The organism is Falsirhodobacter sp. alg1, from assembly GCF_000739715.2.
GTDB lineage: Bacteria > Pseudomonadota > Alphaproteobacteria > Rhodobacterales > Rhodobacteraceae > Falsirhodobacter.
In genome coordinates this window covers 56961-114486 of the sequence record NZ_BBJC02000001.1, presented here as the reverse complement: position 1 = coordinate 114486, position 57526 = coordinate 56961, and the positions used below count along the sequence as shown (strand labels likewise).

Below are 57526 nucleotides of genomic sequence, written 5' to 3'. Positions count from 1 at the left end.
GTTCTTTCTGTCGCTTCGGCGAATGTCAATCTGGACAAGCGGTCCTGTCGCGGCGATCTTGCGCGCCATGTCACACTGGCCCCTGACCCGCGAGGATATCGCCCGACCTGCCTATCGCAGCCTTGCGCAGGGGATTGCCGCCGCAATCGATTCCGGCAGCCTTCGGCCGGGGGACAGGCTGCCTCCGCATCGGGATCTGGCATGGCAATTGCGCGTGTCGGTGCAGACCGTCAGCCGCGCCTATGAAGAGCTGATCCGTGCCGACCTGATTTCGGGCGAGGTCGGGCGCGGCAGCTTTGTCAAATCCGGCCCCCGCGAAACAGTAGAGGTTCCGTGGTTCCGTGCGCCCGTCGATCGCCCGCCACTGGACCTGTCGATGATGACGCCGGTGCGTCTGCCCCAGATTGACGAGGCCTGGCGTGACAGCCTGATGCGCGTTGCGGCCCATGTGCCGGCCCCCGTGATGCACTCCTTCCGACCCCGGCAAACCATGTCGCTCTATGGTGGCATGGCGGCTGCCTGGTTGGCCCGCTGCGGGTTGATGGTGCCCGCGCAACGGGTGCTGGTGACCAATGGCACCACGCCGGCCATGTTCATCGCCCTGATGTCCGTCGCAGGGCCGGGGGACGAGATTGCGACCGAAAGCTCCACCTGCCACACATTGAAGCCTGCCGCGCAGCATTTGCATCTGCGTCTGCGGGGCATCCCGGGCGATGATCGCGGGATGTGCCCCGAGGCGCTGATGGCCGCGGCCCATGCCTCGGGGGGGCGGATGAAGGCCGTGTTCCTGCTGCCGGGCGGTGCCGGGCCCTTTGCGCGCATCATGGACCGTGAACGGCGCGAGGCATTGGCTCAAGCGGCGACGAAGGCCGGTCTGATCATTCTGGAAAACGACGCGACAGGGCCTGTGGCCCGCAGGCGTCCACCCCCGGTTTCCACCTTTGCGCCTGACCGTAGCCTGTATTTCACGGGGCTGTCCAAATGCCTGTCTCCGGGATTGCGGCTGGGATTTCTGGCCACACCCGAAATGCTGACAGAGCGGGTTCTGAACCGGCATATGTCCATGGCATGGATGGCCACGCCGCTGATGGCGGAAATCGCGACCGACTGGATGGCGAATGGCACTGCCGATCTGCTGATGGCGGGGCAAAGAACCGAGCTGACCCTGCGGAACCGGCTGGCACACCGTATGCTTGAAGGGCAGAGCGAGGGCGGGCCGAACGGGCTGCATCGCTGGCTGCCGCTGCCCGCCGGCACGGACGAACAGGCTCTGGTCACCCGCGCGCTGGATTCGGGGGTGGCGCTGGCCCCCGGCAGCGGCTTTGCCGTCACGGATCGTGCGCCTGCCGTGCGGCTGTGCCTGGGTGGTACAACTTATCGGGAACTGGAGCAGGCGCTTGGCATTGTTAAGGCAATATTGCCTGCAAAATAGGCCGACTGCCTGCGCCAGATGCGGGTGGGTTTGACACCCGGCCTCTAAATTGTCATGGTTTAATATATAAATTGACATGAAATCTTGCGGATTGAACGCTCAATTTCAAACGGGTCGGGGCTACGTGATCCGACATCAAAAATCCGAGGCTTGCGCCGCTGCCATGGCATGCGAGTCCGTCAACAGGAGAAAACATGACCTATAAGACACTCACAGCCGCCAGCGTTGCAGCCCTCATGCTGGGATCCACGGGCGCATTTGCCGACACATGGCGCTATGCCTTCGAAGAAGCGATGGATGAGGTGCAGGGCAAGTTTGCACAGAAATTCAAGGAAGAGGTCGAAGCCAATTCCGACCACGAGATCCAGCTGTTTCCCTTCGGCACATTGGGCGAATCTGCTGATACCATGGAGCAGGCTCAGTCGGGGATCGTGCAGTTCGTGGACCAGTCCCCGGGCTTTACCGGTGCCCTGATCCCCGAGGCGCAGGTCTTCTTCGTGCCCTATCTGCTTCCGCAGGATCAGGACCATCTGGTCAAGTTCTTCCGGACATCCAAGACCATCCACGAACTGTTCCCGCCGCTTTATGCCGACCAGGGGCTGGAGCTGCTGACCATGTTCCCCGAAGGCGAAGTCATGATGACGACGCAGGAGCCCGTCACCTCGCCCGCCGATCTGGACGAGGTGAAGTTCCGTGTGATGACCAATCCGCTGCTGGTCGAAAGCTACAACGCCTTTGGCGCCACACCCACGCCGCTGCCATGGGGCGAGGTTTATGGCGGTCTGCAGACCGGCATCATTCAGGGCCAGGAAAACCCTGCCTTCTTCATCGAATCCACCAAGATGTATGAAGTGACCGACTATATCACCCGCACAGGCCACAACAATTTCACCACGGCGGTGATGGCGAACAAGGACTTCTTCGACGAACTGCCCGAAGAGGACAAAACCGTCATCCATAATGCGATGGAAGCGGCCTTCGATTACATCGTCGACTACCAGACAGGACTGACCGAAACCTCGCTTGAAAAAATCAAGGAGGCCAAACCCTCGATCACCATCACCGATCTGACCGAGGAGCAGCGCCAGCCCTTCATGGATACGGCAGATTCGGTGGAAGAAGAATTCCTGAAGATTGGTGGATCGCAGGCCCAAGCCATTCTGGACCAGATGAAGGCCGATCTGGAAGCTGCCGCGCAGTAACCGGCCCGGGTCTCCATGCCCGAATATATGGACCCCGACCGTGAAAATGGTCGGGGTCGTGCAATCCTCCCGATGAAAGCACATGATGCCAGACCCGAAGCCCCCCAAAGCGGTCGATCCCGATCTGAATGCTGCCGATCCGGCCTTGGATCTGAGCGATGACATAGACGATTCGGAGTATGTTTCGGGTTTGCCGGGAATTTTGGGGACGCTGGATCTGGCCATTTCCCGTATAGAAGCCGTTCTGCTTGCCTGCGGCGTCCTTCTGATGGCGCTCAATACCATCGCCAATGTTGTTGGTCGGTATGCATTCGGAAAAAGCATCTTTTTCTCCGGTGAACTGAACCGTGCACTGATCATCCTCATCACATTTGCAGGGATTTCCTACGCTGCCCGATATGGGCGGCATATCCGCATGTCCGCCTTTTCCGATGCGATGCCGGTCCGGATGCGAAAGGTGCTGATGATTGTTATCGCCGTCATTACTGCCGCGTTGATGCTGCTTCTGTCATGGTACGCCCTCGAATATGTGCTGACGCAGGCCAAACGCGGGCGCGTTCTGCCCGCGCTGCAGATCCCGACCTGGTGGATCATCGTGTGGGTCCCGCTCGGGTTCTTTCTGACGGGGCTGCAATATGCACTGACGGCAATCAAGAACGTGATCCATGACGGGGTATGGCTTTCGACCAACACCCCCGACGGCTATGCCGAACAGCCCGAAAAGGATAGCTGACCGATGACATGGGCCATTTTCGGCACGATGATCGTGCTTCTTCTTCTGGGGTTTCCGATGATGATCCCGCTGGTTGCGGGATCGTTGATCGGCTTTGTGATGCTGTTCGGGGGGCTGTCCCAGGTCGATACGATGGTGCAGCAGATCCTTGGCGGCATTCGACCGGCAAGCCTGATTGCTGTGCCGATGTTCATATTCGCGGCGGATATCATGACCCGGGGGCAGTCTGCCACGCGGTTGATCGATCTGGTCATGGTGTTCGTCGGGCACCTGAAAGGGGGGCTTGCGATTGCGGCTGCCGGTGCCTGTACAATGTTCGGTGCGGTATCCGGATCGACACAGGCGACGGTGGTGGCGGTGGGCGGGCCTCTGCGCCCGCGCATGCTGAAGGCCGGTTATAGCGACAGTTTCATTCTTGCGCTGATCGTCAATGCTTCCGACATCGCCTTTCTAATTCCTCCCTCGATCGGCATGATCATCTACGGGGTCGTATCCGGCACCTCCATTTCAGAACTTTTCATTGCAGGGATCGGGCCAGGCCTGCTGATCCTCGTACTGTTTTCGATCTACAGCTACATCTATGCGGTCCGGAACAATGTGCCCGCCTTGCCCAAAGCGTCCTGGGTGGAGCGTCGTCGTGCCGTCAAGCGCGCGCTCTGGCCGCTCGGTTTTCCCGTCATTATCATCGGCGGCATCTATTGCGGCATCTTCTCCCCTACAGAAGCGGCGGCGGCCTGTGTGCTTTATGCCCTGTTCCTCGAAGTGGCCGTCTTCCGTGAGATGGGGCTGAAGCAGCTCTATGCGACCTCCAAGTCTACGGGGCTGATCACGGCCGTCGTGTTCATTCTGGTCGGCGCGGGGGCTGCGTTTTCCTATGTCATCAGCTTTGCCCAGATCCCGCAGGATATCATGGCGGGTATCGGCATTGACGGCATGGGGCAGTACGGTGTGCTGTTCACCATTTCCATCGCCTTCTTCATCGGGTGCATGTTTGTCGATCCGATCGTGGTGATCCTGATCCTGGTGCCGATATTCGCGCCTGTCGTATCATCAGCCGGATTGGACCCTGTACTGGTCGGAACCATCATCACCCTGCAGGTTGCCATAGGCAGCGCGACCCCGCCCTTCGGTTGCGATATCTTCACAGCAATTGCAGTGTTCAAGCGCCCCTACTGGGAGGTGATCCGTGGTACGCCTCCGTTCATCTTCATCCTGCTGTCCGTGGCCGTGCTGATGATCTTTTTCCCCCAGATCGCTTTGTTCCTGCGCGATATCGCGTTTCAGAAATAGGGGCACACATGTGGCATGATGACCTGCACCGCTTCGGATTGATTGCCCTTTCAACGGATTTGACGATTGAGGGGGACGCCGCCCGCCTTTTGCCTGCGACATGCCAGCTGCATGTCACCCGGATCGCATTCGACAATCCCACCACGGCCGAGAACTTGCGGTTGACAGGGCCGCGCCTGTCCGCCGCATCTGATCTGCTGGTACCGGGGGTGACGCTGGCCGGGATCGGTTTTGGCTGCACCTCTGCCTCCGCGGTGCTGGGAGAGGGGGGCGTGGCGCAGGCCATCGGCCCGCGTGCACCTGTGATGACGCCAGTGGCCGCAGCCCTGCGCGGGTTTGCAGCGCTGAATGTGCAGCGGATCGCCCTTATGACCCCGTATCTTCCTGAAACCACCGATCTGGTGGGCGACAGCTTTGCGCAAAGCGGGATCGATGTGCTTTCCCGCCGATCCATGGGATATGCCGATGATCGCGATATGGCGCTGCTTCCGGCCCGGCAAATCGTGGAATTTGCCCGCGCTTCGGACCACCCCGAGGCGCAGGCGCTGTTCATGTCCTGCACCGCGCTTCCGGCTGTCTCGTTGATCGAAACGCTGGAGGATGCGCTGGGCAAACCCGTGCTCAGTTCCAACCTCGCGCTTTTCTGGGCGATGCTGGATGTGGCCCGTATCCCCGCCACGGGCCGCGGTCGTCTTTTCTCCACACGCACCTGGTAGTGCCCCACCCCGAAAGGTAGATCATGCCCGAACTGCAACGGACCGCGGAACGATTTTCCACCGGGGAATATGAAGAGCGTCTTCGCAAGACGCGTGACAGCATGGCCGCGCGCGGGCTCGATCTGCTGATCGTTTCCGATCCCTCCAACATGGCATGGCTGACGGGGTATGACGGCTGGTCATTCTACGTCCATCAATGCGTGATCGTGGGGCCATCCGGGCCACCTGTTTGGTTCGGTCGGGGGCAGGATGCCCAAGGGGCGCTGCGGACTGTCTGGATGCCTGAGACAAGCATCATCGGCTATCCCGATCACTACGTCCAATCCACCGAACGCCACCCGATGGAATACCTGTCGGCGCAATTGATGGATCTGGGCTGGCACCGGGGCACCATCGGGGTGGAGATGGACAACTACTGGTATTCTGCCCGCGCGCATGAACGCCTGACGCACGGCCTGCCGGATGCCAGAATTGCCGATGCCACGGCGCTGGTGAACTGGCAGCGGGCGGTCAAGACACCCAAGGAGCTGTCCTACATGCGCAAGGCTGCGCGCATCGTGGAACGCATGCACCGCCGCATCGCTGATAAGGTGGAGGTCGGGATGCGTAAATGCGATCTGGTGTCCGAGATCTACGATGCGGGGCTGCGTTATGATGAATGGTCTGGGCACGGCGGGGATTATCCCGCCATCGTTCCCTTGTTGCCCTCGGGCCCCGATGCCGCTGCCCCGCATCTGACGTGGGACGATCTGCCCATGAAGGAGAACGAGGGCACCTTCTTTGAAATTGCAGGCACCTATCAGCGTTATCACTGCCCGCTGTCCCGCACGATCTTTCTGGGCAAACCACCGCAGGAAATGCTGGAGGCGGAGAAGGCGGTTCTGGAAGGCATGGATGAGGGGCTGGAAGCCGCACGCGCAGGAAATACCTGCGAGGATGTCGCCAATGCGTTTTTCAAGGTGCTGGATCGCCACGGGATCGTAAAGGACAACCGCACAGGATACCCGATCGGGCTCTCCTATCCGCCGGATTGGGGGGAGCGGACCATGTCGTTGCGCCGGGGGGACCGGACAGAGTTGAAGCCGGGCATGACCTTCCATTTCATGACCGGACTGTGGATGGAGAACTGGGGCTATGAAACCACGGAATCCATTGTGATTACGGAGCGGGAGCCGGAGTTGTTCTGCCAGATTCCTCGCCGGATGCTGGTGAAGGCATGAACCCGATCAGCCCGACCGTTCCGCTGGATGCCGATGGCAAACATCACGGATTTCTGCGCTTGCCCTATTCGCGCAACGATAGCGCCTGGGGCAGTGTGATGATTCCGATCACCGTGATCGGTAACGGCAAGGGGCCGACTGCCCTGCTGACCGGGGGCAACCACGGGGATGAATACGAAGGCCCCATCGCCCTGCAGCAACTGGCATGGGAGATCGATCCGGCAAAGGTCACCGGCCGCATCCTGATTGTGCCCTACCTAAATTACCCCGCGTTCCGGGCAGGCACCCGCGTCAGCCCGATTGACCAAGTCAACATGAACCGCGCCTTTCCGGGACGGCCCGATGGTACGGTCAGCCAAAAGATCGCCAATTATTTCAACGATGTCCTGTTTCCGATGGCGGATGTGGTGCTGGATTTTCATTCTGGCGGAAAGACTCTGGATTTCCTGCCCTATGCCGCCGCCCATTATCTGGATGATCCCCGACAACAGGCAGCCTGCGTGGCGGCGGTTCAGGCATTCAACGCGCCCTATTCGATGATGATGCGCGAGATCGATGCCGTCGGCATGCTGGACACGGCAGTCGAGGCGCTGGGCAAGGTGTTTGTCACCACCGAATTGGGCGGGGNCGGTACGGCGACCGCAAAATCCGCAGGCATTGCGGTCAAGGGCGCACGCAACCTGTTGCAGCATGCGGGCATTCTGGCGGGGGAACCCGACATGGGTGCCCAAAGCATTCCCTTGGACATGCCGGGTGACGACTGCTTCCACTTTGCCACCCAGGACGGGCTATTGCACCCCTTGGTGGACTTGGGGGATGTGGTTCACACGGGTCAGCCCATTGCCCAGATATGGCCTGCCGATCGTACGGGTACGGCCCCCGTGCAGGTGCCGGCCCGGATGGACGGACTCATCGCCGCCCGGCATTTCCCGGGGCTGGTGCAGGGCGGCGATTGTGTTGCGGTGATTGCGACGGTCTAGGGCCGTCGGCGCGCGATCTTTACCCGCAGCGGATGCAAGAGTGCGCGTTGGTGGCGGATATGGTGAACCCAAAGGTCCTCGGCCTTTTCCTGCGTCACCTTTTCAAAGCGGAATTTTCTGCCTGTCGGAAGTTGTGCCAGTCGTGCCAGATCCGCGCCGATGACCGTGGCGATCTTGGGGTAGCCGCCGGTGGTCTGGCTTTCTGCCATCAGCACCAGCGGATGGCCTGACCCCGGCACCTGTACCGATCCCATGACCGTGCCGTCCGATACAATATCATGCCCGTGGCGCGCGGGCAGGGCAGGACCGTCCAGCACCATCGCCATCCGGTCGCGTTTGGGGCTGACCGTGAACACATCCCCGAAGAATTGCTCCAGCACCTCGGGGGCAAAGGCATCATCCTGCGGCCCTGCCACGGCACGGATGATCGTGGTCGCTGGCAAAGGGGCGGGCTGACGATACGTGGTGTAACACGGCGCGCGCGGATCATGGCTTCCAAGCGGCAGATGTGCCCCGGCCTGAACGAGCGCTCCGATGCCGCTGCGCAGATGCGTGGCGCGTGACCCCATGACAAGCGGAACCTCAAAGCCCCCCGATACGGCCAGATAGCCCCATGTGCTATCGGGCATCGTGCCGATGGACAGGGTCTGTCCCTTTTCCATCCGGTGCGATTCCCCTGCAGCAACCACATCCGTGTCGATGCGGACCTCGGGGGTGCCACCCGTTACGGCGATGCGGCAGGCAGAATGCGCGCGGAACGTACCGCCTGTGGTTGCAAATTCCAGCGCGGCAGCCTGCGGCCCATTGCCAACCAACGCATTGGCAAGGGCATGCGCCCCCTGATCCATTGGCCCTGCTTGGGACACACCGGCATGTCGAAAGCCGAACCGGCCTGCATCCTGCACTGTCAGCATCATTCCGGGGCGCAGAACCTCGATCATGATAGCACCTCCGGGGCTACAAGCGGATCACCGGTGGCCGCCCGCGCAGTAAGCCTGTCATAGGTTGCGGCATCTACCGGCGTGAACCGGACGGCATCGCCTGCTGTCAGAAGAAAGGCGGGGTTTCGGGCGGGGTCGAACAGACGCACCGGGGTGCTGCCGATGAACCGCCAGCCGGAGGGGCCAGCCACCGAATTGATGCTTGCCTGCTGCCCACCGATGCCGATCGCACCTGCCGGAACCATCTGGCGCGGAATTTCCAGACGGGGGGTGTGCAGCGCTTCGGGCAGACCGCCAAGATAGGCGAATCCGGGGGCGAACCCGATCATGAAGACCCTGAAATCGGAGGCGCTGTGCAGGGCCGCCAATGCCTCGGCTGTCATGCCTTTTTCCGCGGCCAGATCGGCCAGATCCAGTGCAGCAGGGCCGCCGTACCACACGGGAATGCGCCACAGCCTGGCAGGCGCGCGATCGGGCTGCAGACTGGCGTAAAGCCTGCGGAGATGTCGTGCCAATTCGGCGCCGCGCAGAACCTCGGGATCGTACCGGACCAGCAAGGCGCGGTATGTCGGGACATATTCCGTTACCCCCGCAATCGCGGCCGCGCCAAGCGCTGCGGCCAATGCGATGATGCGCGCGTTTACATCGGGATCGATCCGGTCGGAAATCTGGAAGCTGAGCGCCTGATCGCCGCAGGGCAGGATACGTATATCATCCATAATGGTTCGGCGCGGAATGTCGGGGCATGCCATGTTCCCGTTAAGATGCTGTTTCCCTTGTATATCATGGCAGGAAGATTTGTGAAGGTGTTGCGTCCAGGGGGATGGTCATGCTCTATCGCGGTCAATAGGGCTGTCATCATATGCTGGGGTTTGAAGATATGCGCACGATAGATCTGAACTGCGATATGGGCGAAAGCTTCGGCGCGTGGACGGTGGGCGATGATGCGGCAATGCTGGATCTGGTATCCTCGGCGAATATCGCCTGCGGCTTTCATGCGGGTGATCCGGCCGTCATCCGGCGCACGGTTCGCATGGCGCGGGAAAAAGGGGTATCCATCGGGGCGCATCCATCATTTGCCGATCTGTACGGGTTCGGCCGCCGCCGTATTTCCGGCGAACGACCCGAGGATCTGGAGGCGCAGCTGATCTATCAGATCGTCGCCCTTCAGGGGATGGCGCGGATTGGCGGGCATCCCATGACCCATGTGAAAACCCATGGAGCCCTGGGCAACATGGCTGCGGTCGATCCCGATCTTGCGGCGCTATGTGTGCGGGCCGTCAAGGCCGTTGATCCTGCGCTGGTCTATGTGGCAACGCCCTACTCGGAGGCGCTTGCAGCTGCCGAAGCTGCGGGCCTGCCCGTCGTCTGCGAGGTTTATGCCGACCGCACCTATACCGACGCGGGAGAGCTGACCCCCAGAACCCAGACAGGGGCCGTGATCCATGATCTGAACCAATGTCTGGACCAGGTTCTGGAAATGGTCGTCAACGGCCATATTCCCACGACAGGCGGCAAGCGTCTTCCGGTAGAGGCCGCGACCTTGTGCGTGCATGGGGATACACCGGGGGCCGTGCAGATGGCCGCCGCGCTGCGGACGGGACTGGCGGAAAACGGGGTGGGTATCGCGCCATTCGCGCGGCCGGAACCACGCGACTGAGATCAGCAAATCTCGTGGAACCGCAGCACCTTGGCTCCATCCACCGGATCGACCAGTTCCCGTATGCGAACGCCGAACACCCGCGCCAGCAGATCGGGTGTCATCACCTCGGCGGGGGTGCCGGTCGCGATCAGTTGTCCCTTGTGCATGACGCCCAGCCTGTCGCATTCCATCGCTTGGTTCAGGTCATGCAGCGCGATCATGGTCGTCAGGCCCAGATCCCCGATCAGGCGCAGGATCGAAAGCTGGTGGTGGATGTCCAGATGGTTCGCCGGTTCGTCCAGCAGCAGGATTTGCGGGCGCTGTGCAAGCGCGCGGGCGATATGAACGCGCTGCCGCTCTCCGCCCGACAGGGTCATCCAGTCGCGCCGGTCAAAGCGGGCCATGTCCACGGCGGCCAGCGCCTCGGTCACGATGCGGTCGTCTTCGGCTGACCATGGCGACAAAGCCGAGAGCCATGGTGTTCGCCCCAGTCCCACCGCATCGCGGACGGTGATGCGATCCGCTGTCTCGGCCGCCTGTGCGACGAAGGCCAAGCGCCGGGCGATGCCTCTGCGGCCCAGTTCCGCAAGTGTTTTGCCCTGCAGCCGCACCTGTCCCGATGTCGGGGTCTGCAATCCTGCAATCAGGCGCAGCAAGGTGGATTTTCCAGAGCCGTTGGGGCCGATCAGGCCGAACCGCTGCCCTTGTGATACGGTCAGGGAAACATCGCGCACGATGTGGGTTCCCTTCGTGCGCCAGCCCACGCCGGATATGCGGATCATCGACGTGCCCCCCCGCGGATCAGCAGCAGGGCAAAGGCAGGTGCCCCGACAAGGGCGGTGACCACACCGATGGGCAGCACCTGACCCTGCACCAGAATGCGCGACAGGACGTCGACCGCGATCAGAAAGACCGCGCCGATCAGGGCGGCTGCCGGAACCAGCCGGGCATGGCGCACCCCCACGACAAAGCGTGCGGCATGGGGCACGACCAGTCCGACAAACCCGATGGATCCGACCACGGATACCAGCACGGCCGTTGCAAGTGCTGTCGCAACAATCAGCACGGCCTGCACCCGGCGTACCGGCACCCCGAGCGAGGCTGCAGACTCTGCGCCGAAGGTAAAGGCATCCAGTGCCCGGTTATGCACCGCCGCCACGATCACGATCAGCACGGCTGCCGGAACGGCCACCCAGACATCGGGCCAGCGCACGCCCGACAGATTGCCAAGAAGCCAGAACAGAATGCCCCGCGCCTGCTCGGCGCTGGCGGATTTCGTGATGATGAACGACGTCAATGCGTTGAACAACTGTGATCCGGCAATGCCCGCAAGGATGATCTGCCCGGCCCCGCGTGTGCCGGCGCCGCCCCCTGCCGCCTTTGCCAGCACTGCCACCAGCCCGAAGGCCAGCAGTGCCCCGCCCAAGGCCCCGGCAGAGAGGGAGATGGCCCCTGCGCCCACCCCCGCAACCGTCACCAGCACGGCACCTGTCGATGCGCCCGCCGATATGCCCAGCAGATAGGGATCAGCCAGGGGGTTACGCAGCAATGATTGCAGGATCACGCCGCAAACGGCCAATCCTGCGCCGCAGGCACCTGCAACCAGCGCACGTGTCAGGCGGTAGGCCCAGATGATGCCCCCATCAATCGGGTCCACGGCATGGCCTGCCCCCCACAGCCGGTTGGACATCACCTTCCAGACTGTGCCAAGCGGGATTGCGGTTTCCCCGATGCAGATGCCTGCCAGCACCGCAAGCACCAGAAGCAGGGCTGCCCCCGCCGTCATGCCCATACGGCGCGGCAGGGTCATTCGGCCAGTTTCTCCATCTCGGCGGTCAGTTTCTCCAGGCCTTCGATCAGCCGTAGGGACGGCTCCATCTCCATCGCATCCAGGATGACGATGCGGTTCTGCTTTACTGCCTCCATCTGGCTGGCGACCGGATCGGTGCGCAGGAAATCCAGTTTCACATCGATATCATCCGCGGCATGGCGACGGCGGTCCATGCGCGCCAGAATGATGACGGTCGGATTGGCGCGGGCGATGGTTTCCCAGCCGACCGCGGGCCACTCCTCATCGGTAGTGACGACATTCCTGATCCCGAGAGAGGTGAGCATAAAGGCGGGAATGCCTTTTTGCCCTGCGACGAAGGGATCCAGCCCCACCTCGGCGCTGGAAAACCATACAACAGCAGAAAGATCGTGCAGGTTGAGGGCTTGCGCCCGGGCAACGGCGGCCTCTTCGCGGCTGCGCAGGTCGGCATTAAGGGTGGCGCCTTTGTCCTGCACATCGAAGATCGCGGCAAGCTCGGCCACGCTTTGATAGATTGTTTCCGTGCTGAAGCTTCCCAGACGCGTGCCATCGGCACCGATGGAGTTGTTTTTGCCGACGCAATCCGCAGGCACGATATATGTGGCCACGCCCAGATCGGCGAATTGGTCCCGCGTACCCACCGCCCCCTGCGCTCCGATCATCCATTCGTACTGCGTGGCCACCAGATCGGGGCGTTTGCCGATTACCGCCTCGAACCCGGGGGTATTGTCGGCAATGCGGGGGATCTGCGCATTCGCCACGGCATATTCCGGCAGAACGCTGTTGAACCAAAGCGAGGTCCCCTTGACCCGATCGGCCAGCCCGAGCGCGAAAAGGGTTTCGGTGACCGTCTGGCCCACCGTGACAACGCGTTCCGGCGCGGCTGCGAAAATCTGGGTCGTGCCGCAGTTCTCGATTTCCAGCGGATAATGGGTCGGTTCGGCCCAGGCAGGCGTGGCTGCCGCACAGGCAGCGGCAATCATCAGATATTTCATGAACACGTCCCCTCGGCAGGGGTGAGGTCTTCTCTATCGAGCATGAGTGCGCCCGAAATTACCGTCCGGCAGAAATTGCCGTGTCCGTTATCGCTCATCGCTCCTCCTTCCGGGGCACCCCGCCCGGTGATTGCATGTTGCGATGGCAGGTCTCCTGACTTGCGGGTCCATGCGAGATCCGCCTTCCCGGCCCGGATCGGCCAGTGGCTGCTGGATCGCGCTCTCCGCCTACAGTTGCGGGGGCAGCTACGGATTTGGCAGATGCCGTACCGTATTCCCTTTTCATCCGGGCTTCCCCGGACACCATCGCGCCTTGCATGACCGTTTCACAGGGGCCGGTCAAGCAGCGTTCAGCGCGGGATGCCGCCTGCCAGAACCTGCGCCAGCATGTCGCGATCCCCCTCGTTGGCCAAGACGTCCAGCGCCTCCTGCGGGGGCAGCCACAGGGCGTGATGGCCCTCTTCCGTGGGGGCGCCTGCGCAGACGGTGGGTCGGGCCAGATGGATCAGGCAGATCTTTTCGGCCCACATGTCGTATTCCGGCATGTAGGTGAACCGCCGGAACGCGCCGACCCTGCGACCTGCGGCGATGCGCCATCCGGTTTCCTCCATCACCTCGCGGTGCAGGGCGGCGACCGGATGTTCGCCCGGATCGATCCCGCCGCCGGGCAGCTGGATTTCGGGGGTAGGCGCCTCCTGCAACGTGGTCAGGATGCGGCCTTCACGCAGACAGATGGCATAAACCCCCACCCGCCGCCGGTATTTCTGCCCTGCTTTTACAGGTTCGCCATAACGCCGGATCATTCTGTCCCCTTGGGTCAATCGGTTGCCGCCCCTACATAGGCGCGGTATGCCACGCATAAAGATATGCCAAGGCCCGGGCCGCAAGGAAACCCCATGACAATTGCCACACACATCGCCTGGGACGATACAGTCCTTCCTTTCCAACTTGACCGGTCCGACATCCGCGGCCGCGTTGTCCGTCTTGACGGCGTTCTTGATCTGATCCTGTCAAAGCATGACTATCCGCCGCAGATCGAGGAGCTGGTCGCCGAGGCTGCCCTGCTGACCGCCATGATCGGGCAAACCATCAAGCTGCGCTGGAAACTGTCGCTGCAGATCCGCGGCAACGGCGCGGTAAAGATGGTCGCAACTGATTATTACGGCCCGACAGAGGATGGCGAACCTGCCCGCATCCGTGCCTATGCCGGCTTTGATGCAGATGCGCTGACCGATGCGCCTGCGTTCGAACAGCTTGGGGACGGGTATTTCGCCATCCTCATCGATCAGGGTGAAGGTACGGTGCCCTATCAGGGGATTACCCCGATTGCGGGTGGGTCCCTCTCGAAATGCGCCGAATCCTATTTCGCGCAGTCCGAACAGTTGCCGACGCGGTTCGAAACCTCGTTCGGCCGCTCCCAGTTTCCGGGGGAGGATGCCGCATGGCGGGCAGGCGGGGTGATGCTGCAGCACATGCCCAAGGCTTCCCCTTCGGTGGCCGAGGGGACGGGCGAAGGAGGTCTTCTGACCCACGCCGATCTGCTGGATGGCGAAGAGGGTGATAACTGGCTGCGGGCAAACTACCTGCTGGATACCGTAGAGGATCTGGAGATGATCGGCCCGACCGTATCGCCCACGGATCTGCTGATCCGGCTGTTCCACGAAGAAGGGCCGCGGGTCTTCGATGCCCAGCCGCTGCGGTTCGGCTGCTCCTGTTCCGCTGACAAGGTGCGTGCGGCGCTTGCGCCCTATCCACCCGAAGAAATTGCCGAGATGATCACCGAAGACGGGGTCGTCACGGCCGACTGCCAGTTCTGCGGCGCGCATTACGATCTGGATCCGGAAAAGCTTGGGCAGGACGGGGATGTGGCATGATGCACTGACCCGGGCGCTTTCCCGCCCCGTAGTGTCGGATACCGGCACGGGGCGGGCAGCGGCCGTTCTTCTGGCGGTAGAGCAGGACCGCCTGTGGCTGACCATGCGCGGCACGACCCTGCGGCACCACCCTGGCCAGATCGCCCTGCCGGGCGGCAAGATGGAGCCGGATGACCCGTCCGCCATCGCCTGCGCCCTGCGGGAGGCGCATGAGGAAATCGGCCTGCTTCCTGCCAATGTCGAGGTTATGGGAGAGCTGCAAGTCACCCATACCGTCACGAATTTCAGCGTTACCCCCGTCCTGGCTCAGATCAGGGGACCTTTCATCCCGCGCCCCGAGGCTGGGGAGGTTTCGGAAGTGTTCCCCGTTCCGCTGGCCCATGTGCTGGATCCCGCGCGCTACCGGCAGGAGGAACGCAACTGGAACGGACAGCAGCGCACCTATTGGGTGGTGCCATGGGGGCCATATTACATCTGGGGGGTAACGGCTGCGATTCTGCGTGACCTTGCCCTGCGTGTCGCATGCAGATAGCGGGCTCGTGGATGGGCCCGGCCTTGCCTGTCATGGCGGCGCTGGGCGATGGTGGATACCACTGCCTGTTCGTGGGCGGGTGCGTGCGCAATGCCCTGATGGGGCTGGCCGTCGGTGATCTGGATCTGGCGACGGATGCCCCGCCCGAGGTCGTGATGGCACGGGCCACGGCCGCAGGGTTGCGCGTGGTGCCGACAGGGCTGGAGCATGGCACGGTCACGGTCATATCGGACGGCGTCCCCTGCGAGGTGACGACCTTTCGCCGCGATGTCGAAACCGATGGACGTCATGCCACTGTCGCGTTTTCCACAGATATTGCCGAGGATGCTGCGCGGCGGGATTTCACGATGAACGCGCTTTATGCCGATGCCGGGGGGATGGTCATCGATCCTCTGGGCGGGCTGGATGATCTGCAGGCCCGCCGTGTGCGGTTTGTCGGTGATCCTGCCCGGAGGTTGGCCGAGGACCATCTGCGGCTGCTGCGGTTTTTTCGGTTTCATGCGATTTATGGCGATGCGGAATCAGGCATCGATATGGATGGATATGTGGCCTGTGCCGCAGCCGTAGACGGCCTGGACGCCCTTTCGCGAGAGCGTGTGGGGGCCGAAATGAAAAAGCTGCTGGCAGCGGCAGATCCGGCACCTGCGGTGGCTGCGATGGCTGCCTGCGGGGCGCTGATGCGCGTTCTTCCCGGCGCGGATGCCACGACGCTGGCAGTTCTGGTGCATCTGGAAGGGGGGCGTGCCCCGGACCCGATCCGGCGTCTGGCATTATTGGGGGGAACTGCCGATCTGCGGTTGAGCCGGGCCGAAATGAAGCGCGTGGCGTTGACCGCCACCGCCGCCCGCGAAGGGGTGCCTATTCCCGAGGTTGCCTATCGCCACGGGGTTACCATTGCCTGTGATGCGGCGCTGGTGCGGGGCGCGTTGATCGGCACGCCCGTTGATCTTGCGGGGATCGAGGACGCTGCCGCAGCGGTTTGCCCCGTCACTGCGGCAGATCTGATGCCCGGTCTGTCGGGCAAGGCCCTGGGGGAGCGGTTGCGGCAGATAGAGGCTACCTGGATTGCTTCCGGTTTCCGGCTGGGCCGCGACGCTCTTTTGGGCTGAATATTTTCCTTGGGCCGTCCGCCCGCTATATCGCTAAAAAAAGGCCCATGAACATGTTCCGCTTTTTCGAACGGCTCGTAGATCCCTACGCGGCGTATGACCAGACGGATGCGCCCCCGAACCGGCTCTGGCCGTTCCTGAAGTCATACATGCAGCCGTTCATCGGGGTATTCGTAGCAACCGGCCTTCTATCGGTGGTAGTGGCGCTGACCGATCTTGCATTAATCTGGTATGTGGGCCGGATAGTGGACCGCATCGCTTCGGCTGGCCCCGTGGAGGTATGGGAGGCCTATGGGACCGAAATCATCCTTGTGGCACTGGCGGTCCTGTTTCTGCGACCATTGGCGTCCGCATTGAACACGGCGTTGCTGCATAATGCCATTCTGCCCAATTTCGGCACGCTGATCCGCTGGCGGGCGCATCGCCATGTCCTGCGTCAGCCGGTCGGTTGGTTCGAGGGGGATTTTGCCGGCCGTCTGGCCAACCGGATCATGCAAACGCCCCCCGCCGCGGGGGATGCGGTGTTCAATGTCTTCGATGCCGTGGCCTTTGCCGCCACCACGGCCATCGGCAGCCTTGTGGTGCTGGGGCAGGCGGATGCACGGCTGATGGTGCCGCTTGTGGCCTGGTTCGTGGCCTATGGTCTGCTGGTGCGCTGGACCGTGCAGCGGGCCGGGCCTGCGGCCAAGGCCTCCTCCGATGCGCGTTCGGCTGTGACAGGGCGGGTGGTGGATGCCTATACCAACATCCATTCCGTCAAGCTGTTTGCGCATGATGACCGGGAAGAAAGCCACGCGCGGGAGGCGATCGAACACGCCCGCACCACATTTGCCCATGAAATGCGGATCGTATCGCGCATGGATATCGCGCTGACGATGATCAACGGTGCGATGATCGTGGCGGTGATCGGCTGGGCACTGGTGTTGTGGTACCAGGGGGCGGCATCGGTCGGGGTGGTCGCGGCCGCGTCGGCACTGGTGCTGCGGTTGAACAACATGACCTACTGGATCATGTGGACGACCCAGCAGTTGTTCCAGTCCCTTGGCACCATTGCCGAGGGGATGGAGACGATCGCCCAGCCGATCGCCCTGACGGATGCCAAGGGGGCACAATCCCTGAAGCTGACCGAGGGGCGGATAGAGCTGGACAGCGTTACCCATCACTACGGTCGGGCATCGGGTGGGCTGCAGGATGTGACACTGACCATCGCCGCAGGGGAGAAGCTGGGTGTCGTCGGACGATCCGGGGCCGGCAAGTCGACATTGGTCAAGCTGATGCTGCGGTTCTACGACGTTGAAGGCGGGGCAATCCGCATCGACGGACAGGATATCGCGGGGGTCACCCAATCGAGCCTCCGCCATTCCATCGGGATGGTGCAGCAGGATCCCAGCCTTCTGCATCGCAGTGTGCGCGAGAACATCCTTTATGGCCGCCCCGATGCGACCGAGGACGAGATGATCGAGGCAGCCCGCCGTGCCGAAGCCCATGAGTTCATCCTGACGCTGGAGGATGGCGAAGGACGCCGTGGTTATGATGCACAGGTGGGGGAGCGCGGGGTAAAACTGTCCGGCGGCCAGCGCCAGCGCATCGGCCTTGCCCGCGTTATCCTCAAGAATGCCCCGATCCTGATCCTGGACGAGGCGACTTCGGCCCTGGACAGCGAGATCGAGGCTGCAATCCAAGACTCACTCTATGGTGTGATGGAGGGCAAGACGGTGATTGCGATTGCCCATCGCCTGTCCACCATTTCGCATATGGACCGCATTCTGGTTCTGGATGCGGGGCGCGTTGCCGAAATCGGGACGCATGACAGTCTTTTGGCCCAGAACGGGTTGTATGCCCGGTTCTGGGCCCGCCAATCGGGCGGTTTTATCGGAATAAACGAGGATGATGTGTGATGCTTGATGCCACCCTGCGCCGACTTGGCACTATGATCGATGCTTTCCGACCGGCGAAGGGGCAACCGCCCGAAACCCTGGGGCGTTTTCTTGCATGGTGCCTTAGCGGGGCGTGGCCGGCGCTGACGGGGGCAGCGATCGTTTCCTGCCTGACGGGCGCGATGGAGGTCGTTTCGGCAGCACTTCTGGGATGGGTGATCGACGGTGCCGATGCCGGGTTCGGGGGGGTGCCGCTATGGCAACTTCTGGCAGGTCTGACGGTATTCTTTCTGGCGGTACGGCCGCTGTTCTTCGGGATGAGCGCGGCGACCAATGCCATCATGGTGCAGCCGAACGTCTTTCCGCTGGTGCTGGCGCGCCTGCATCGCTGGACGATGGGTCAGGACATCACCTTCTTTGACAATGATTTTGCCGGCCGCATCAGTCAGAAGCAGATGCAGGCCGCCCGCGCCGTAACGGATGTCGCGGCGGAAATGATCAATACCGTGGCCTTCGCGCTGGCCTCGGTCATCGCTTCGGTCATCTTTCTGGTGGCAATCGACGCATGGCTGGCGGTGGTGCTGGCGCTATGGCTGGTGGCCTATGTCCTGCTGATCCGTTTCTTCATGCCGCGCGTCCGGAAAAATTCCGCGTCACGGGCCAATGCGCGGGCCATGGTTTCGGGGCAGGTGGTCGATACGATCACCAACATCAAGACGGTGAAGCTGTTCGCCCATGCCGCCTTCGAGGATCGTGTCGCCCTGAAGGCGATGGGAACGTTCCGGGATCGCGGGTTGGATTTCGGTATCATCTCTACGGCGTTCCGGACAACGCTGATGCTGCTGTCGGGGGTTCTGCCGGTGGCGCTGATCGGCGGTACGCTGATCCTGTGGCGGGAGGGTGCGGCAACGGCGGGCACGGTGGCTGCGGCGGGTGCAATCTCGATGCGTCTGGCGCAGATGTCCGGTTGGGTCAGCTTTACGCTGATGTCGATCTATACCTCGGTGGGTGAGGTCGAGGATGCGATGCATACCCTTGCGCGCCCGCACAGCCTGCCCGATGCCCAGAATGCGGTTGCACTTCCGGCGGTAAAGGGCGAAGTGGCCTTTCGCAACGTCAGCTTTGCCTATGGCGGGAAAAAGGGCGGGGTTCAGGATATCGATCTGGTAATCGCCCCGGGTGAAAAGCTGGGGATCGTCGGATCCTCGGGCGCGGGTAAATCCACATTGGTGGCGCTGTTGATGCGCCTTTACGATGTGGAAAAAGGGGCCATCACCATCGACGGGCGGGATCTGCGGGATATCACGCAGGAATCGTTGCGGCTCCAGATCGGGATGGTCACGCAGGAAACGGCAATGTTCAACCGTTCCGCCCGTGACAATATCCTCTATGGACGCCCGGATGCCACCGATGACGATCTGCACGCCGCTGCCCGCGCCGCAGAGGCGGATATGTTCATCGAGAACATGACGGACCATCAGGGTCGTTCGGGGTACGATGCCTATCTGGGCGAACGGGGTGTGAAACTGTCGGGCGGGCAGCGCCAGCGCATCGCCCTGGCTCGGGCGTTCGTGAAAGATGCGCCGATTCTGGTGCTGGACGAAGCGACTTCGGCGCTGGATTCCGAGGTGGAAGCCTCCATTCAGGCCTCTTTGGAAAAAGTTATGGAGGGAAAGACCGTTCTGGCCATTGCGCACCGCCTTTCGACCATTGCGGAGATGGACCGTATTGTGGTCATGGAGCAGGGCCGCATCGTGGAGATCGGCACCCATGAGGCGCTGTTGGCGCAGGATGGGGTTTATGCGCGTTATTGGAGCCGCCAGTCCGGTGGATTTCTAGGATCGGAAGAGGCGGCGGAATGATACGACTGGTTGCGGAACGGCTGGGACACCTTGGCGATGCGGTGGCGGAGGGCCCCGTCTTCATCCCGCGTATCCTGCCGGGTGAAGAGGTCGAGGGCGAGGTCACGGGCGACCGGATGCCCGCGCCCCGCATCCTGACGCCGTCGCCGGACCGTGTCTCTGCCCCGTGCCAGCATTATCGGACGTGCGGCGGCTGTTCCTTGCAGCATGCCTCGGACCGGTTTGTGGCCGAATGGAAGCGGGCGGTGGTCGTATCTGCCCTGGCCGGGCAGGGGATCGAGGCGGATGTGGGAGAGGTTGAAACCTCTCCGGTCAGATCCCGCCGCAGGGCAACGCTGCACGGGCGGCGTACCAAAAGCGGCGCCCTGCTGGGCTTTCATGCACGGGGGTCGGATGCCCTGGTGGCCGTGCCGAACTGCCTGTTGCTGACCCCTGTGCTGATGGCCGGATTTCCGGCACTGGAAGCATTGGTAAAGGTGGGGGGATCACGCAGCGCCGAAGTATCGTTGACCGTCACGGAAAGTCTTGCCGGTCTGGACGTGTCGGTCATGGGTGGCAAGCCTCTGGATGTTGCATTGCACGGCAGCCTTGCGCGCCTGGCCGAAGAGCAGGGGCTGGCCCGGCTGACATGGGGCGGGGAAACCGTGGCGCTTCGCAATCCGCCGCAGCAACAGTTCGGTGCGGCACGCGTGGCCCCGCCGGCAGGCAGTTTTTTGCAGGCCACCAAGGCGGGAGAAGCCTCTTTGCTGGCATTTGTGCAGGGCGTGGTCGGTGATTCCCGCCGCATCGTGGAATTGTTCGCAGGCGCGGGCACCTTTACCCTGCCCATGGCTGAAACAGCCGAGGTGCATGCCGTCGAGGGGGATGCCGGAATGATTGCGGCACTGGATCGTGGCTGGCGCGCGGCGCAGGGGTTGAAACGCGTGACATCCGAGGCGCGCGATCTGTTCCGCCGCCCCTTGGATGCCCAAGAGCTGAAGGGCTTCGATGCCATCGTCATCGATCCGCCAAGGGCAGGGGCGCAGGCGCAGGTTGCGGCACTGGCGGATTGCAAGGTGCCGCGCATGGCGATGCTGTCCTGCAACCCGGTCACTTTCGCACGGGATGCCCGTATCCTGCTGGAAGCAGGATGGAAACTGGGCCGCATTACCGTGATCGACCAGTTCCGCTGGTCACCACATGTTGAATTGGGGGCACAGTTCACCCGCTCGTGACATAAGCGTGTGAATCCCGCCTAGGCAGTGAAGCCGATTCTCATGTATTACTTGGAAAAATACCCTGAAATGCGGGATAGTAATGCGGGCAGTAACGATCTTTCTAGCGTTGGCCATGGCCATCGGTCTTGCAGCTTGTGGCAAAAGCCCAAGCGCGGTTCCAACGAAATTCCAGACCTATGACGGCCCTCCGATCACGGCGGTTCAGGTGCAGAAGGCGAATCGCAAGATGTATATGCTCAGCGGTTCCGAGGTCGTGAAAGAGTATAATATCGCCTTGGGTTTCCAACCGGTTGGCCCGAAGCAGTTCGAAGGTGACGGCAAGACACCCGAGGGGACTTATGTGCTGGACCGGCGCAATCCGAATAGCGCCTATCACCTGTCGATCGGCGTCTCCTATCCGAATGCCAATGACCGCATCAACGCTCTGGCTGCAGGCAAATTGCCGGGGGGCGATATCTTTATTCACGGCGAATCGCGTGGTCCGACCAATGGTGGTGACTGGACTGCCGGCTGTATCGCAGTAACCAACGCCGAGATCGAAGAGATCTATCCGATGTTGCGGGAAGGCACCGTGATCCAGATCCTGCCCTGATCGCATTTCCAGTTCGGATTTGAAAAAGCCCCGGATCGCTCCGGGGCTTTGTTTTATTGGTTGTACGCGTAATTGGCGGGCTGCGCAGGAGTGTAGCCACCACCGCCGGACCCGACAAGGATTGTCCACCAGATCTTGCCTGCGGGTTCCTGGAACCACGCAAAGCCCAGATCGGTTGCCTGCGGATTGGTCAGCACGTCGCGCGTTCCGACTTGTCCCATCCAGTCGGCAAGCGTCTGGATTTCGGTCTGATAGGTCTCGGAGATATCCTCACCCAGCAACGTGCCGGTGTATCCTGCGCGGTTCACGCGCACCAACGGCGAGGAACCGTCAGAGCCGAAGTGCCACGGGCGGTTCTGCACCGACATGTCACGCGAATGCGTTGCCGCAGCCGCCGTCAGCGAGGAGTTGAGCTGCAGGGCGCTCATGCCGCGCGATTGCCGGACCGAGTTGATCGAATCCAGCATGCGGTACGTGATCTCGGCCTCTTGGGATGGGTCGATGCGGTACACGCGGGCCAGTGCCTGACCGTCGGGGCCATATTGCACATTCGGCGATGAGGAGCATGCGGCAAGGGCAGCGGCACTGCACAGCGCTAGGATGATATGTCTCATGACGGTCCTGAAAAAGTTTCGCCCCATCATAGCGAATCCCCTGACCGTATTCAAACCTATGACTGTGTTATAAAGGCCCTAACGCCGTTCTTCGTGATTTGCTGGCTGTGCATTCGCGCGCTAATATTGCATGGCATAACCATGACCGGGCCAGCTTTCTGGCCATAGCATGGAAATACTCAAGGAGAACTGACGGATGGGTGACGTAAAGCTCAATCGTAGGTCGTTGCTGGGGGCAGCAGCGGCAGTCGGGGCTGGCGCATTGGCCGCTCCTGCGTTCGCGCAGAACAACGCCACGGTGATGCAGGGCAGCACCCAGATGGAAACGGCGCCGACAACGCAGTCGAACATCTCCAGCTTCCGCATGTTGAACTGGCGTGATCACTTCGACAATACGCGCAACGGTGCGATCCTCGTCGATCTGACCTCGCGGGCGCTGCACTTTTGGTCCGAAGATCAGTCGGTGTACAAGCTTTATCCCTGCTCGATCCCGTTGACCGAGGATCTGACACGCCGCGGCAAGACGCAGGTCGTGGAAATGCGGGAAAACCCGAGCTGGCGCCCGACGCCTTCGATGCGGGAACGGAACCCCGAGTGGCCCGAAGTGGTCCAGGGCGGCGCGCCGGATAACCCGTTGGGTGTGCGCGCACTTTATTTGTCGTGGCAATATTATCGTATCCACGGCACGCATGATACCCGCAAGATCGGGCGTGCATCCTCAAGTGGTTGTGTAGGTTTGTATAACGAGCACATTATTGAGCTGTACGGCCTGTCCAAGGTAGGTACGCAAGTGTTGCTTATTTGACAATGTTATCCGCATCATTGCGGGAACTGAATCCTGACGATTGCATTCACATCTCGGAAATGCTTATGCATTTCTTACGAGGAACAGTCTTGGATGCAAAACGTCGCCTCTGAAATAAAAGACGTTGGGCAGTATCTGGAGGTCATTATGAAGAAAATCGCTCTCGCCGCCGCTCTCTCGGTCGCTGCTACCTCGGCTTTCGCCGGTGGTATGGCTGAGCCGGTCATGGAACCCGTTATGGCTCCGGTCGTAGTTGAAGAAAACACCAGCTCGTCGTCGGCTGGCGTTGTTGTTCCGCTGCTGCTGCTGCTGGTAGTTGCTGCGGCTGCTGCTTCCTGATTATCAGGCAAAGAATTCAGAAAAGGCGGTGGAGCAATCCACCGCCTTTTTTGTTGTCCTAGATCCAGCCACCCAGTTCATTACGGATGATCGCGGCCAAGGCACGAATATGTGAGGGTCGCTCGTTCAGGCAGGGAATATAGGTGAAGCGTTCGCCACCCGCATGTTCGAATGCCTCGGCAATCTCGCCCTTGATTTCTTCCAGCGTCTCGATGCAATCGGCCGAGAATGCGGGGGCCACAACGGCGATATGCTTTTTGCCCTGTTTGGCCAGCTCAGCCACATATTCGACAGTATAGGGCTTCAGCCATTCCTCGGGGCCGAACACCGACTGGAACGTGGTATGGATGGCATCCTTTTCCCAACCCAGTTTTTCCCGCAGCAGACGCGTCGTTTTCTGGCATTTGCAGTGATAGGGATCCCCGGACATCAGATAGCGTTTGGGCATGCCATGGTAGGATGCCACCAGAACATCGGGTTTTTCATCCAGACCATCCCAAGCTTCCTGTACCGATTCGGCAAGGGCAGCGATATAATCGGGGTGTTCGAAATATTCGGGCAGCGTGCGCGCAGCGGGTGCCCGATACTGTTTTGTCAGCGCCATAAAGAACGCATCATTGGCCGTTGCAGTCGTGGCCCCTGCGTATTGCGGATATAGCGGCACGAACAGGATCTTTTCACAGCCCGCCTCGACCATTGCCGTCACTTTTGATTCGGTCGAAGGGTTGCCGTAGCGCATGCAGAAATCGACCATGACCTCGGGCAGTTCCTCGGCCAGCGCTGCCGTCTGCGCCTTGGTAATGGTCATCAAGGGGCTTTCGTTCTTCTCGTGATTCCAGATCAGCTTGTAGTTCTTGCCGGAGGAGAAGGGACGTTTGGCCAGAATCACCGTCTGCAGCAGCGGCTGCCATTTCCATGCGGGATAATCGATAACCCGGCGGTCCGACAGGAATTCGGACAGATAGCGGCGCATGTTCCAGTAGTCGTATCCGTCCGGCGTACCGAGGTTCGCCAGCAATACGCCGACACGTGGGCGTTTGACGGGGGGGTGGTCGGCGGGAAGATGGGTCATTGGCATATCCTTATTATTGCACACGGACATACCCTGAGGGGGGCAGGGGTCAATCCTTGGGTCGTAACGCTTCCGCCAGACTATGCGTGGCCGAACCGGGGCGCAGCGGTTTTTGTTGGCTTTCATCGGGCGCCCAGCCGGTCAGCCAGACGATTTCGAAGGTTGCCGGGATCCGCCCTTCGTCATCGGCAAGCATCTGGTAGCGGCGCGCGGCATCCAGCAGGACTGCCGGGCGCGTGAAATGGCGGGGGCGAGCAGCAAGTGCAGAAACCTCTCCCATGGCCCGCAGGTCATGCATCAGATGCAGGGCATCCCGGTAGCGGACGGTACGTTTGTCGGCATCGGCCACGGGCAGGGCCAGCCCCGCGCGATGCACCAGCCCGCCAAGATCGCGAATCTCTCCCATGGGCAGGGTGCGGGGGGAAAGGCCGCCTGCCACCTCGGCCTCGGCCCCGGTCAGGGCTGCGCGTAATTCGGTCAAGGTCTCACCGCCAAAGGTGGCCGCCAGAAACAGCCCGTCCGGCTGCAGCGCGCGGCGGCATTGTACGATCTGGCCCACCGGATCATCGGCCCAATGCAGGCACAGCGCGTGGATAACCAGATCATGTGCGCCGGGCGTCAGATCCAGCACATCGGCATCGGCCACCGTAGGCCAGCCTGCCCAGATTTCAGGAAAGGGGGTGATAACGACGGGCGAATGAAAGGTCCTGTTAACCTCATTCAGTCTTTCCTGCGTCTCGGCTGCCACCGCTTCATGCAGAAACAGGGCATCCGGTGTGGCGCGGGCGCGGTTGCGCATCAGGGCGGGGCGATCGGTCAGATTTGGTGTCATGGCCGGAATGTGTGGGGACTGCGATGGGAATACAAGCCGCACTGCGGATCATCTATCCGGCATCCTGCCTGTGCTGCGGAGAGATCGTGGCCTCGGACGGCGGTCTGTGCGGGCCCTGCTGGCGTGACACGCCATTCGTGACGGGGGCTGTATGCAACCTGTGCGGAACGCCGCTGCCGGGTGAGGGTGACGATTGCTGCGATGAATGCCGTATGATGGCCCCGCCATGGTCCAGTGGGCGGGCGGCAATGCTCTATGATGCCAACGCCCGGCGAATGGTTCTGGCGCTGAAGCACGGTGACAGGCTGGATCTGGCGCGGCCTGCGGGAAAGTGGATGGCGCAGGCAGCAGCACCTATTCTGCGACCGGGCATGCTGGTCGCGCCCGTGCCGATGTACTGGATGCGACTGTTGCGGCGGCGTTATAATCAGGCGGGATTGCTGGCGCAGGCGCTTGCCCGTGCGGCAGGGCTGGACTGCGCACCGGATCTGCTATCGCGCACCCGCAACACCCGATCACAGGAGGGGCGGGATCGTGCGGGCCGCTTCGAAAACATGTCGGGTGCGCTTCTGGTGCGCAAACCGCAGCGTGTGGCGGGGCGGCATGTGTTACTGGTGGATGATGTCCTGACCACGGGGGCAACCCTTGCCGCCGCCGCTGATGCCTGCTGGACAGCCGGGGCGGCGGATGTATCGGTTGCGGTGCTGGCGCGGGTGACCAAAAGCCCCTAGATAGGGAGTAACCTATCCAAGGAGGGCATTATGAAAACCGTTGAGATCTATACCACGCCGACCTGCCCCTTTTGCCATTCGGCCAAGGGCCTGCTGAACAGCAAAGGCGTCGCCTATACCGAAATCGATGTCAGCCGTGATCCGGCGCTGCGTACAGCCATGACCGAACGCGCCAACGGCGTTCGCACCGTGCCGCAGATCTTTGTCGGGGATACCCACGTCGGCGGTTCGTCGGAGTTGCACGCGCTGGACGCCCGCGGTGGCCTTGACCCGCTGCTGGCAGACTGATGTCCGACCGCACCGACGATCTTGCGATTACCCTGTTCGGTGAGCTCTTCATGGCGGATCAGCTGGCCCGTAACCGCATATCGAAGGTGCTGCCCAAGGGGATGGAGCTGTCGCATTTCGGCGTGCTCAACCATCTGGCCCGCTTGGGCGAAGAACGTACACCGGCCCAGTTGGCCAAGGCATTCCACGTCACGCGGGGGGCCATGACCAATACACTGGCCAAACTGGAATGGGCCGGACATATCCATATCCGCCCGGACTGGGACGATGCGCGGCGCAAGTTCGTCTGCATCTCTCCGGCCGGGCGGAATGCCCGCGATGCGGCTGTCAGTGCCATTGTTCCGATCATCGGTGACGTGGTGAATGCCCTGGGGGCCGAGCGGGTTCGGGCGGTGCTGCCCGTCTTGCGTGAAATGCGTTACCGGTTCGAACATGCCGAATGATCTGATCGTTACAGGGGCAACCGGCCGTCTGGCACGGCTGTTGCGTCCGCATTGGCCGGATGCAATCTGGCTGGGGCGGGGGCAGGCCTGGCCCGAAGGGCGGGGTGGCACGATCCTGAACCTTGCCGGCGTTACGGACCCCGCAGGACCGATGGAGGATAATGTGACCACCGCCGCTGCCGCAATTCTGGCGGGCGAACAGCGGGGCGCGCGTGTTTTCCTGATGTCCTCCGCAGCCGTTTACGGCGCAGCAGAGGGGGAGCGATCCGAAGAGGATACACCCGCACCCCTCAGTGCCTATGGAGAGGCCAAGCTGCGGATGGAGGCTTTGCCCGGCGCCGCTACAATTCTGCGGTTGGGCAATGTGGTGGGCGCCGATGCCCTGCTGGGGCGGGCCGGTTCGCATGTCACGCTGGATCCTGTTGCCGGAGGGGGCGGGCCGCGCCGGTCGTATATCGGCCCTGCCACATTGGCCCGCGTTCTGTCGGCCCTGTTTGCCACGGCCCATCTGCCGCGGATCCTGAATATTGCCGCACCGTCCCCGGTTGCGATGGACGCCTTGCTGGACGCCGCGGGCATCGACTGGTCCTTCGGCCCGCCACGTGCCAACACGATTGCGCATGTCGGACTGAATACGGACCGCCTGGCGCGCATCGTTGCGCTGCCGCCTGCCGATCCTGTCGCAATGGTTGCCGAATGGAGGGCAGCATGACTCCGGCCAAACGCCTGTTCGACATCCTGTTTGCCCTGTTTCTGGCGATACTTCTGGCGGTACCTTTTGCCATTCTGCTGGTCGTGCTGCTGATCGTCGAAGGACGTCCAGTTTTCTACGTGGCCGAGCGTATGAAGGGGGTGGATCAGCCTTTCGCCCTGTGGAAGCTGCGAACCATGCGGCCTGCGGGCCCGGATGAATCCGGCGTCTCGGGGGGGGACAAGGCGGATCGTGTGGGGCGGATAGGCCGTGTGCTGCGCAAGCTGCGTCTGGATGAGGTGCCGCAGCTGTGGAACGTGCTGCGCGGGGATATGAGCTTTGTCGGTCCGCGCCCGCCGCTGCGCCAATACGTGGAACGATGCCCTGACCTATATGCGCAGGTGCTGCGTAATCGTCCCGGTATCACCGGTCTCGCCTCGCTGCACATCCATAAATACGAAGAGCGGGTTCTGGCGGCCTGCACCACACCCGCCGAAACCGATGCCGCCTACATGCGCCGGTCGGTGCCCAAAAAGGCGCGTATGGATCTGATCTATCAGCGCCATCAAAGCCTGTGTTTCGACCTGTGTCTGCTGCGCGATACCCTGGCGCGGGTGGTCCTGCGCCGCAGCCGTTAAGGAATAGCGCGGATTTGTGCCTTCATAAGGGGTGCCAGCCTTGCTGTGATGGGTAAATCGCACTAGTTGTTTCAAGTAACAGGCAAATACGGCCGTATGGTTCGGAACAGGATAACATCATCGTGCCGTCTATACGGTCCAAGGTTTTCAGCATCGTCGATGCATTGTCACGGCCGCAGAAACAGGCTGTTTTCCTGACGCTTGATCTGGTGCTTGCACCCCTTGCGCTTGTCCTGACCTGTATCCTCGTCAGCAACTCCCTGTTCCCGGTTGCCCTCTGGCAGCAGGTCACACCTCTTTTGCCGGTTATCTCGGTGCTGGCAGGCGCGTTGTCTATGCTGTTGGGCATCCACCGCATCCAGCTCAAGGCCTTCGAGGCGAAGGCTATCATCAAGGTTGCCATTTCATCGGTTCTGCTGGGGCTGATGATGGCAGGGCTGATTGCGACCAGCGGCACCCTGCCCGGCGTGGGAGCGGTGCATTTCTCGTTGCTGTTCTTCCTGCTTTCCGTTGCGGCCCGTTTCGGGATGCTGCGGCTTCTGCAATGGATCCTCCGTCAGGGAAAACCACGTCATCAGGTGCTGATCTACGGGGCGGGCACGACCGGCGTGCAGCTTGCCGCAGCGCTGCGGACACATGACAGCATTACCCCGGTTGCCTTCGTGGATGATGATTCCAACATGCACGGGCTGACCATTTCCGGTCTGCGTGTATTGCGCCCGGATCAGATCACGCGGTCGGTGAACCAATGCAATATCAAGCGGGTGCTGCTGGCCATGCCATCAGCCTCCCATGCGCGGCAGGCCCAGATCGCCCGCATGCTGGAAAAGCGCGGCCTGAAGGTGATGACCGTTCCGTCCTTTGCCCAGCTGGTGGGGGAGGAAAAGCTGGTCGATCATCTGGCCCCCGTCATTCCGGGGCGGTTCCTGAACCGTACACAGATCGAATCCGTCCTTCCCGAAGGGGCGGAGGCCTACGTTGGCCGTGTGATCGTCGTGTCGGGTGCAGGCGGTTCTGTCGGGTCGGAATTGTGCCGCCAGCTTCTGGTGGCCCGCCCCAAACGCCTTGTCCTGTTCGAAGCCTCCGAGATCGCGCTTTACAATGTCGAGCGTGAGCTGCGCGAAATGGCCGAGGATACGGATGTGATCATCACCCCCGTGCTGGGATCGGTTACGGATGCACGCCTGTCGCGGATGGTGATGCAGGAACACAAGGCCGAGGTGGTTTTCCACGCTGCGGCCTACAAGCACGTTCCTTTGGTAGAAGCGAACCCGATTGCCGGCCTCGCCAATAACGTTCTGGGAACCCGGACCTTTGCCGATGCTGCGAATGAGGCGGGGGTTGCCCGGTTCATCCTGATTTCCACCGATAAGGCGGTTCGCCCCACCAACATCATGGGCGCCTCCAAGCGGCTTGCCGAGCTTGTGGTGCAGGATCTGGCCCAACGGTCGCGCGGAACCGTGTTTACCATGGTCCGGTTCGGCAATGTGCTTGGGTCTTCCGGTTCGGTCATCCCGCTGTTCCGCGACCAGATTTCGCGCGGGGGGCCTGTAACCCTGACGCATGAAGATGTGACGCGTTTCTTCATGACCATTTCCGAAGCCGCACGTCTTGTGATGCTGGCAGGTTCCTTTGCCGGTAATGATGCAGGCGGCGAGGTCTTCGTTCTGGATATGGGCAAACCCGTCAAGATCCGGAAGCTTGCGCAGCAGATGATCGAGGCGGCAGGATACCGGGTCCGCGATGCCGACACCCCCGATGGGGATATCGAGATCGTGGTGACAGGCCTGCGCCCTGGGGAAAAGCTGCACGAGGAGCTGCTGATCGGTGAGGGGCTGCTGACCACGCCGCACCCCAAGATCTTGCGTGCCCGCGAGGCCTGCCTGAGCGAGCTGGAAATGGCGACCGTTCTGCGCAGCCTGCGCGGCGCGGTTGCCGTGGGCGATGCCGAGGCTGCACGGGATGTGGTACATCGATGGGTGGAGGGGTATTCTGTGCCCAGCCATCAACAGGTACGGCTCAACGCGTAACGGCATATTGATCGGCTGTTGCAAAAACGGGCCTGCCTCCGTTAAGGCAGGATGAAACCTCAATAACAGGATGATGCGATGAAGCGGCCTTTGAGCAGGATTTTCTCGCTGGGGGCGTGCTCGCTTCTTGCCATTTCCACCGGTGGCGCAGCCATGGCAGAGGGGACTTGGACGGTGACGGCGGGGGTCAGCTCCAATCCCTACCTCGGCCAGCGCGAGATCCTCGGGTTTGGTGATACCGCAATGGGCAGCATTGCCTATGAGTGGCATAACCAGCGGCTCGGTTTCAATCTGGAGGCGTCGGACGAAAGCGATGGTGACGGGCTCCGCCTCGATCGCAGCTATCTCGAAACCTACCTTGGGGATTTCGCGATCGGCTTCGGTGCGCGGGAACGGCATTGGTCGCCCTCGAAATATTCATCGCTGATCCTGTCGGAAAATGCGCGGCCATTCCCCGCCGCCTACATAGAGAAACGTGAGTACAGCGCCTTCGACTCTCGCTTTCTGTCGTGGATCGGCCCGTGGAAGGGTGAGATCTTTCTGGGGCAGACCGACAGTGACGATAATCCCGACGGGACCAAGCTTTTCGGAATGCGCCTGCAGCTTCAACCGCTGGAAGGGTTCGAGATCGACCTTGTGCGTACGGCGCAATGGGGCGGTGAGGGGAATGACGAAAGCTTCGGCTCTTTCCTTGACATGATCGCAGGGCAGTCCAACTCCGAAACCGGGGATGATGCGAACCAGCTGGCCGGTCTGGGTCTGTCCTATACCCTGCCCGAGGATATCCTGCCGATACGCGTCTATGGCCAGGCCATCGGTGAGGATGAATCCGGCGGTCTGCCCTCTTGCTTTATGTATCTGGCCGGGGTCGAGGGGCATGGGCAGTCGTTCGGCGTCCCCACAACGGTAACGCTGGAGGGGGCCACCACCGAGATTGCCGATTCCACCAATGATTTCTGTGGTTCCGGTACGGCTTATAACAACGCCGGCTATAAGGGCGGCTACACCAATTACGGAACGGTCATGGGGATGCCCATGGATACCGACTCGCGGATGGTGCAGATGGTCGTGACCCATGATCTGAGCAGCTTCGCGCTGAACTACTCGGCCGGCTATTACATCATAAATGCCACGGACCGGACCGATCATCGGCTTGCCAGCGCGCGCACCGAGGGAAGCATCCTGCGTGTCGGGGCGACGCGGATGATCAGCGATATCGAAGTTGCGGGGGAAGTATCCTATCAGAGCTTTGATCTGGACAAGGCCGATATCGACAGCGGCTTTGGCGTCGGATTGCGCCTGAAGAAGTCATTCTGAGAAAAAGGGGGAAGGGCGTGAACCCTTCCCCCTTTTTCGGTCAATAGTCCCGTTCGTAATAGATGCCGATCCCGGTGCTGTCGTCACTGGTGCCGGTGGATCCGCGGACGGTCACACTGTTGGAGATGTCGTAGTTCAGGCTGATCGCGCTTTGACCTTCGCCATCAACCTCCACCTCGGTATAGGCCTTTTCGGAGATGTATTTCCCGGCCGTTACCGCAGCCGTGCCGTCATCGTTCGTCGTGACGTCCAGATCATCCAGTCCAAAATTCTTGCGCAATTTGCTGACAATGCCATCGCCGCCCTTTCCGGCAAGCGTGGCAACGGCATTGGCAAGCTGTGCCGCCTGCAGCGCCGAAATGGAGGACAGGTCACGGCCGAACAGCAGCTGTGCCAGAACCTCTTCCTGCGGCAGTTCGGGGTCGGAGGTGAAGGTGACCTCGGGATCATCGGCAGGGCCCGTGATGTTGACGTAGGTCGTGACATCACTGTTATCGCTTTGGGCGCTGACGTCCAGTTGCGGAATGAAATCCCCCTGCAGCGACATGGTGGCCTTTATCAGGTCCAGCCTGCGGCCCAGAATATCCAGACGCCCGCGGATCAGTTCGAAGGCACCGATCGGCACGATGTTCGATGTGGTGCCGGTCAGCCGCAGTTCACCGCCCAGTTCGGCATCCAGCCCCCGGCCGCGGATATTGATGCGGCTTGGGGCCGAAATGGTCAGATCCAGACGCAACCCGCCCGAACCGCTGCCGCTGCTGCTGGTGCTCGATCCGTCATCCAGCAGGTTGGCACGGGCCCGTGTGGCGCGGACGTTCGCCTGCTCTCCGACATGCGTCAGGCCGGGCAGGGTACCGGAGCTGCCGAGGCCGCCCGAAGGCACCTGCACATCGGTTTCCTGCAATACGATGCGCCCGGCAATCAGGCCGTTTCCGGTCAGCGGGCCGGTCAGGCGGATCGTGCCGCCTGTCGTGGTCCGGTAGAGGGATGGGTCGGCAAAGACCGCATTGGCAAGTGTGACGGTCAGATCGCTGTTGAACGGCGCTGCAAGTCCGACGGTCCCGTTGGCCGTAATCCGCCCGCCTTCACCCGGAGCGGCGCTTGCATTGATCCGGGCGCTTTGCCCGTTCAGGTTCACCGTGGCGTTGATCGCGTTCATCTCGATATTCGCGCTTGGATCGGTAAAGCGGGCGCCGGAAGTGCTGATCGCGCCACGAACGGAATCCAGTGCCAGCGGCCCGTTCACGTTCACGTCGAACCGCACAAGGCCGTCGACGTTGCTGGGGGTCAGGAACACATTGGCAAGGGCCGCCTGTGCCGACCCGTTGACCGCAAGATTGGCCTGATCGAAAGCCGAAGAGATCGTGCCGCTGGCGCGCGCGGAAATGCCGCCCGGTCCTTGGGCATTGATGTTCATGTCATAGGCATCGGGGCGCTGTGCCACGGTTCCGGAAACCGAAACGGCCCCGGGGAATTGCGGCAACAGGATGCCCAGATTTGCCAGCCGTGCCGTCAGGTTCAGCTGCTGCCCGTTATCGATCGGCGTGCCTGTGGCATCCAGCGTCACCTGCGGGTTTTCCACATTGGCGCGTTCGACGACCACGCGGCCGTCAACCAGTTGCACCTCGGCCGAAATGGTCGAATTGCCTCGCAGCAATTTGTCGGCATCGGCCTGTGCCACCGAGATATTCTGCGCCTGTCCGTCCACGGTGATGCGCCCGTTCTGCGGCGTCCCGCTGAACGTGGTGTCTGCCGAGACCGCGCCGCGATATCCACGACCCAACACGGACAGGTCGCTCAGGTTCAGCTTGGCCGTGACATCGCTGCCCTCTTCGGCCAAACGGCCCGAGGCCGTCAGGTTCAGGGCGCGGGCATTGATTTCGGCCTGCTTGATGGTGGCTGTTCCGTTATCGATCGTGGCATCCGTCCGGATCGTCGATTTACCTGCCAGCAGGCCATCCACTTCGGGGATGCCGGTACGGATATCGTTCCCGTGTGCAGTCAGGGTCACCTCGCCCGCGGTTGCGGTGCCCTTGAAGGTCATATCCGCCCTGGCTGAACCGCCATAGGCGCTGCCCAGAACGGCCAGATTGCTGGCATCCACATTGGCCCGCAGATCGCTGCCACTATTGGCGATCAATCCTTCGGCGGTGGCCGACAGATCACGAGCATTCACGGCGAATTCGCGGATACGGGTGCCCACGGTGTCGCGCAAGGCCGACAGCTTGATGGTGGATGTGCCCTGTAGCAGGTTGTCCGCCTCGGGAATGCCCGTTTTCAGATCCGTACCCTGCACATCGGCCACAACATCGAATCCGCCCTCCAGCACCGCATAGTTCCCCTTGATCGAGGCGCTTGCCGCCCCGCCCAACGGACGGGCTGCGATGGTGGCAAAGCGTGACAGGTTTTCCAGCTGTGCCTCCGCTTCGCCGGTGATGGTCATGCCGGTGCTCAGCCCTTCGATCACCGCGTTTGCGGTCAGGCCGTAATCGGCACCGTTGATCGTCAGGCTCGGGATCTGCAGGCCGTCGGTCCCGGTTTCCGAAACGATTTGCAGGTTGCCATTCACCTCCGACCCCAAGGCTTCATTCAGGCCGGCATCGGCCGCGTTCAGCTCCGTGGCGGCAAAGTCGAGGTTTGCGGTGATTTCTGACTGTTCCCCATCAACAATCTTGCCCGTCCCGTTCAGCACGAGGGTTTCGGCATCGAAATCATCACGGTCCAGATTGCTGACGCGCACCTCGCCCGTCCAGTCATCGGATTTTTCCGCGTCGAACTGCACGTCCAGATCGGCCGATCCGATCAAGGTCTGCTGATCCGTCGTCAGGGGGAGAAGCACCGGCGATCCGTCGGGGGCTGCGATCTTTCCTGTCAGATTCACGCGATCGGGCAGGCCGTCGGCCCCCACGGTCACGGCGCCGTTCAGCTGCAACTGCTGTGCCACCAGCGAAAGGACGGGGATTTCCAGAACGCCATCCGTGCCCTTGGATCCTTCGACCTGCAAGGACAGCGAGTTGCCGAAGAACTCGGCATAATCCGGCAGGAAAAGCGGCGCGGCATCACCCGACAGGTTCGCGGAAAAACCCAAGGAGCCATCGGTCGGCGCCTGAACGTTCACCTGCCCGGAAATGCGGGGCTGGTTATCCGTTTCCAGGGCGATCTGGGCGGTAAAATTATCGATCGGGCCGGTACCGTCCACACTCAGGTTCAGGGCGGGCGCGCCGGGCAGGCCCATCTTGCGGGTCACAAGGCCATTGGCGGCCTCGGACACCGTCAGCTTGGTCACCAGCTGGCGTGTCTCGTTCGCAAAACTGGCATTCAGGGCCAGATTCAGGGCGGGGCCATCATCGATGCGCTGTGCCTCCAGCGTGATGCCACCTTCGCCGTTGTTCAGAACCAGCACACCCTCCATGGAGGCGACGACAGGTTCGCCCAGCAGGGGCGCGCCCAGTTCCAGCCTGTCCGCAGAGATGCGGCCGATATTGATCGAAACGGGCAGGTCCGGCAGCTCGAACGGCCCCGAGGCCTCTGCCTCCGGGGCGGCGTCCAGACCTTCGGCGGGTTTGGGGCTGCGGGCAACGATGATTTCTCCCGCTGTCAGCTCCGACACCTCCAGCCGGCCACGCAGCAGGGCAGACCGGCTCCAGTCCAGCACCACGTCCCGCAGGGTCAGCCATGTCCCCTCGTCATCGGCGATGGTCAGCTCTTCCAGCGTGGCGCGGGAAGACAGCGCCCCCTTGAAGCCGACGATGTTCACATCACGACCGGGAGAGGACAGGTTATCCTCGATGATACCCTCCAGCCAGCCGCGATCTTCTTCGGCGGTGTCCTGGGCCATCGCGCCAAACGGCAGGATGGTCAGAATAAGAACTAAGAAAATCCGCATCAGAATGCCTGCCCTATGCCCACGTAAAGCTGGACGCCTTCGCCCGTATCCCCTGAAACGGGGTTTGCGATGTCCAGACGGATCGGGCCGATGCCCGTATCATAGCGCAGGCCGATCCCTGCGCCCGACTGTTCTTCCATATCGGTAAATCCGTTCACGCCGATCTGGCCCACGTCGAAAAATCCGACAAGGCCGATGCTTTTCGTGACCGACACCCGCGCCTCCAGTGACGCTGCAAGAAAGGTGGAGCCGCCGATCTTGTAGTCGTCGTTTCCATCGATCGGATAGACACCCAGCGACTGGTAGGGCTGGCCGCGAACCGTTCCGCCACCCCCGGAATAGAACAGGTATTCCCGTGGCGTATTCAGAAGATCCGCCCCGAAGACCTGACCGGCCTGTACGCGACCGGCAAAGGTAACCTTGCGCGGGGTGCCGAGAGTGTAATAGCCGCGCCCTTCCAGCGTGGCCTGCAGGCCGGAATCGGCATCCGCAAACCCCATGAAAGGCTCGGCCTGGGCCGTCAGCAGGAAGCCCTCGGTGGCGTCCAGCGCATTGTCGCGGGTGTCGAGGATCGCGCCGAAGGGCAACGCGATGGAGCGGTAGTCGTAATCGCCCAGATCATCCGACACGTCGGATTGGGCATAGGTCAGCCCGATATTGGCCGTCAGCTGGTCTGTCACGATCTGCGTGAAGCGCAGGCCCAGATCGAAGCCGTCCGAGACGTAATCCTCTTCGTCCAGATGCTCGATGCCGATGTTGATCGCGGCGGTGGTATCGGCCGTAATGGTGGCCGGACGCTCAAGCAGCGCACCAAGCGAGTAGTCCTTTCCGGAATCCGCCGCGCCGATGTTCTCGATTGCGCCGTCGATCCGCAGCCGCTCGCCGCCGCCAAAGAAGTTGCGGTGCATCCAGTAGCCCGACACTTCCGCCCCTTCGGAGCTGGAGATTTCCGCCCCCACCGAATAGCGGCGGGGCAGTTGCTCCACCACGGTGGTGCTGATCGGCAGCAGGTCGGGGGACATCACATCCCCCTCGACCATCGTGACCGAGGAAAAGATGCCGGTTCGGCGCAGACGGTTCGCGGCCGACTCCAGCTCGTCTGGGGAATAGGTCTCTCCCTCCGGCAGGCCCGCGATCTTCTCCACGCGGCGCGCGCTGATGGTTTTCTGGCCCTTGATCGTCATGGGACCGAAACGCAGGCGGGGGCCGGGATCCAGACGCACCTCGGCAGAGAGGGTATCCTTGCGGTGATCTGCCGTCAGTTTTTCCTGCGCAACGTCGGCCTTGGCATTGCCGTTGTCGCGCCAGCCTTCGATGCCGGCTTGCACCGCGTCGGAAATCAGGCCGCTTTCTGCCACTTCGCCCGCCTTGAAATTGTCGGGAAATTCGGTTCCCTCGACATAGGGGGTGACCGTGGCACGGGAAAAGCGGAATTCCGGGCCCGGATCGACCACGATGCGGATTTCACGAATGCTGTCGGGGTCGGGGGCATAGAGCGGCGGGATCGAGGCCGCCTCACGCCCGTCGATGGTGATGTTGATCACCGGAGAGTACCGACCGATCGCATACATCGCGCCCACCATGCGGCCATAGTCGGCCTGCGCCGCCCCGAACAGCTCGCTTGCGCGGTCCGGGTCCTCGGCCACTTCGGCCGTCAGCGAGGAATTGCGTAGTGTATCGGTCAGGTCCTCATCGTTGCCGATGACCTGGAACACGACGGCATCCAGCGCATGTGCCGCCGATACCTGTGCCGTGCCAATGACGGCTGCCACCCCGATTGCCTTTAAGCCTGCCACCTTCATCCTCGCATTCTGCTCGCGGCCGTTCTCCGGCCCGTTACCAAGGATCATTGCAGCTTGTTTCAAGGGGGGCAACGGTTCCAACACGGGATTGGCAAGCACTGGCCCGATCGTGATAGGACTGCGGCATTATGGGCACCGTGGCCCGCATGAAAAAAGGCGTTGCACATGTATATCGGACTTGATCTGGGCACCTCTGGCCTCAAGGGCATCCTGATCGACGACAGGCAACGGGTTCTGGCCGAGGCGACATCCCCCCTTGACGTACAGCGCCCGCATCCGGGCTGGTCGGAGCAGGATCCCGCCGATTGGATCGATGCCGCCAGAACGGTCATGGCGGTGTTGGGGGCCGCAGCCGATCTGGGGGCGGTGCGCGGGATCGGATTGTCCGGTCAGCAGCACGGCGCCACCGTGCTGGATAATGCCGATAACGTGCTGCGCCCTGCCATTCTGTGGAATGACACCCGCGGCCATATCGAGGCAGCCGCGATGGATGCGGATCCGATGTTCCGTGCGATCAGCGGCAATATCATGTTCCCTGGATTCACGGCGCCAAAGCTGGTCTGGATGGCACGTCACGAACCGGATCTGCATGCCAGAGTGGCCAAGGTCCTGCTGCCCAAGGATTACCTGCGCCTATGGCTGACCGGGGAGCATGTGGCCGAGATGTCGGATGCGGCAGGAACCGGCTGGCTGGATACCGGCGCACGAGACTGGTCGGACCGGTTGCTGGAGGCGACGGGGCTATCGCGCGGCCACATGCCGCGTCTGGTCGAAGGGTCCGACGTGTCGGGCATGCTGCGGGCGGAACTGGCTGCGGAATGGGGGCTGCCCCCAGATGTGGTAGTGGCGGGCGGTGGCGGCGACAATGCCGCTTCGGCCATCGGCGTGGGAGTGGTGAGGCCGGGGGCGGGGTTCGTATCGCTCGGGACCTCGGGGGTGCTGTTTGCTGCAACCGAAGGGTATCACCCTGCGCCTGCCACTGCGGTGCATACATTCTGCCACGCGCTACCCGGCGCATGGCACCAGATGGGGGTTATCCTTTCGGCCACGGACGCGCTGAACTGGTATGCGGGCATGGTCGGGCAATCGGCAGCCACCCTGACGCGGGATCTGGGTGCGCTTCGTGCGCCGGGAACCGCAAGTTTCCTTCCCTATCTGGGCGGAGAGCGCACGCCCGTGAACAGCGCCGCGATTCGCGGGGCCTTTGTCGGCCTGGGTCACGCAACGGACCGTGAGGCCGGAACGCGCGCAGTTCTGGAGGGGGTCACATTTGCCATCCGGGATTGCCGGGATGCGCTGGCCTCCACCGGTACAGGGCTGGAAACGCTGATTGCGGTGGGTGGCGGCTCCCGCTCTGACTACTGGCTTTCCATGATGGCCACAGCCTTGGGCGTGCCAGTGGATCGTCCCGCTGCGGGGGATTTCGGGGGTGCCTTCGGCGCGGCCCGTCTGGCCCTGATGGCGGCCACCGGCGCGGGGCCGGAAGTGTTGACCCTGCCGCCCATCGCACAACGGTTCGAGCCTGTCGCGGATCTGGCAGATGCCTTTGATGAAGGCCATTGCCGGTATTCGGCGGCACGGGAGGCGATTGCCGGTCTGGTCTGAGCGGAACCTTCGGCTGTGCTGCGGGATTGACCCGGCAGTACAGCCCGGAGGATTGTCATGACCGACCAGAAACCCGATTTCACCCAGGGAATTGATGCGAACGCCCTGACCGAAGGCGTGCCGCTGGCCGGTACGGTCGATGGGAAATCCGTGATCCTTGTTCGGAAGGATGGCGTCGTCCGGGCATTGTCGGGGGAATGCACACATCTGTCCGCACCCTTGGAAAACGGATTGGTGGCCGAAGGCGAAATCCGCTGTCCATGGCACCATGCGCGATTTGACCTGACCACGGGCGAGGCCGTCGGGGCCCCTGCGATTACCCCTCTGTCCTGCTATCCTGTCGAACAGGCAGATGGGCGCATTCGGGTTCTGCCAAAGCCGAACAAGGTGCCTGTGGTCAAGCCTGCCGGGGACGGGGATCGGATCGTGGTTATCGGGGGTGGTGCCGCAGGCCATGCATTGGCCGAGATGATGGGCCGCCATGGTCAGGGAGCGCGTGTCACGTTGCTGACCGCGGATGAGGCCCCTTATGACCGGACCATGTGCTCCAAACAGTATCTGGCAGGCAAGAAGCCGCGGGATGACTGCTTTTTGCCAGCTCCCAAAGGGGTGGATGTTCGTACGGGCGTAACGGTCAGCGCCATCGACCCCGTTGCCAAGGAGGTGACAACGGCGGCCGGTGACCGGATCGCCTATGGTCGACTAGTGCTGGCGACAGGCGCGCAGGCGACACAGCCCGATTTTGCCGGTGTCACGAATGTATATCTGCTGCGTGATCTGGCGGATGCCGATGCCCTTATTGCCGCTGCGAACGATAGCAAGACCGCTGTCGTTCTGGGGTCGGGGTTTATCGGATTGGAGGTGGCGGCGGCCCTTGTCGGCCAGGGTCTGCGTGTGGATGTGGTCACGCATGATCCGGTACCCCTTGCCAAGATCCTCGGCCCCGAGGCGGGCGGGTTCGTGCAAGGCCTGCATGAGCAAAACGGGGTGACATTTCATGTCGGGCGCAGCATCGCCCGCTACGATGAAAATAGCGTGGTGCTGGATGACGGGTTGGAAATCACGGCTGATCTGGTTGTGTCTGGTATCGGGGTGCGCCCGCGTGTCGATCTGGCATCACAGGCCGGTTTGGCACTCGGCCCTTCCGAGGATGGGGTCGCGGTGGATGCAATGCTGCGGACGTCCAATCCCGATATCCATGCAATCGGCGACATTGCCCGTTATCCTGATCCGCGTGGCGGCGAGGCGCTTCGGGTCGAACATTGGGTCCATGCACAGCGCCAAGGCCAGTATCTTGCCCGCTGCTTCATGGGGATGGAGCATGGGCCCTTTGCGGATACGCCGTTCTTCTGGTCGGGGCACTACGGAACCCAGCTGCGCTACGTCGGCCATGGATCCGCCGAACAGCGCACCATCGAAGGGGATGTGGATGGCGGAGAATTTGCAATCCACTACGAGGGGAATCGCGCTTTGCTGACATGCCAGCGCGACATTCCCTCGCTTCAGGCCGAGGCAGAGTGGGATGCCGAGGGGCGCAAGCTGGCGGTAACGTAGTTTACCGACAGATCCCGGGGGGAGAGGCTCCATGACCAGCCAATCGGATTGAAGACCATCCCCTTGCGATCCACAGGCCGGAGCCCTGCACCGCGCAGCAGGTCATAAAGCTCATCCGGGGTGATGAACTTGTTCCAGTCATGTGTGCCCTTGGGCAGCCAGCGCATGACCCATTCGGCCCCCACGATGGCCATTGCAAAGCTTTTGGCATTGCGGTTCAGGGTGGAACACAGCATCAAACCGCCCGGTTTCAGCAGATCATGGCATGCCGCCAGATAATCGCGCGGAGAGGCCACATGCTCCACAACCTCCATATTGAGGACGACATCGAATTCTTCGCCCTCTTCGGCCAGCGCCTCGGCTGTCGTGTGGCGGTAATCGATGGTCAGGCCCGATTGCTCGGCATGCAGCTGCGCCACAGGAATGTTGCGCGGGGCCGCATCGGCCCCGACGACCTCGGCCCCCAGCCGCGCCAGTGGCTCCGACAACAATCCGCCCCCGCAGCCGATATCCAGCACGCGAAGCCCCGCGAAGGGTGCGGTGGCCGACAGATCCCGATCAAACTCCATCGCGATCTGGCTGGTGATATAATCCAGCCGGCAGGGGTTCATCTGGTGCAGGGGTTTGAATTTGCCGTTCGGATCCCACCATTCTGCCGCCATCGCCTCAAATTTGGCCACTTCGGACGGATCGATGGTTGTTGTCATGGGGTGGCTCCTGCTTTTTTGGGCGACATGGCGCTCTTTCCGTCTATATAGGCCCAGATGGATCACAGGTCAGACCAAAAGCGAAATATCACTGCTCTTTATCCCCCGATCGAGCCATTCGACCAACGGATGCTGGATGTAGGGGATGGGCACAGTGTTTATATGGAGCAGTGCGGCCAGCAGGAGGGCGAGCCTGTTCTGGTGCTGCACGGCGGGCCGGGCGGCGGGTGTTCGCCCATGCTGCGGCGGTTCTTCGACCCCGAGCATTACCGCGCGGTATTGTTTGACCAGCGCGGCTGCGGACGTTCACGTCCACATGCGGAAATCGCGCAGAATACGACATGGGATCTGGTTGCCGATATAGAGCGTATCCGGATTGCCCTCGGGATCGACCAGTTTACCGTGTTCGGCGGAAGCTGGGGGTCCACGCTTGCGCTTGTCTATGCCATCACCCACCCTGACCGGGTGAAGGCGCTGGTGCTGCGGGGTGTTTTTCTGGGGACGAATGCCGAGCTGGACTGGTTCTATCGCGGCGGCGCTGCGCAGTTTTTTCCGGACGCATGGGCGCGCTTCATCGCGCTGATCCCCGAGGCCGAGCGTATTGATCCGATTGCCGCCTACAATCGCAGGCTGTTTTCCGGGGATACGGCGGACGAGATGCGTTTTGGTGGAATATGGTCATCATGGGAGCATGCCTTGGCCTCCGTCCATTCGGATGGATCACGGGTGACGGCCCCTCTCGACTATGCCCGGGCATTTGCCCGGCTGGAGAACCATTACTTCATGAACGGCTGTTTTTTGGAGAGTGATGGCTGGATTCTGGCCAACCGCCATGTGATCGAAGGCATCCCAACCCATATCGTGCAGGGACGTCAGGATATGATATGTCCGCCTGTTTCCGCCCATCGTCTGGCGGAAGGCTGGCCGCGCTCCGCGCTCCATCTAGTTCCGGCGGCGGGGCATGCGATCTCCGAGCCGGGGATCACGCAAAAGCTGCTGCTGATTATGGACGATCTGCGAAATGGGCAGAATTCTCGGCGCATCACAGCCGTGTGACGCTTGCAGCGCCAAAACACGCTCCTTATATAGCGTTGCGTAGCCGGGTAGGGCGGCCGCCCTGGTCGGTTTAATCTGGGATCGGGATCCAGGGGCCGTTTACGGGCCTGGAACCCATAAATCGCCGCGAATAGAGGTGCATTAATATGGCCAAAGTCATCGGGATCGACCTCGGGACGACAAACAGCTGCATCGCCATCATGGATGGTGCACAACCCCGAGTTATCGAAAACGCAGAAGGCGCGCGTACGACGCCGTCGATCGTAGGCTTCACCGAGAGTGAACGCCTTGTAGGGCAGCCCGCCAAACGTCAGGCTGTGACCAACCCTTCGAATACCGTATTTGCCGTAAAGCGCCTGATTGGCCGCCGGACGACAGATGCCGAAGTGACCAAGGACAAGAAGCTGGTTCCCTATTCCATCGTGGATGGCGGCAACGGTGATGCTTGGGTCGAGGTGCGCAACGACAAATACTCCCCCAGCCAGATTTCGGCATTCATCCTGCAGAAGATGAAGGAAACTGCCGAGGCCTATCTGGGTGAAAGCGTCACGCAGGCCGTCATTACGGTGCCGGCGTATTTCAACGACGCCCAACGTCAGGCGACCAAGGATGCTGGCAAGATCGCAGGCCTTGAGGTGCTGCGCATCATCAACGAGCCGACGGCTGCCGCACTGGCCTATGGCCTTGACAAGAAAGAAACGCGTACCATCGCGGTTTATGACCTTGGTGGCGGTACCTTCGACATCACCATCCTCGAGATCGACGATGGCCTGTTCGAAGTGAAATCGACCAACGGCGATACCTTCCTTGGCGGCGAAGATTTCGACATGCGCATCGTCAGCTATCTGGCCGACGAATTCAAGAAAGAGCATGGCGTTGATCTGACCAGCGACAAGATGGCGCTTCAGCGTCTGAAAGAAGCTGCGGAAAAGGCAAAGATCGAGCTTTCGTCCAGCCAGCAGACCGAAATCAACCAGCCGTTCATCTCGATGGGTTCGAACGGCCAGCCGCTGCATATGGTCATGAAGCTGACCCGTGCCAAGCTGGAAAGCCTGGTCAACGATCTGATCAAGAACTCGATCAAGCCGTGTCAGGCTGCGTTGAAGGATGCCGGTCTGTCGATCGGGGATATTGACGAGGTTGTTCTGGTCGGCGGTATGACCCGCATGCCCAAAGTGATCGAGGAAGTGACCAAGTTCTTCGGCAAGGAGCCGCACAAGGGCGTGAACCCTGATGAGGTTGTGGCATTGGGTGCTGCAATTCAGGCCGGTGTTCTGCAAGGCGACGTCAAGGACGTGGTTCTGCTGGACGTGACACCGCTGTCCCTCGGGATCGAAACGCTGGGTGGTGTGTTTACCCGCCTGATCGATCGTAACACGACGATCCCAACTAAAAAGAGCCAGGTTTTCTCGACTGCCGAAGACAACCAGAATGCCGTGACCATCCGCGTGTTCCAGGGTGAACGCGAAATGGCTGCCGACAACAAGATTCTGGGCCAGTTCAACCTTGAGGATATCCCGCCCGCACCACGCGGAATGCCGCAGATCGAGGTTACCTTCGACATCGACGCCAACGGCATCGTTTCGGTTTCGGCCAAGGACAAGGGGACGAACAAGTCGCAGAACATCACGATCCAGGCCTCGGGCGGTTTGTCCGATGACGAGATCGCGAACATGGTCAAGGATGCCGAGGCGAATGCCGAAGCGGACAAGACCCGTCGCGAACTGGTAGAAGTGAAGAACCAAGGCGAGAGCCTTCTGCACTCCACCAAGAAATCGATTGCCGAGCATGGCGACAAGGTGGATCCATCCACCGTCGAAGCCATCGAGCTTGCAATGGGGCCCTTGGAAGAGGCACTGGCAGGCGAGGATATCGGCAAGATCCGTGGTGGTATCCAGAACGTGACCGAAGCCTCGATGCGGTTGGGTGAAGCGATCTACAAGGCATCGCAAGCCGAAAGCGATGGCGCCGAAGACGGCCCGCGCGCAACTGACGACGACACGATCGTTGATGCCGATTTCGAAGATCTTGGCCAAGACGACAAGCGTAAATGATCCTTTAGGATCACAGATGGGGAGGCGGTCCGGGGACGGACCGCCTTACCCCATTCTATCGGGGACCCTGAATGGCGAAACGTGATTATTACGATGTGCTGGGGGCTGCCAAAGGCGCTTCGGCCGAAGAATTGAAAAAAGCCTATCGCGTCAAAGCGAAAGAGCTTCACCCGGACCGCAACTCTGACAACCCGAATGCCGAGGCCCAGTTCAAGGAAGTGAACGAGGCCTATGATGTTCTGAAAGATCCCGACAAGAAAGCTGCCTATGACCGTTACGGCCATGCAGCGTTCGAAGGCGGAATGGGCGGCGGTGGCCAGCGTGGTGGCGGCTATGGTCAGCATGCAGACTTCTCCTCGGCGTTTTCGGATGTATTCGAGGATTTGTTCGGCGGCTTTGGCGGTCGCGGCGGACAGCAGCGCAGCCGTGTGCAGCGCGGTTCCGATCTGCGGTACAACCTGACCATCTCGCTGGAAGAAGCCTTCAGCGGTGTGAACAAGACGATCAACGTGCCGTCTTCTCTGGCCTGTGACGCCTGTCATGGCACGGGGGCCGAGGGTGGCGCAGAGCCGACCACATGCCCGACCTGTGCGGGGATGGGTAAGGTCCGTGCCCAGCAGGGATTCTTTACGGTAGAGCGGAGCTGTCCGACCTGTAGCGGCCTTGGCCAGATTATCAAGGATCCGTGCAAGGTCTGTCATGGCGTTGGACGGGTCGAGAAAGACCGCGCATTGTCCGTGAATATCCCCAAGGGGGTAGAATCCGGCACACGTATCCGTCTGGCCGGTGAGGGTGAGGCGGGATTGCGCGGTGGACCATCGGGCGATCTTTATATCTTCATCGAGGTGACGGAGCATACGCTGTTCCAGCGGGACGGTGTGCATCTGTTCTGCCGTGTGCCGATCACGCTTGCCACTGCCGCTTTGGGCGGTGAGGTGGAGGTGCCGACCATCGACGGCGGGATGAGCCGTGTAAAGGTGCCCGCAGGTGCCCAGACCGGCAAGCAGATGCGTCTGCGTGGTAAGGGTATGCCTGCCCTGCGTGGGGCCGGGTTTGGGGATATGATGATCGAGATTGCGGTCGAAACACCGGTCAATCTGACATCACGCCAGAAAGAGATCCTGAGAGAGTTCGATGCCCTTTCGGTGGATAACAACCCCGAAGGCAAAAGCTTCTTTTCACAGGTGAAGCGATTCTGGGACGGAATGAAAAGCTGATACGAGGCCGCCTTCGGGCGGCCTTTTCTTTGCCGTATTAACCGTTTGGTAACGGTGATTTGGGCATCTGGCGAAATGACCACACCCGCATTCCACGAAGCCCCGCGTTTGTTCGACGATGATGAGGCGGTGCCCGTGCCAATGGCGGGCAAATTGCCGTCTTATATTGCTGATCACCGCAAACGTCTTCGTACCCGCTTCATGGAAGGGGGGGCGACGGCGATGCCGGATTACGAACTGCTGGAACTGGTGCTGTTCCGGTCCATCCCCCGGCAGGATGTCAAACCACTCGCGCGCGTGCTGCTGGAAACATTCGGTGACCTCAACCGTGTTGTCACAGCGCCCGCAGCGCGGCTGCTGATGGTCAAGGGTGTGGGGGAGGCAGTTGTGCAGGATCTGAAGATCCTTGAGGCTGTAGCGCAGCGTATGATGCGTGCGCGGGTCATGCACCGCCCGGTTCTGTCATCCTGGGATGCACTGCTGGATTATTGTCATACCGCGATGGCGCATCGGGAAACGGAACAGTTTCGTGTGCTGTATCTGGACCGGAAGAACGTGCTGATCGCAGACGAGGAACAGGCGCGGGGGACGGTCGATCATGTGCCGGTTTACCCGCGGGAGGTCATGAAACGCGCGTTGGAGCTGAATGCTTCGGCCGTGATACTGGTGCACAACCACCCGTCGGGCGATCCAACGCCCTCGCAATCGGATATCTCCATGACGGTGCAGGTACAGGATGCAGGGCAGGCCCTGGGTGTGACGCTGCATGACCATCTGATTATCGGCAAGGGGCAGGAACTTTCGTTCCGCGCGGCAGGGTATCTATGAAAACGGGGGCCTGTGGCCCCCGTGTGCATCAGGCCAGCCGGCCGTGGCAATGCTTGAATTTTTCCCCCGAACCGCATGGGCAGGGATCATTCCGCCCTACCTGTCCCCAGATGGAGGGATCAATGTCTTCGGTCGGGCCTTCTTCCTGTTCCACAGGCGCAGGCTGTTCCGGTGCGGGCTGGGTCGGTGCTTCGGTCTGAACCGCCACGCCGCGCTGCTGCATCATCTGCGCCAGCATGTTCTGACGCTCTTCCTCGGTCAGCGGGCGGATCTGGGCCAAACGCTGTGTCACATCCTGACGCAAAGAGCCGAGCATGGATTCAAACAGCGCAAATCCTTCGGTCTTGTATTCCGACAGCGGATCGCGTTGCGCATAGCCACGGAAACCGACAACCGAGCGAAGATGCTCCAGCGTCAGCAGATGGTCGCGCCATTTGCTGTCGATCGCCTGCAAAAGAACCTGCTTTTCGATGTTCCGCATCGTTTCGGGGCCGAATTGCTGAAGCTTTTCCTCCATCATCGCGTCGGAGGCGGCATAGACGCGATCCCGCAGGTCATTCTGATCGACGCCTTCTTCGGCCGCCCATTCGGCAACCGGCAGGTCGAGCGAAAGTTTTTCCAGCAGGGCTGCATGCAGACCGTCGGTATCCCAGCCGTCGGCATAGGATTTGGGCGGCATGAATTCGTCCACCAGATCCTCGATCACCTGATGCCGCATATCCTGCGCGATCTCGGACAGATCCTCGGCGGCCATGATTTCTGTACGCTGGCCGAAAATGGCCTTGCGCTGGTCGTTCATGACATCGTCAAATTTCAACAGGTTCTTGCGCATGTCGAAGTTACGCGCCTCGACCTTTGCCTGCGCTTTTTCAAGGCTGCGGTTGACCCAAGGGTGAACGATGGCCTCGCCTTCTTTCATACCCAGGGTGGATAGAACCTTGTCCAGACGTTCAGACCCGAAGATGCGCATCAGATCATCTTCCAGCGAAAGGAAGAATGCCGAACGGCCCGGATCCCCCTGACGGCCCGAGCGACCGCGCAGCTGGTTATCGATGCGGCGCGATTCATGGCGCTCGGTCGCCAGCACAAACAGACCCCCGGCAGCCAGAACCTTGGCCTTTTCCTCGGCATGGCCGGCTTCGACCTGTGCGCGGAGGGTGTCCGGATCCGCTTCGGGATCGGCGGCAAGTGCCTCCATCACCTTCATCTCCACGCTGCCGCCCAGCTGGATGTCGGTTCCGCGCCCTGCCATGTTGGTGGCGATCGTCACGGCACCCAGTTTACCGGCATCGGCAACGATCTGTGCCTCCTGCTCATGCTGGCGCGCGTTCAGGACGTTATGCGTGATGCCTTCCTGTGTCAGCAGGTCGGACAGCATTTCCGATTTCTCGATTGATGTGGTCCCCACCAGAATCGGTTGCTGCTTGGCATGGGCTTCCTTGATCGCAGCCACGACGCCCTGATATTTCTCGCGCGCGGTGCGGAAAACCTGGTCGTGTTCATCGGTCCGGTTGACGCCACGGTTGGTCGGCACCTCGACCACGCCCAGCTTGTAGATTTCCATGAATTCTTCGGCTTCGGTCACGGCGGTTCCGGTCATGCCCGACAGGCGGTCGTACAGGCGGAAGTAATTCTGGAAGGTCACACTGGCCAGCGTCACGTTCTCGGGCTGGATCTTGACGTTTTCCTTTGCCTCAATGGCCTGATGCAGGCCTTCGGACAGGCGGCGCCCCTTCATCATCCGACCGGTGAATTCATCGATCAGCATGACCTCGCCATCGCGAACGATATAGTTCTGGTCTTTCTGGTACAGCTTGTGCGCGCGCAATGCCTGTGTGACGTGGTGCACCAAGGTCGTGCTCTCGGGGTCATACAAGGACTGGTCGGGGGGCAGGTGGCCCATCCGGCGCAATTCCTGCTCCACGAACTCGTTGCCTTCTTCGGTGAAGGTGACGTTGCGCGTCTTTTCGTCCAGCTTGAAGTGTTCTTCGGTCACGCTGGGGATAAGCGCATCGATCGCGGTATAAAGCTCGGAACGGTCCTGCGAGGGGCCGGAGATGATCAACGGCGTCCGCGCCTCATCGATCAGGATGCTGTCCACCTCATCCACGATGGCGAAATTGTGACCGCGCTGCGCCATCTCCTCGATGGAGTTCTTCATGTTGTCACGAAGGTAATCGAAGCCCAGTTCGTTGTTCGTGGCATAGGTAATGTCGGCGCGATAGGCTTCACGCTTCTCCGGCTCGGGCTGGAACGGATAGACGACGCCGGTTGTCAGCCCCAGCTGGGCGTACACCTTGCTCATCCATCCGGCATCGCGTTTGGCCAGATAGTCGTTGACCGTCACCACGTGCACGCCTTTGCCGGTCAGGGCATTCAGATAGGCAGGGAAGGTCGCGACGAGAGTCTTGCCCTCGCCCGTTTTCATTTCGGCGATATTGCCCTGATGCAGGAAGATGCCGCCCGAGAGCTGGACATCATAGGCCCGCAACCCAAGGGCGCGGCGCGCCCCTTCGCGGCAGTTCGCAAAAGCTTCTGGAAGCAAATCGTCAAGGCTTTCACCACCTTGGGCGCGTTGCTGGAATTCGGCGGTTTTTGCCTTCAGGCCTTCATCGCTCAATGCCTGAAACTCGGGCTCCAGCGCATTGATCTTTGCAATCAACGGACGAACCGATTTTACAATACGATCATTGGGCGAGCCAAAAACCTTCCGTGCGAGCGTTCCAAAACCGAGCATATTCTCTCCGGATCGGCCCGAATAACGGAGGGCCTCGTGACAAGATCGTGTGAGCCTGCGGCCTTGCCCGTCCAATCCGCCTTGCTACATATAACGGCGGAAAGCCTCGGCGGTCCCGCGCTCGCGACGCTTTGCGATGTAAGGTGTGGTGGGTTACAAGTCAACGTCGCGCGACTCTGTGCGGCCTAATCGGAGAAGACCATGCTGATGAAAAACATGCTGACGGCGACTGCGGTGGCCCTTGTGCTGGCCACGCCCGGCTTTGCCCAAGACACCGCGGCAGACCCCGCACCGGCAGCAGCCAGCACCGACGCCACCGCCGATACGGTTGTGGCAACGGTCAATGGCAAGGATATCACGCTTGGCCAGATGCTGGTCCTACGCCAGCGTTTGCCCGCGCAATACCAGAGCCTCCCCGACGAGGCCCTGTTCAAAGGGGTAATGGAGCAGCTGATCCAGCAGCAGGCTCTGGCTGATTCCGTTGAAGGCGACATGACCGCCAAAGACGAGATCGCCATGGAGATCGAACGCCAGTCCTACCTCGCCTCCAAGGCGCTGGAGGCTGTTGCCGCCTCTGCCGTGACCGACGAATCGCTGCAGGCGGCCTATGACGCCCGTTATGCGAATGCCGAGCCGACGACCGAATACAATGCCTCGCATATTCTGGTAGCCACCGAGGATGAAGCGAAGGCCGTGAAGGCCGAGCTGGATGGCGGCGCGGATTTCGCCGATGTGGCCAAGGAAAAATCGACCGATGGCGCGGCGCAGAACGGCGGCGAGCTTGGCTGGTTCGGTGAAGGCATGATGGTTGAGCCCTTCCAGCAAGCTGTTTCGAGCATGGAAGTGGGCGATATCTCCGAGCCGGTGCAAACCCAGTTCGGCTGGCACATCATCAAGCTGAACGAAACGCGTGAGGCTGCGAAGCCGACGTTGGATGATGTGCGTGACGATCTGACCTCGGAACTGCAGGAACAGGCGGTTACGGACCACTTGGCAGCCATGACCGAAAGCGCCGATATCACGCGCCCCGGTGAAGGGCTTGACCCGGCACTGCTTCGGGATGATTCTCTGATCGACAACTGATCAAGGAAACAAAATGGCGAAGACCGACTGGAAGGCCGAAGCAAAGGCGCTGAAAAAGAAGCTTTCCAAGATGGAGGCGAAATCTTCGCCAAAATCCGCGAAAGCGGTTTCGCCATTGGCACCGAAGGGGGGCTTTCCGAAGCTCCCCAATATCGAAGGGGTCGAATTTGCAGCGGTGGAGGCGGGCGTACGTTATGCTGGCCGGACCGATGTATCCCTGATCCGTCTGGCACCCGGCACTTCGGTGGCGGGTGTTTTCACGCGGTCGTCCACGCGGGCGGCCTGTGTGTTGGACTGTCAGGAAAAACTGGCGGGCCGCATTTCCCGGACTGCGGGTGCAGCCATCCTGATCAACTCCGGAAACTCCAACGCATTCACGGGCAATGCTGGCGTGAAATCGGTTGCCGAGATATGTGCCGCAGTCGCGCGTGTGACAGGCATTCCGGAGAACCGTGTATTCACCTCCTCTACCGGGGTGATCGGTGAGCCGCTGCCCCACAAACGCATCGTAGACAAGGTGGAGGATCTGGTCTGGTCATTGAACCCTGCGGGCATCGAGGATGCCGCGCGGGCGATCATGACGACCGACACTTTCCCCAAAGGCGCCACTGCCACGGTGAAGGGAGAAGGCGGAACAATCCGTATCGCCGGTATTGCCAAGGGGTCGGGCATGATCGCGCCGGATATGGCGACGATGCTGGTCTATATCTTCACCGATGCAAAGATTACGCCGGCGCTGCTGCAGAAAATGCTGTCCCGTCAGGTAGACGAAACGTTCAACGCCATTACGGTTGATAGCGATACCTCTACTTCCGATGCGCTGATTCTGGCAGCCACGGGCAAAAGCAAGGCCGCACCGGTACGCTCGGGCGAGGTCGCCCGCGCGTTCGAAGAGGCATTGGGCACGGTAATGCGTGATCTGGCACAGCAGGTGGTCAAGGATGGGGAAGGTGCGACGAAATTCGTCGAAGTGCGTGTGACGCGCGCGGCCAGTCCCGAAGATGCACATCGCGTGGCCATGGCGATTGCCAATTCACCGCTGGTCAAGACGGCAGTCGCCGGAGAGGATCCGAACTGGGGCCGTATTGTCATGGCAGTTGGAAAATCGGGGGCTGTTGCGGATCGTGACAAGTTGAAGATCAGCCTTGGCGACATGGTTCTTGCAGAACGCGGCTGGCGCAGCCGCTCCTATTCCGAGGAAGCGGCCAGCGAGTACATGAAGGGTGATGAACTGGTCATCACTGTAGATCTGGCACAGGGCCGCGCCTCGCGTACGGTGTGGACCTGCGATCTGACCCACCGTTACATCGATATCAACGCCGATTATCGTTCATGAAGCTGGTTCTTGTTGCAGCGGTGGCCCTGGTTGATGATCAGGGCCAAATCCTTATGGCGCAGCGTCCCGAGGGGAAATCCCTTGAGGGTTTGTGGGAATTTCCTGGCGGCAAAGTGGAAACAGGAGAAACGCCGGAAGCAGCCTTGGTCCGCGAGTTGCAGGAAGAGCTGGGAATCACCGTGGCCGAGGCCGATTTGGCACCCCTGACATTCGCCAGTCACAGCTATGAGTCGTTTCATTTGCTGATGCCGCTGTATGTTTGCCGGAAATGGCAGGGGATTCCCGAAGGCAGGGAGGGTCAGGCTTTGCAATGGTCGGCGATAAATTGCCTAAAAAATTTGCCAATGCCGCCTGCAGACCTGCCTTTGCTCCCCGCTCTTAGTGCTTTTATGTAACAGGGCAATCACAAACCGGTCAAATTCTGCAATCCGACGCCGAATTCATGATGTTTTTTTAATAGTTTTATGTACGGATGGTGACATAGATAAGGGAGAGAGATCCATGTTGCGCACCATCACCATCGGAAGCTGTATCTCGGTACAAGGTCTGTTCGTGAGCGATATGCCAGACGGCAAAATGATCGTTCAGGTCGGCGAGAAAAGCTTTGTAGGCCGTCCCGTTAGCTCGGAACGCGTCGCTGCTGCCTAATCAACGTCAATAAGAAAAGCCGGACCTTCGGGGCCGGTTTTTTTATGTCCAGATGCCAGATATGAAAAAGCCGGGCGCTAGGGCCCGGCTTTAAAGTTTTCAGTTCGATGCTTATTGCAGCGTACGTTTGACTTCTTCACGCTCGAAGATCTCGATCACGTCACCAACGCGAAGGTCTTCATAACGCTCGAATGCCATCCCGCACTCCTGGCCCGACTGCACTTCTTTCACTTCGTCCTTGAAGCGTTTCAGTGTCTTCAGCGTGCCTTCGTGGATTACCACGTTGTCACGCAGCAGGCGTACACCAGCCGAACGGCGGGCAATCCCCTCGGTCACAAGGCAACCTGCGATCATACCGGCACCGGTAATCTTGAAGGTTTCCTTGATCGTTGCGTAGCCGATGAAGTGCTCGCGGATTTCGTTTTTCAACAATCCGGATGCGGCAGCTTTGATGTCATCAACCAGATCATAGATGATCGAGTAATACCGGATCTCTACGCTCTTCTGGTTTGCTGACTGGCGGGCCGAAGCATTTGCACGGACGTTGAACCCGATGATCGGCGCATTCGATGCTTCTGCCAGGCCGACATCGCTGTCGGTGATGGCTCCAACACCGTAATGCAGGATACGCACGCGTACCTCGTCATTGCCGATCTTCTCAAGCGCTTGAACAATCGCCTCGGCAGAGCCTTGAACGTCGGCTTTGACCAGGACTGGCAGTTCGGCAACGCTGGCATCTGCCTTGGCCTTCGCCATCAGCTGTTCCAGGGTTGTTGCCGCACCGGCCGCAGCGCGTTTGTCCTTGGCCGCGTTTTCACGATAGGACGCAATTTCCCGCGCCTGCGCTTCGGTTTCGACCACGTTCAATACGTCACCGGCATGCGGCGTGCCGTTCAGACCCAGCACCTCGACAGGAACCGACGGGCCGGCTTCGTTCACACGCTCACCCTGATCGTTGATCAGTGCGCGGACCTTGCCCCATTGCTGGCCGACGACAAAGATATCGCCACGCTTCAGCGTACCGTTCTGAACCAGAACAGTTGCAACCGGGCCACGGCCAACATCAAGCTGCGCCTCGATCACGGCACCGGAAGCGGCGCGATCAGGGTTTGCCTTCAGTTCAAGGATCTCTGCCTGAAGCGCGATGGCCTCCAGCAGCGAATCGAGTCCCAGACCGGTTTTGGCCGAAACCTCGACATCCTGCACGTCACCCGACATCGCCTCTACGACGATTTCGTGCTGCAGTAGGTCCGTACGAACCTTCGTCGGATTGGCACCGGGCTTGTCGATCTTGTTGATCGCAACGATCATCGGAACATTGGCCGCCTTGGCGTGGTGGATCGCCTCGATGGTTTGCGGCATGACCGCGTCATCGGCAGCAACTACCAGCACGACGATATCCGTCACCTGCGTCCCGCGGGCACGCATGGAGGTGAAGGCCGCGTGGCCGGGGGTGTCGAGGAAGGTCAGCAGCGAGCCATTCTCGGTTTTCACCTGATAGGCGCCGATGTGCTGCGTGATGCCGCCTGCTTCGCCCGATACGACGTTCGCCTTGCGGATCGCGTCCAGCAGCGAGGTCTTACCATGGTCAACGTGGCCCATGATCGTAATGACCGGAGCACGCGTTTTCAGGTTCCCTGCATCATCCGTCGTCTGCTGGATGACCTGTTCCACATCGGAATCGGAAACGCGAACAGCGCGGTGGCCGAATTCCTCGATCACAAGCTGCGCGGTATCCGCGTCGATCGCCTGGTTCATCGTGACCATCATGCCCATTTTCATGAGCGACTTGACCACATCCGCCGCACGTTCCTTCATGCGGTTGGCCAGTTCGGACACGACGATGGTTTCCGGAATGCGGACATCGTAGAATTGCTTTTCAGAACGCTGGCCTGTGCCCATCGCCTTCTGACGCGCTTTTTCCTGTTTCCGCTTCATTGCAGCCAACGAACGGGTGCGTCCGCCTTCGCCCTGAAGGGCATCGTTCAGGGTCAGCTTGCCTGTACGGCGGCTGTCTTCACGACCTTTGCCAACACGGTCACGGTCTTCCCGCTCCCGCTCGGCCTTGCGCGGGCCGGGGCTGGATGGACGCGAAGGGCCGGGGCCTGCATTATTGGCCTGACGCGGTGCCGGCGCTTCTGCTTCGGCACTTTTCGCGGCTTCGGCACGGCGGGCGTCCGCTTCGGCCAGCGCTTTCATGCGCTCGGCTTCTTCGGCCTTGGCCTTCAGTGCGGCCTCACGTTCACGCTCTTCACGCTCGCGGGCTTCAATTTCGTCGCGGCGGCGCTGACGCTCTTCTTCCCGCTGACGCTCTTCTTCCGCGCGGCGGATTGCGTCATCGGCTTCACGTGCCTTTGCAGCACGCAACGCCGTCAGGCGCCGTTCCATTTCGGCATCGGTGATGCCTGCAGGGCGTTTTGATGGGTCACCCAAACGGGTTTGACCGCTGCCAGAGGCTGCCCCAGGAGCACCCTGCTTCGGCACGACAACGCGTTTGCGCTTCGTTTCTACCAGAACACTCTTCGTGCGGCCGTGGCTGAAGCTTTGCTTCACTGACCCCGGACGCGGGGCCCCGCCCAGACCGAGGGGCTTTTTACCGTCTGTATCGCTCATGCGTCTTTCGTATCCCTTCCGGCGGGCCTGCCGCCGATGTCACCGCGAAGTCCGGCGAGTCTTGCGGCTTCCTCTACTACACGCTTGGTGAGTCCGCCAGCCGCAAGCGCGCCGTGTATCGCATGTTCACGTCCGAAAGCCAAACCCAATTCCTCAGAGGTCAGGCAGCCTATGAACGTTTCTGTTCCGCCCGGAGGGTGCAGCTTCGATTTGCCGCGTTCCGAGCCGTCGCTGGCCTGGACAAGAACTCGTGCCTTCTCCTTGACCAGCCAATCCTTCACCTTCTCGTACCCCGTGACCGCGGACCCTGCCTTGCGGGCAAGGCTGATCAGATCCACAACCCGGCGCGCCGTCTGTGCCTCGACCAGATCGGCAAGCCCTTCGGGGACTTTGACCGGCTGGCGTGCGGCACGTGCAAACAAGCCTTTGGCCGCGGCCTTCTCGATCGCGGCCCTATTGGCCGATACATAGAACCCGCGCCCCGGAAGTCGCCCCAAAATATCGGGGACAACCTGCGCATCGGGACCAAGGGCGAAGCGGACAAGCCCCGCCTTGGCACCCGAGGTGCCCGTAACGATGCATTTGCGCTCTGGGTCCTCGCGCATATCGTCCCGGCCACCACGGGTCATATCAGGCCTCGTCTTCTTCTTCGTATTCAGCCGGCTCTTCCTCGGCTTCCGCCTCGGTCGGGTCGACCCAGCCCAGCATGACGCGAGCTGTCATGATCAGCGTCTGTGCGTCTTCAAGGCTCATGTCAAAGGACTCCAGAAGCCCTTCATCCTTCACACGTTGACCGTTCTGCGTGGTCCAGCCGCCAGCCAGTTCCCAGTCGGCGCAGGTTGCAAAATCCTCAACCGTCTTCACGCCGTCCTTGGCCAGTGCCTCGACCATCATCGGGGTAAGACCCTCGAATTCGATCAGGCTTTCCTCGGCACCCAATGCACGGGCATTTTCCAATGCCTTGTTATTGGCTGCTTCGAGGTTGTCACGGGCACGGGCCTGCAGTTCCGAGGCAGTGTCCGAATCGAAGCCGTCGATCGACAGAAGTTCTTCCTGATCGACATAGGCCACCTCTTCAAGATTGGTGAACCCCTCCGCAACAAGGAGTTGGGCCATCATCTCGTCGATATCAAGGGTCTCCATGAACAGATTTGTCCGTTCATTGAATTCCGCCTGACGGCGCGCGCTTTCGTCGCTCTCGGTGACGATGTCGATATCCAGCGATGTCAGCTGGCTTGCAAGACGAACGTTCTGCCCGCGACGACCGATGGCCAGCGACAGTTGTTCGTCGGGCACGACCACTTCGATCTTGCCTGCGTCGTCATCGATGACCACTTTCGACACTTCTGCAGGCTGCAACGCGTTCACGAGGAACGTCGCCTGATCTTCATTCCACGGAATGATATCGATCTTTTCGCCTTGCAGTTCGTTGACCACGGCTTGAACGCGGCTTCCGCGCATACCGACGCAGGCACCGACCGGATCGATCGAATTGTCATGCGAGATTACACCGATTTTCGCGCGCGAACCCGGGTCACGGGCAACGGCCTTGATTTCGATGATGCCATCGTAGATTTCCGGCACTTCCATCTTGAACAATTCGGCCATGAACTGCGGATCGGTCCGCGACAGGAACACCTGCGGGCCGCGGGGTTCACGGCGGACATCCTTGATATAGCAGCGGATACGGTCGTTCGGACGATAGGATTCGCGGCCGATCTTTTCATTGCGGCGCAGGATCGCCTCACCACGGCCGATATCGACGATGATGTTGCCGTATTCCTCGCGTTTGACCAGACCGTTGATGATCGAGCCCTTGCGGTCCTTGAATTCATCGAACTGACGGTCCCGCTCGGCTTCGCGCACTTTCTGCAGGATGACCTGCTTGGCGGATTGTGCGGCAATGCGGCCCAGTTCCACAGGCGGAACCTCGTCGATGATCTCGTCGCCGACCTGCGGATCGGAAGTGTGGCTTTTGGCCTCCTTCACGGTCAGCTGGGCGTGGTGATTCTCCATCTCGTCGTCTTCGACCACGGTACGGATCCGCGAGAATGTCGCGCGGCCCGTCTTGCGGTCGATCTTGACGCGGATATCCAGTTCGGCACCGTAACGCGATTTCGCGGCCCGGGCGAGGCTGTCTTCCATCGCCTGAATCACCAGATCCGGATCGATCATTTTTTCGCGTGCCACCGCTTCGGCGGTTTGCAACAGTTCAAGCTGGTTGGCCGAGGTAATCGCCATGTCGATAGCCTTTCGGAGAAAATCAGTGCTTTGTTACGGGGGGCTCGATGGCGTCGTCATCGTCGTCGCCCTCCGAGGTCTGGACTTCGTCGAAATCGGATTCATTGAATGCGCCGCTGGCCTTTTTCTGGCGCAGCATTTCTGCAATCAGCTCATCTGTCAGGATCAGCTTTGCGTCGGACAGCCACTCGAACTCCAGTCCGATCGTCAGGATCTGGCCGGATTCCTCGATTTCGATCAGGATCTCAGAGCCTTCGGTGCCGCGCAGGAAGCCCTTGAAGCGGCGGCGTCCATCGATCAGCTCGGTCGTTTCGACACGGGCCTCATAGTCGGCC

The 57526-nt window shown here is 61.1% G+C and carries 51 protein-coding genes and 1 riboswitch (1 of these 52 running past the window's edge); of the genes, 34 read left to right on the top strand and 17 right to left on the bottom strand.

Features of this window, described 5'->3' with window-relative positions; genetic code table 11:
• Positions 1 to 67 precede the first annotated feature (67 nt).
• The 7 genes from TR36_RS00535 (at position 68) to doeB (ending at position 7573) form a co-directional block, all read left to right on the top strand.
• Positions 68 to 1432, top strand: coding sequence for a PLP-dependent aminotransferase family protein (locus TR36_RS00535; RefSeq protein WP_067397897.1), 1365 nt, complete (start codon positions 68 to 70; stop codon positions 1430 to 1432).
• A gap of 194 nt (positions 1433 to 1626) precedes the next feature.
• Positions 1627 to 2634, top strand: coding sequence for a TRAP transporter substrate-binding protein DctP (gene dctP / locus TR36_RS00530; protein ID WP_045393440.1), 1008 nt, complete (start codon positions 1627 to 1629; stop codon positions 2632 to 2634).
• Positions 2635 to 2719: 85 nt separating this feature from the next.
• Positions 2720 to 3367, top strand: coding sequence for a TRAP transporter small permease (locus TR36_RS00525; RefSeq protein WP_082714830.1), 648 nt, complete (start codon positions 2720 to 2722; stop codon positions 3365 to 3367).
• Between the two features lie 3 nt (positions 3368 to 3370).
• Complete coding sequence (locus TR36_RS00520) at positions 3371 to 4657, top strand: TRAP transporter large permease (RefSeq protein WP_045393437.1); 1287 nt, start codon at positions 3371 to 3373, stop codon at positions 4655 to 4657.
• An 8-nt stretch (positions 4658 to 4665) separates the two neighbouring features.
• Entirely contained in the window at positions 4666 to 5373 is a 708-nt protein-coding gene (locus tag TR36_RS00515) for a hypothetical protein (RefSeq protein ID WP_045393434.1), read from the top strand.
• Positions 5374 to 5396: 23 nt separating this feature from the next.
• Positions 5397 to 6593, top strand: a complete 1197-nt coding sequence (doeA, locus tag TR36_RS00510; RefSeq protein ID WP_045393431.1) for an ectoine hydrolase DoeA — start codon at positions 5397 to 5399, stop codon at positions 6591 to 6593.
• Complete coding sequence (gene doeB / locus TR36_RS00505; RefSeq protein WP_045393428.1) at positions 6590 to 7573, top strand: N(2)-acetyl-L-2,4-diaminobutanoate deacetylase DoeB; 984 nt, start codon at positions 6590 to 6592, stop codon at positions 7571 to 7573. The genes doeA and doeB overlap by 4 nt, the downstream gene beginning before the upstream one ends.
• Here doeB and TR36_RS00500 read toward each other — a convergent pair.
• Both TR36_RS00500 and pxpB read right to left on the bottom strand, forming a co-directional pair.
• Complete coding sequence (locus TR36_RS00500) at positions 7570 to 8514, bottom strand: biotin-dependent carboxyltransferase family protein (RefSeq protein ID WP_045393425.1); 945 nt, start codon at positions 8512 to 8514, stop codon at positions 7570 to 7572. The two genes, doeB and TR36_RS00500, sit on opposite strands and share 4 nt — an antisense overlap.
• Complete coding sequence (gene pxpB / locus TR36_RS00495; protein WP_045393511.1) at positions 8511 to 9233, bottom strand: 5-oxoprolinase subunit PxpB; 723 nt, start codon at positions 9231 to 9233, stop codon at positions 8511 to 8513. Before pxpB ends, TR36_RS00500 begins: the two co-directional genes overlap by 4 nt.
• Positions 9234 to 9376: 143 nt before the next feature.
• On the opposite strand from pxpB, the gene TR36_RS00490 reads away from it, so the two are divergent.
• A complete protein-coding gene (locus TR36_RS00490) occupies positions 9377 to 10174 on the top strand; it encodes a LamB/YcsF family protein (protein ID WP_237763489.1) in 798 nt (265 codons plus the stop codon).
• 2 nt (positions 10175 to 10176) lie between these two features.
• Here the strand turns inward: TR36_RS00490 and TR36_RS00485 are convergent, their stop codons facing one another.
• The 4 genes from TR36_RS00485 to TR36_RS00470 form a co-directional block, all read right to left on the bottom strand.
• Complete coding sequence (locus tag TR36_RS00485) at positions 10177 to 10938, bottom strand: ABC transporter ATP-binding protein (RefSeq protein ID WP_045393422.1); 762 nt, start codon at positions 10936 to 10938, stop codon at positions 10177 to 10179.
• Positions 10935 to 11966 carry an iron ABC transporter permease gene (locus TR36_RS00480; RefSeq protein WP_062762068.1) on the bottom strand — a complete coding sequence of 344 codons (1032 nt, stop codon included), beginning with the start codon at positions 11964 to 11966 and terminating at the stop codon, positions 10935 to 10937. The genes TR36_RS00485 and TR36_RS00480 overlap by 4 nt, the downstream gene beginning before the upstream one ends.
• Positions 11963 to 12967, bottom strand: a complete 1005-nt coding sequence (locus TR36_RS00475; protein WP_082714798.1) for an ABC transporter substrate-binding protein — start codon at positions 12965 to 12967, stop codon at positions 11963 to 11965. The genes TR36_RS00480 and TR36_RS00475 overlap by 4 nt, the downstream gene beginning before the upstream one ends.
• 120 nt (positions 12968 to 13087) lie before the next feature.
• Positions 13088 to 13284: riboswitch (cobalamin riboswitch) on the bottom strand.
• Between the two features lie 27 nt (positions 13285 to 13311).
• On the bottom strand, positions 13312 to 13764 hold the full coding sequence (locus tag TR36_RS00470) for an NUDIX hydrolase (RefSeq protein WP_045393413.1): 453 nt from the start codon (positions 13762 to 13764) through the stop codon (positions 13312 to 13314).
• A gap of 93 nt (positions 13765 to 13857) precedes the next feature.
• Here TR36_RS00470 and TR36_RS00465 point away from each other — a divergent pair, with 93 nt between their 5' ends.
• From TR36_RS00465 to TR36_RS00435, 7 genes are all read left to right on the top strand, one after another.
• Positions 13858 to 14835: an Hsp33 family molecular chaperone HslO gene (locus tag TR36_RS00465; protein WP_045393410.1), complete on the top strand. Its 978-nt coding sequence runs from the start codon at positions 13858 to 13860 to the stop codon at positions 14833 to 14835.
• On the top strand, positions 14825 to 15367 hold the full coding sequence (locus TR36_RS00460) for a CoA pyrophosphatase (RefSeq protein WP_052362681.1): 543 nt from the start codon (positions 14825 to 14827) through the stop codon (positions 15365 to 15367). The genes TR36_RS00465 and TR36_RS00460 overlap by 11 nt, the downstream gene beginning before the upstream one ends.
• Entirely contained in the window at positions 15358 to 16476 is a 1119-nt protein-coding gene (locus TR36_RS00455; RefSeq protein ID WP_045393407.1) for a CCA tRNA nucleotidyltransferase, read from the top strand. The genes TR36_RS00460 and TR36_RS00455 overlap by 10 nt, the downstream gene beginning before the upstream one ends.
• Before the next feature lie 53 nt (positions 16477 to 16529).
• Positions 16530 to 18374: an ABC transporter ATP-binding protein gene (locus TR36_RS00450; RefSeq protein WP_062762063.1), complete on the top strand. Its 1845-nt coding sequence runs from the start codon at positions 16530 to 16532 to the stop codon at positions 18372 to 18374.
• Positions 18374 to 20215, top strand: a complete 1842-nt coding sequence (locus TR36_RS00445; protein ID WP_062762060.1) for an ABC transporter ATP-binding protein — start codon at positions 18374 to 18376, stop codon at positions 20213 to 20215. Before TR36_RS00450 ends, TR36_RS00445 begins: the two co-directional genes overlap by 1 nt.
• Positions 20215 to 21429: a class I SAM-dependent RNA methyltransferase gene (locus TR36_RS00440; RefSeq protein WP_045393502.1), complete on the top strand. Its 1215-nt coding sequence runs from the start codon at positions 20215 to 20217 to the stop codon at positions 21427 to 21429. Before TR36_RS00445 ends, TR36_RS00440 begins: the two co-directional genes overlap by 1 nt.
• 82 nt (positions 21430 to 21511) lie before the next feature.
• Entirely contained in the window at positions 21512 to 22024 is a 513-nt protein-coding gene (locus TR36_RS00435; protein ID WP_045393401.1) for a murein L,D-transpeptidase family protein, read from the top strand.
• A 53-nt stretch (positions 22025 to 22077) separates the two neighbouring features.
• Here TR36_RS00435 and TR36_RS00430 read toward each other — a convergent pair whose 3' ends face one another.
• Positions 22078 to 22638 (bottom strand): CAP domain-containing protein, encoded by a 561-nt coding sequence (locus TR36_RS00430; protein ID WP_045393399.1) that lies wholly within the window; start codon positions 22636 to 22638, stop codon positions 22078 to 22080.
• 196 nt (positions 22639 to 22834) lie between these two features.
• Here TR36_RS00430 and TR36_RS00425 point away from each other — a divergent pair, with 196 nt between their 5' ends.
• Positions 22835 to 23443, top strand: a complete 609-nt coding sequence (locus tag TR36_RS00425; protein ID WP_045393397.1) for a L,D-transpeptidase — start codon at positions 22835 to 22837, stop codon at positions 23441 to 23443.
• Positions 23444 to 23590: 147 nt separating this feature from the next.
• A complete protein-coding gene (locus TR36_RS00420; protein WP_045393499.1) occupies positions 23591 to 23782 on the top strand; it encodes a hypothetical protein in 192 nt (63 codons plus the stop codon).
• Positions 23783 to 23840: 58 nt separating this feature from the next.
• On the opposite strand, the gene hemH is transcribed toward TR36_RS00420, so the two are convergent.
• Complete coding sequence (gene hemH, locus TR36_RS00415) at positions 23841 to 24854, bottom strand: ferrochelatase (RefSeq protein ID WP_237763488.1); 1014 nt, start codon at positions 24852 to 24854, stop codon at positions 23841 to 23843.
• 49 nt (positions 24855 to 24903) lie between these two features.
• Positions 24904 to 25686, bottom strand: coding sequence for a methyltransferase domain-containing protein (locus TR36_RS00410; RefSeq protein WP_045393393.1), 783 nt, complete (start codon positions 25684 to 25686; stop codon positions 24904 to 24906).
• Between the two features lie 23 nt (positions 25687 to 25709).
• Here TR36_RS00410 and TR36_RS00405 point away from each other — a divergent pair, with 23 nt between their 5' ends.
• From TR36_RS00405 to TR36_RS00375, 7 genes are all read left to right on the top strand, one after another.
• Positions 25710 to 26417, top strand: a complete 708-nt coding sequence (locus TR36_RS00405) for a ComF family protein (RefSeq protein ID WP_045393391.1) — start codon at positions 25710 to 25712, stop codon at positions 26415 to 26417.
• Between the two features lie 30 nt (positions 26418 to 26447).
• Positions 26448 to 26705: a glutaredoxin 3 gene (gene grxC / locus TR36_RS00400; protein WP_045393389.1), complete on the top strand. Its 258-nt coding sequence runs from the start codon at positions 26448 to 26450 to the stop codon at positions 26703 to 26705.
• Positions 26705 to 27148, top strand: coding sequence for a MarR family winged helix-turn-helix transcriptional regulator (locus TR36_RS00395; RefSeq protein ID WP_045393386.1), 444 nt, complete (start codon positions 26705 to 26707; stop codon positions 27146 to 27148). The genes grxC and TR36_RS00395 overlap by 1 nt, the downstream gene beginning before the upstream one ends.
• Entirely contained in the window at positions 27138 to 27860 is a 723-nt protein-coding gene (locus TR36_RS00390) for an NAD(P)-dependent oxidoreductase (protein ID WP_045393383.1), read from the top strand. The genes TR36_RS00395 and TR36_RS00390 overlap by 11 nt, the downstream gene beginning before the upstream one ends.
• Positions 27857 to 28477 (top strand): sugar transferase, encoded by a 621-nt coding sequence (locus TR36_RS00385; protein WP_045393496.1) that lies wholly within the window; start codon positions 27857 to 27859, stop codon positions 28475 to 28477. Before TR36_RS00390 ends, TR36_RS00385 begins: the two co-directional genes overlap by 4 nt.
• 131 nt (positions 28478 to 28608) lie before the next feature.
• Positions 28609 to 30507 carry a nucleoside-diphosphate sugar epimerase/dehydratase gene (locus TR36_RS00380; protein ID WP_045393493.1) on the top strand — a complete coding sequence of 633 codons (1899 nt, stop codon included), beginning with the start codon at positions 28609 to 28611 and terminating at the stop codon, positions 30505 to 30507.
• Between the two features lie 78 nt (positions 30508 to 30585).
• Positions 30586 to 31824: a capsule assembly Wzi family protein gene (locus tag TR36_RS00375; RefSeq protein WP_045393380.1), complete on the top strand. Its 1239-nt coding sequence runs from the start codon at positions 30586 to 30588 to the stop codon at positions 31822 to 31824.
• Between the two features lie 40 nt (positions 31825 to 31864).
• Here the strand turns inward: TR36_RS00375 and TR36_RS00370 are convergent, their stop codons facing one another.
• Both TR36_RS00370 and TR36_RS00365 read right to left on the bottom strand, forming a co-directional pair.
• Entirely contained in the window at positions 31865 to 35710 is a 3846-nt protein-coding gene (locus TR36_RS00370; protein ID WP_045393377.1) for a translocation/assembly module TamB domain-containing protein, read from the bottom strand.
• Positions 35710 to 37560 (bottom strand): autotransporter assembly complex family protein, encoded by a 1851-nt coding sequence (locus tag TR36_RS00365; protein ID WP_153010452.1) that lies wholly within the window; start codon positions 37558 to 37560, stop codon positions 35710 to 35712. Before TR36_RS00365 ends, TR36_RS00370 begins: the two co-directional genes overlap by 1 nt.
• A 117-nt stretch (positions 37561 to 37677) precedes the next feature.
• Between TR36_RS00365 and xylB the strand changes: the two genes are divergently transcribed.
• Together xylB and TR36_RS00355 are read left to right on the top strand one after the other, a co-directional pair.
• Positions 37678 to 39117 (top strand): xylulokinase, encoded by a 1440-nt coding sequence (gene xylB / locus TR36_RS00360; protein WP_045393371.1) that lies wholly within the window; start codon positions 37678 to 37680, stop codon positions 39115 to 39117.
• Positions 39118 to 39174: 57 nt separating this feature from the next.
• The gene (locus TR36_RS00355) at positions 39175 to 40671 is read left to right on the top strand and encodes an FAD-dependent oxidoreductase (protein ID WP_045393368.1); all 1497 of its coding nucleotides are present in this window, start codon (positions 39175 to 39177) and stop codon (positions 40669 to 40671) included.
• On the opposite strand, the gene ubiG is transcribed toward TR36_RS00355, so the two are convergent.
• Positions 40620 to 41378: a bifunctional 2-polyprenyl-6-hydroxyphenol methylase/3-demethylubiquinol 3-O-methyltransferase UbiG gene (ubiG, locus tag TR36_RS00350; RefSeq protein WP_062762053.1), complete on the bottom strand. Its 759-nt coding sequence runs from the start codon at positions 41376 to 41378 to the stop codon at positions 40620 to 40622. The two genes, TR36_RS00355 and ubiG, sit on opposite strands and share 52 nt — an antisense overlap.
• Positions 41379 to 41435: 57 nt before the next feature.
• On the opposite strand from ubiG, the gene pip reads away from it, so the two are divergent.
• From pip to radC, 4 genes are all read left to right on the top strand, one after another.
• Positions 41436 to 42434: a prolyl aminopeptidase gene (gene pip / locus TR36_RS00345; RefSeq protein ID WP_045393362.1), complete on the top strand. Its 999-nt coding sequence runs from the start codon at positions 41436 to 41438 to the stop codon at positions 42432 to 42434.
• Between the two features lie 146 nt (positions 42435 to 42580).
• Positions 42581 to 44488, top strand: a complete 1908-nt coding sequence (gene dnaK, locus TR36_RS00340; RefSeq protein ID WP_045393359.1) for a molecular chaperone DnaK — start codon at positions 42581 to 42583, stop codon at positions 44486 to 44488.
• A 71-nt stretch (positions 44489 to 44559) separates the two neighbouring features.
• Positions 44560 to 45705 (top strand): molecular chaperone DnaJ, encoded by a 1146-nt coding sequence (gene dnaJ, locus TR36_RS00335; protein WP_045393356.1) that lies wholly within the window; start codon positions 44560 to 44562, stop codon positions 45703 to 45705.
• A gap of 75 nt (positions 45706 to 45780) precedes the next feature.
• Positions 45781 to 46533: a DNA repair protein RadC gene (gene radC, locus TR36_RS00330; RefSeq protein ID WP_062762050.1), complete on the top strand. Its 753-nt coding sequence runs from the start codon at positions 45781 to 45783 to the stop codon at positions 46531 to 46533.
• Positions 46534 to 46561: 28 nt separating this feature from the next.
• On the opposite strand, the gene secA is transcribed toward radC, so the two are convergent.
• Entirely contained in the window at positions 46562 to 49270 is a 2709-nt protein-coding gene (gene secA, locus TR36_RS00325; RefSeq protein ID WP_062762047.1) for a preprotein translocase subunit SecA, read from the bottom strand.
• A gap of 201 nt (positions 49271 to 49471) precedes the next feature.
• Between secA and TR36_RS00320 the strand changes: the two genes are divergently transcribed.
• The 4 genes from TR36_RS00320 to TR36_RS15685 all read left to right on the top strand — a co-directional run bounded on the left by TR36_RS00320 (position 49472) and on the right by TR36_RS15685 (position 52337).
• Positions 49472 to 50353 (top strand): peptidylprolyl isomerase, encoded by an 882-nt coding sequence (locus TR36_RS00320; protein ID WP_237763487.1) that lies wholly within the window; start codon positions 49472 to 49474, stop codon positions 50351 to 50353.
• Between the two features lie 13 nt (positions 50354 to 50366).
• A complete protein-coding gene (argJ, locus tag TR36_RS00315) occupies positions 50367 to 51689 on the top strand; it encodes a bifunctional glutamate N-acetyltransferase/amino-acid acetyltransferase ArgJ (protein ID WP_045393347.1) in 1323 nt (440 codons plus the stop codon).
• Entirely contained in the window at positions 51686 to 52084 is a 399-nt protein-coding gene (mutT, locus tag TR36_RS00310) for an 8-oxo-dGTP diphosphatase MutT (protein WP_045393344.1), read from the top strand. Before argJ ends, mutT begins: the two co-directional genes overlap by 4 nt.
• Before the next feature lie 106 nt (positions 52085 to 52190).
• Positions 52191 to 52337: a hypothetical protein gene (locus TR36_RS15685; RefSeq protein ID WP_045393341.1), complete on the top strand. Its 147-nt coding sequence runs from the start codon at positions 52191 to 52193 to the stop codon at positions 52335 to 52337.
• Between the two features lie 111 nt (positions 52338 to 52448).
• Here TR36_RS15685 and infB read toward each other — a convergent pair whose 3' ends face one another.
• The 4 genes in view from infB to rimP are tightly spaced (at most 22 nt apart) and all read right to left on the bottom strand, a layout consistent with a single transcriptional unit that may run on beyond the window.
• Positions 52449 to 54950, bottom strand: coding sequence for a translation initiation factor IF-2 (infB, locus tag TR36_RS00305; RefSeq protein WP_045393338.1), 2502 nt, complete (start codon positions 54948 to 54950; stop codon positions 52449 to 52451).
• Positions 54947 to 55579 (bottom strand): RNA-binding protein, encoded by a 633-nt coding sequence (locus TR36_RS00300; protein ID WP_045393335.1) that lies wholly within the window; start codon positions 55577 to 55579, stop codon positions 54947 to 54949. Before TR36_RS00300 ends, infB begins: the two co-directional genes overlap by 4 nt.
• A 1-nt stretch (position 55580) precedes the next feature.
• Positions 55581 to 57191 carry a transcription termination factor NusA gene (gene nusA, locus TR36_RS00295; protein ID WP_045393332.1) on the bottom strand — a complete coding sequence of 537 codons (1611 nt, stop codon included), beginning with the start codon at positions 57189 to 57191 and terminating at the stop codon, positions 55581 to 55583.
• A gap of 22 nt (positions 57192 to 57213) precedes the next feature.
• Positions 57214 to 57526 carry the 3' portion of a ribosome maturation factor RimP gene (rimP, locus tag TR36_RS00290; RefSeq protein ID WP_153010451.1) on the bottom strand. It continues 302 nt past the right edge of the window, so the window shows 313 of its 615 coding nt (coding positions 303–615); its start codon lies beyond the right edge, outside the window; its stop codon occupies positions 57214 to 57216.

Excerpts from the sequence above, each read along its gene's own strand:
- TR36_RS00390 (WP_045393383.1), top strand. The coding sequence starts at position 27,138 with ATGCCGAATGATCTGATCGTTACAGGGGCAACCGGCCGTCTGGCACGG.
- grxC (WP_045393389.1), top strand. The coding sequence starts at position 26,448 with ATGAAAACCGTTGAGATCTATACCACGCCGACCTGCCCCTTTTGCCAT.
- hemH (WP_237763488.1), bottom strand. The coding sequence starts at position 24,854 with ATGACCCATCTTCCCGCCGACCACCCCCCCGTCAAACGCCCACGTGTC.
- TR36_RS00470 (WP_045393413.1), bottom strand. The coding sequence starts at position 13,764 with ATGATCCGGCGTTATGGCGAACCTGTAAAAGCAGGGCAGAAATACCGG.
- TR36_RS00500 (WP_045393425.1), bottom strand. The coding sequence starts at position 8,514 with ATGATCGAGGTTCTGCGCCCCGGAATGATGCTGACAGTGCAGGATGCA.
- dctP (WP_045393440.1), top strand. The coding sequence starts at position 1,627 with ATGACCTATAAGACACTCACAGCCGCCAGCGTTGCAGCCCTCATGCTG.
- TR36_RS00445 (WP_062762060.1), top strand. The coding sequence starts at position 18,374 with ATGCTTGATGCCACCCTGCGCCGACTTGGCACTATGATCGATGCTTTC.
- secA (WP_062762047.1), bottom strand. The coding sequence starts at position 49,270 with ATGCTCGGTTTTGGAACGCTCGCACGGAAGGTTTTTGGCTCGCCCAAT.
- TR36_RS00430 (WP_045393399.1), bottom strand. The coding sequence starts at position 22,638 with ATGAGACATATCATCCTAGCGCTGTGCAGTGCCGCTGCCCTTGCCGCA.
- radC (WP_062762050.1), top strand. The coding sequence starts at position 45,781 with ATGACCACACCCGCATTCCACGAAGCCCCGCGTTTGTTCGACGATGAT.
- TR36_RS00490 (WP_237763489.1), top strand. The coding sequence starts at position 9,377 with ATGCTGGGGTTTGAAGATATGCGCACGATAGATCTGAACTGCGATATG.
- pip (WP_045393362.1), top strand. The coding sequence starts at position 41,436 with ATGGATCACAGGTCAGACCAAAAGCGAAATATCACTGCTCTTTATCCC.
- TR36_RS00460 (WP_052362681.1), top strand. The coding sequence starts at position 14,825 with ATGTGGCATGATGCACTGACCCGGGCGCTTTCCCGCCCCGTAGTGTCG.
- TR36_RS00480 (WP_062762068.1), bottom strand. The coding sequence starts at position 11,966 with ATGACCCTGCCGCGCCGTATGGGCATGACGGCGGGGGCAGCCCTGCTT.
- TR36_RS00375 (WP_045393380.1), top strand. The coding sequence starts at position 30,586 with ATGAAGCGGCCTTTGAGCAGGATTTTCTCGCTGGGGGCGTGCTCGCTT.
- argJ (WP_045393347.1), top strand. The coding sequence starts at position 50,367 with ATGGCGAAGACCGACTGGAAGGCCGAAGCAAAGGCGCTGAAAAAGAAG.
- TR36_RS00370 (WP_045393377.1), bottom strand. The coding sequence starts at position 35,710 with ATGCGGATTTTCTTAGTTCTTATTCTGACCATCCTGCCGTTTGGCGCG.
- TR36_RS00405 (WP_045393391.1), top strand. The coding sequence starts at position 25,710 with ATGGGAATACAAGCCGCACTGCGGATCATCTATCCGGCATCCTGCCTG.
- TR36_RS00520 (WP_045393437.1), top strand. The coding sequence starts at position 3,371 with ATGACATGGGCCATTTTCGGCACGATGATCGTGCTTCTTCTTCTGGGG.
- xylB (WP_045393371.1), top strand. The coding sequence starts at position 37,678 with ATGTATATCGGACTTGATCTGGGCACCTCTGGCCTCAAGGGCATCCTG.
- TR36_RS00320 (WP_237763487.1), top strand. The coding sequence starts at position 49,472 with ATGCTGATGAAAAACATGCTGACGGCGACTGCGGTGGCCCTTGTGCTG.
- TR36_RS00425 (WP_045393397.1), top strand. The coding sequence starts at position 22,835 with ATGGGTGACGTAAAGCTCAATCGTAGGTCGTTGCTGGGGGCAGCAGCG.
- TR36_RS15685 (WP_045393341.1), top strand. The coding sequence starts at position 52,191 with ATGTTGCGCACCATCACCATCGGAAGCTGTATCTCGGTACAAGGTCTG.
- TR36_RS00300 (WP_045393335.1), bottom strand. The coding sequence starts at position 55,579 with ATGACCCGTGGTGGCCGGGACGATATGCGCGAGGACCCAGAGCGCAAA.
- TR36_RS00465 (WP_045393410.1), top strand. The coding sequence starts at position 13,858 with ATGACAATTGCCACACACATCGCCTGGGACGATACAGTCCTTCCTTTC.
- TR36_RS00410 (WP_045393393.1), bottom strand. The coding sequence starts at position 25,686 with ATGACACCAAATCTGACCGATCGCCCCGCCCTGATGCGCAACCGCGCC.
- TR36_RS00515 (WP_045393434.1), top strand. The coding sequence starts at position 4,666 with ATGTGGCATGATGACCTGCACCGCTTCGGATTGATTGCCCTTTCAACG.
- TR36_RS00365 (WP_153010452.1), bottom strand. The coding sequence starts at position 37,560 with ATGATCCTTGGTAACGGGCCGGAGAACGGCCGCGAGCAGAATGCGAGG.
- TR36_RS00525 (WP_082714830.1), top strand. The coding sequence starts at position 2,720 with ATGCCAGACCCGAAGCCCCCCAAAGCGGTCGATCCCGATCTGAATGCT.
- TR36_RS00395 (WP_045393386.1), top strand. The coding sequence starts at position 26,705 with ATGTCCGACCGCACCGACGATCTTGCGATTACCCTGTTCGGTGAGCTC.
- mutT (WP_045393344.1), top strand. The coding sequence starts at position 51,686 with ATGAAGCTGGTTCTTGTTGCAGCGGTGGCCCTGGTTGATGATCAGGGC.
- dnaK (WP_045393359.1), top strand. The coding sequence starts at position 42,581 with ATGGCCAAAGTCATCGGGATCGACCTCGGGACGACAAACAGCTGCATC.
- TR36_RS00385 (WP_045393496.1), top strand. The coding sequence starts at position 27,857 with ATGACTCCGGCCAAACGCCTGTTCGACATCCTGTTTGCCCTGTTTCTG.
- nusA (WP_045393332.1), bottom strand. The coding sequence starts at position 57,191 with ATGGCGATTACCTCGGCCAACCAGCTTGAACTGTTGCAAACCGCCGAA.
- TR36_RS00450 (WP_062762063.1), top strand. The coding sequence starts at position 16,530 with ATGTTCCGCTTTTTCGAACGGCTCGTAGATCCCTACGCGGCGTATGAC.
- doeA (WP_045393431.1), top strand. The coding sequence starts at position 5,397 with ATGCCCGAACTGCAACGGACCGCGGAACGATTTTCCACCGGGGAATAT.
- TR36_RS00485 (WP_045393422.1), bottom strand. The coding sequence starts at position 10,938 with ATGATCCGCATATCCGGCGTGGGCTGGCGCACGAAGGGAACCCACATC.
- ubiG (WP_062762053.1), bottom strand. The coding sequence starts at position 41,378 with ATGACAACAACCATCGATCCGTCCGAAGTGGCCAAATTTGAGGCGATG.
- TR36_RS00535 (WP_067397897.1), top strand. The coding sequence starts at position 68 with ATGTCACACTGGCCCCTGACCCGCGAGGATATCGCCCGACCTGCCTAT.
- pxpB (WP_045393511.1), bottom strand. The coding sequence starts at position 9,233 with ATGGATGATATACGTATCCTGCCCTGCGGCGATCAGGCGCTCAGCTTC.
- infB (WP_045393338.1), bottom strand. The coding sequence starts at position 54,950 with ATGAGCGATACAGACGGTAAAAAGCCCCTCGGTCTGGGCGGGGCCCCG.
- TR36_RS00355 (WP_045393368.1), top strand. The coding sequence starts at position 39,175 with ATGACCGACCAGAAACCCGATTTCACCCAGGGAATTGATGCGAACGCC.
- TR36_RS00455 (WP_045393407.1), top strand. The coding sequence starts at position 15,358 with ATGCAGATAGCGGGCTCGTGGATGGGCCCGGCCTTGCCTGTCATGGCG.
- TR36_RS00420 (WP_045393499.1), top strand. The coding sequence starts at position 23,591 with ATGAAGAAAATCGCTCTCGCCGCCGCTCTCTCGGTCGCTGCTACCTCG.
- dnaJ (WP_045393356.1), top strand. The coding sequence starts at position 44,560 with ATGGCGAAACGTGATTATTACGATGTGCTGGGGGCTGCCAAAGGCGCT.
- TR36_RS00435 (WP_045393401.1), top strand. The coding sequence starts at position 21,512 with ATGCGGGCAGTAACGATCTTTCTAGCGTTGGCCATGGCCATCGGTCTT.